Below are 56852 nucleotides of genomic sequence, written 5' to 3' on the forward strand. Positions count from 1 at the left end.
CGGTTAGACATGAGTCGTCGGTTCGGCATGAGTCGTCAGTTAGACATGCCAGGCGATCGGCACGGACACGTCGCCGTCTCCCGGCGGGAGGAGCGCATGGACGGTGTGAGCGTCGAGGGACAGCGGGTACGCCGCGATGCGCCCGGAAGCCCGGGAACCTCCGGCGGACCCTCGGCCGGTCCCGCGCCCGCCCGGATCGGCCCTGCCCCCGGGCAGCCGCAGACCCCGGTGCCCTGGACCGCGATCGGCCTGCCCACCATGGCGTCGATGCTGGTCGTCTCCCTCGGCCGCACCGGCAGCCGCAGCTTCACCGCACGGTGCCAGTGGCCCCGCCTCCATCCCCTCAACGAACGCTCCGCCGAGGTGCGGCACCACCCCCTGATCATGGTCGAGTCCGCTCGGCAGCTCGCCCTGGCCGTGGAACGTCGCCACCTGCTCGGCGAGGACGCCCCGGCGTTCGTGCCAGCCTCGGTCGGTCTCGGGCTGCGCCCCGGCGTACAGCCACAGGAACGGGACGCCGCCACCGACGTCGAAGCGTTGCTCGTCCTCAGCGACCTCGCCGCCGTCCGGGACCGGCTCACCGCCTACCGGATCACCGCCGAGTTCCGGCACCGGGGCGCACCCTTCGCGTCGTGCACCATGCGTCTGGCCGCCCCGGCCCGCCCCCGGGCGGCGTCCCGCGCGGACGGGCCGGGCCCGGCCGGGCTCCTGCATCCCCCGGCCGCGGCCGTCGGCGCCGCCGCCGACGGGGACGTGCTGGTGGCGCGGGCGCCCCAGGGCCGTATGGTGCTGCTGCCGCGCGACCCCGCACACCCGGTGCTGCTGCCGGGCCGCCCCGACCGGCTGCCCGCGCCCGCCGTCCTGGAGGCCGCCCGGCAGGCCACACTGCTGCGGTCGGGACGGACGGCGGACGCGGTGGTCGGGCTCTCCGTCGACCTGCGGGCGCCGGTGCCGTCGTACGGGGCCGTGATCGAGGTGGAGTCCGAGGCGGCGGGGTCCCGCTTCCTCGTCACCGCCGCCCGCCGCGCCGTCGCCACCGGCTCGGTGATGCTCGGACGGCCGTGAGGGGACGGCCGTGAGGGGACGGCCGGGCCTGTCGCCCGGCCTGTCCTCCCTGCGCCTGCGCCTGCGCCAACACCCCTTCACATCTTGGGCATCAGAACCGTGTCGATGAGATGGACGGTCGCGTTCTGCGTGGCCACGTCCCCGCAGACCACGGCCGCGCTGTCGTTCACCTTGTACGAGTCCCCGGAACCCGCCGTGGTCAGCTCGCCGCCCTCCAGGGTCTTGTACGTGCCGTCGGCGAGCTTGTCCTTGCCGACCTTCTCGCCCACCACGTGGTACGTCAGCACCTTGGTCAACTGCTCCTTGTCGGCGAGCAGTTTGTCGAGGTCGGCCTTGGGCACCTTGGCGAAGGCGTCGTTGGTCGGTGCGAACACCGTGATGTTCTCGGCCTTGTTCAGCGTGTCGACGAGCCCGGCCTTCTGCACTGCGCTGACGAGGGTCGACAGCTCGGGGTTGTTGGACGCTGCCGTCGCGACCGGATCGTCGGCCATGCCTTCCGCGCTGCCCTCACCCGAGGTGGGGAGCGAGGAGCAGGCCGGGCCGAACGGTTCCGCGGGCTGCGCGGCGAGGGCCGCCGGTGCGGTGAGACCGAGGGTCACGGGCAGAGCCAGGGCGCTCGCGGAGACAGCGCAGCGGCGGAGAAGTGAGGTTTTCATGGCTCGTTCCTCCTGGATCGAGGGCGCGCGGCCTGAAGGGGCCGGATCCCGGCGGCGGCCGACGTAGGCCGCGGAAGGGGGAGGGGGAGGGGAGGGGGAGGGGAGGGGAGGGGGCCGGGATCCGGAAGAGGCCCGTCGCCCATGTGCAACACCCCTGATTCCACCGGGACGGTCGGTTCGGATGCGCATCGGGAGAAACCGGTGACCGGCACCAGCACCCGGCACGGGCTCGGCACCGGCACCAGCTTCGGCACCAGCACCGGCCCCGGCACCAGCTCAGCGCGAACCCTGCTCCAACCGCCGCCGCAGCGCGTGCAGCCCCCGCCGTGCGTGACTCTTCACCGTGCCGAGCGGAAGACCCGTGTACGCGGCGATCTGCGACTGCGGGAGATCCGCGTAGAACGCCAGCCGCAACACCTGCTGCTGCGCGCGCGGAAGCCGGCTCAGCTCGTACTGGACTACGACGCGGTCCACGGCCTGCTGAGCCTGCCGCCCCTCCGACGGTCCGGGTTCCGCGTCCGGAGCCGACCGCAACGCGGCGGCCAGCCGGGCCCGCCGGGCACGCGCCGCGAGCGCGTCCGCGATCTTGTGCCGGGCGATGCCGACCAGCCAGGACGCGGCCGTACCCCGCTCCGGACAGAACCCGCGGCGGTTGCGCCAGGCGGCGATGAAGACCTGCTGCGTGACGTCCTCGGCCTCGCCGGAGTCACCCAGCGCCCGCCGCGCGACGGTGTGGACGAGCGCGGCCCACCGCTCGTACAGCAGCCGGAAGCCGTCCTCGTCCCCCCGCAGGAACGCCTCGGCGATCAGCTGGTCGTCCCCCGGCCCCTGGCGCACCGCCTCTGACGTGGTCATCGTGGACACTCCTCGGACAGCTGGACCGTGCCCGGCCCATGTGCCGGGCGACGCGGGGTCGGTCGTCGCGTCTGCCGCCAGGGTGAAAGCGGGGTAGAACGGGACACAAGATGCATCGTTTGTGCGTCGTTTTGCGCGCCCCCCGCTGCAACCAAGCCGTGCTCTCCGGCCGAAGAGTGGCGCAGAGGCAGAGGTGGCGCAGAGGCAGAGGCAGAGGCGGTCGGCGGACACGGGAGGCGGGCGTGACACACATCGACACGGACGCGCTGGTCGCCCTCGCGCTGGGCGAGCCGACCGATGCGCCCCAGCGTCACCACCTGGCCGGGTGCGTCGTGTGCGCGGACCACCTGGCCGCACTCGTGCGCGTAGTCGAGGCCGCCGGATCGAGCTCACCGGCCGACATCCCGCAGCCCCCGCCCGGGCGACTGTGGCAGGCCGTCGAGGAGGCCGTCCGGCGCGACGACGCGTCCGGAGCCCGCCCCGACCGGGAATAGCCGAAGCGACACGCACCACGGGACACGTACGAGACGGTGGCGCGCGGTGACGCGGCACAGCGGTGAGGGAGAGAGGAGGAGAGGCGAATGACCAGCACCAAGGCCGAGCAAGGGCACCACGACAACACCTGCGTGCCGAGCCGGGTGGCCCTCGGCTACGCGCCCCGCGGCCGCACACGGCCGCTGCCCCGTCCCGGCAAGGTCGAGGCCGGGTGCCGACTGTGACACAGCGCTGGAGAGAGAGCCCGCAGGGGAAATCGAGCCAGGACCGTCCCGCCGAGGCCGCCCTGGCCACCGGCGCGCTCGCCCGCAGGCTGGGCGTCGCGCCGACGACGCTGCGCACGTGGGAGCGCCGCTACGGCATCGGCCCGAGCCGCCGCGTCCAGGGCCGCCACCGCCGCTGGTCCGCCGAGGACGTGGCCAGGATGGAGCGCATGTGCCGGCTGACGGCGCAGGGCGTCACACCCGCCGAAGCGGCCCGCCTGGCGATGGCGGAGGAGACCGCCGAGAAGGAGACCGCCGAGAAGGAGACCGCCGAGAAGGAGACCGCCGAGAAGGAGACGGCTGAGAAGGAGACCGCCGCGAAGGAGACCGCCGAGGCTGAGAAGGAGGCCGCGCCTGCGCCGCAGCTCCGCAGCCCTGGAGGTTTCCGCGACCTGCCCCTGGGCCAGGTCTGGCCGGAGAGCCGGGGCCTGGCACGCTCGGCCGTACGCCTCGACGCCTCGGCGGTACAGGCCCAACTCCACTCCGCGGTCGACACGTACGGGGTCGTCGTGGCCTGGGAACAGATCATCGCCCCGACCCTGCACGCCGTCGGCCGCAAGTGGGCGTCCGCCGACGAGTCGTACGTCGAGGTGGAGCACCTGCTCTCCTGGCACGTCTCCACCACCCTCCGCACCACGGCCACCCCGCCCACCGACCAACGCCCGCCGGTCCTCCTTGCCTGCATGCCGGGGGAGCAGCACAGCCTCCCGATCGAGGCCCTGTGGGCGGCCCTAGCCGAACGGGGCCTGCCCACCCGGATGTTCGGCGCAGCCGTCCCGGTCGAAGCCCTGGAGTCCGCGGCGCGACGCATCGGCCCGTGCGCGGTCGTCCTCTGGTCGCAGTCCCGCGACACCGCCGATCTGACGGCGGTACGCACACTCCTCACCCTCGGCTGGGGTGTGCGCGGCGCCCGAAGCCACCCCCTGGCCCTGCTCGCGGGACCGGGCTGGACCAGCACACCCCCCGAGCCGGGAGCAGGCCGCCTCACGGGCCTGGCCTCCGCCCTGGCGCTCCTGGAATCCCTCTTCCGCACGGTCACGTCGTAGCAGTAGCAGTAGCAGTAGCAGTAGCGGCAGCGGCAGCGGCAGCGGCAGCAGCGGGCGGCGGTGCTCCTGCCATCGCCCACCGGATGACGCGCGTACAACCGCCGCCCACGGGCCGTACGAGCAGCCGCTCGGCGGACCGCCCGAGCCGCGGGATGCGCAGCTCCGCCGTGGCCCAACGAGGCAGCAGGGCAACGGCGTTGACGGCGAGCGCCCCGTAGAAGGGCAGCGCGGCCACCGGCAACGGAGGCCTGAGCAGCAGGAACCGCGCCGTGTCCCGGGCCGCGGGCGTGCCGCGCAGCTCCGGCCGGAACCGCCCGAGCAGCGCACGCACCTCGCGGTACGACATGGGCGGGTCGGGGACGCCCAGCGCACGGGCGACCCGGGCGGCGTCGGCCACGTACCCGTCGCACCCCGCAGCGTTCAGAGGGCGCGCGCCGAAGGTCTGATGGGCGAGGAGGAAACAGGCGACCTCGGCGGTGTGCACCCATAGGAGCAGGTGGGGGTCGGACGCCCGGTAGGGGACCCCGTCAGGAGTGTGGCCGTGCACGCCGGCGTGGACACTCCTGACCCGTTCACACGCCGCCTGGGCGCTGTCCGCGGGACCGTAAGTCGTCGTCGCCAGAAAGGTGCTGGTGCGTTGCAGCCGCCCCCACGGATCCCCGCGGTAGCCCGAGTGCGCGTCGACGGCGGCCATCGCCAGCGGATGCAGCGACTGCAGCAGCAGGGCCGCGAGCCCGCCGACGAACATCGCACCGTCGCCGTGCACACGCCGGATGGGCCGCTCCGCCGCGAACCAGCGCGGCCCCGGGGCGCAGTGGATCAACTCCCGGTTCCGAGGCCCCTCCGGCCCCGCCACGCGAGCGAACAGCGCGCCGCCCGCACGCGCTCTGAGTGTGGTGAGCACGCACACCGGCCTCACCCCTGACATCGCCACTCCCACCAGGCCGTCCGCTGCTGCCCGACCCCCACCAGGCCTTCGGCTGCGCCCCGGCCCCGGCCCACGAGACGGGCGACGAAGACCTCTGCTACGAGCACAGCACCGAAGGCGGTCAGCGGCAACCATACGAGCGAATCCGCCCTGCCTCCGGGCCTCTCCAGCCCCGGAAGCGGGAAGACCGCGCTCCTTGAGCGTGAACCGCTGCTCGCGCGCGAGCGGAGCGTGCCGGTCGCCGCCCTGACCGCGGACCTCGCCACGGAGAACGACGCCGACGAGCACCAGGTGCGTGAGGCCGAATGCGTTCGGGCACTTGACGAGTTGCTGATCATCACCTGTACGCCCTGCGGGCCGCGCTCCACGATCGGCACGACGGCACCGTCTCCTGGACGGGTCGCGGCGTGTACGTCGCCCCACCCGAACCCGGTGGCGTCGCCCAACTTCAGTGTGTGCCGGAGTCGATGACGCGCAGGTGCGTGACCAGCGGGTCGTGGGCGCCGCGGATGTGGCCGTGGGGGGTGTTGGCCGTGTACCGGAGGAAGTCGACCACCTCGGGGGTGATCACTTCGCCGGGGAGGAGGTTGGGGATGCCGGGCGGGTAGGCGGCGAGGGTGTCGGCGGAGATGTGGCCGATCGCTTCGGCCGCGGGGAGCAGCCGGGCCGGATGGTGGAAGGCTTCGCGCGTGGTGAGGCGGGCGGGGCCCGGGGCGGGTAGCCGTTGCAGGGGCTGGTGCCCGGCGTCGCTGAGAGGGCTGGGGAGGCAGTGGAGGGCTTCGACGAACCGTTCCGTATCAGGCTGGGAACCCGCGCCGATGACGGCGACGACGGCCGCGTCGGTGGCGACCTCCACCATGATCTGGTGGTCGCGGTAGAGGAGCCTGCGCGCCTCGTGGCCGGAGATGTGGCCATGGCGGGTGTCGATCGCGATGCGCAGGGGGTCGGCGCCGGTGATGTCGTCGTAGCGGTCGAAGGTGTCGCTGACGAGACGGAAGCGGCCCAGGCGCCGAATGGTACGACGGATGCGGTCGGCTGCCTCGATGGAAGCCTCCAACTCGGCGGTACCGCAGGCGAGTTGGGCGCGGGCGAGGTCGAGCGAGGCAAGCAGCAGGGCGCTGGCGCTGGTGGACTGCACCATGCGGTGGGCGCGGTCGATGAGGGGTTCGAGCCGGTCGGCGTACGGGCCGTCGGCGAGGTGGAGCATGGCGGACTGCGTCAGGCTGCCGCCGAGCTTGTGGGTGCTGGAGGTGACCAGATCGGCGCCCTGGGAAAGGGCGTTGCCGGGCAGGTCGGGATGGAAACCGAAGTGCGCTCCCCAGGCCTCGTCGACGATCAGGGGTACGCCGGCGCCGTGGGCCACGTCGGCGAGGGCGCGGATGTCGGCGACGGCGCCGAAATAGCTGGGGGAGACCACGTAGGCGGCCGCCGGACGCGAGGCTGCGGCGAGGGCCTGCGCGAGAGCCTCCGCCAGGGCCTCCGGGCCGATTCCGTGGGCGATGCCCTGCTCGGCGTCGATGGAGGGCTGGACGAACACGGCGTCCAGGCCGGACAGGACCAGCCCGTCGATGACGCTGGAGTGGACGCTGCGCTGCACGACGAGGGTGTCGCCCAGCGCCGGGGTGACCAGGGAGGCGATCTGGTTGGCCTGGGAAGCGCCGTTCGTCAGGAACCAGGTACGCCGCGCCCCCCAGGCCTCGGCGGCGAGTTCCTGCGCCCGCGCGAGGGGCGAGGCGGCGCCGAGGTCGAGGCCGTCGAGGAGGGGCGGAAAGTCGAGGGCAAGGGCACCTGGACCGAAGAGCTGGGCGAGGGACGCGAACCGGGATGCGTCGGCGGCGTGCCCGGGGACGTTGAGCCGCAGCCAGTCCCGCCCCGCGTGCGCGAGCAGGGCCTCGGCGTAGGGGGCGTGCGGTTGGGGTCCGGTGGGCGGGGGCGCGGCCGTCGAAGACGCAGGTTCGGGTACGGATACGGGCGCGGGCGCGGGTGCGGCAGCGGAGGCATGGCCGGTCGGCCGCTGTGCGGGGCGGGGAAGCGCGGTGGATCTGGTGTTCACGCCGGTGAGCGTGTCAGGGTGCGGCCCATAGAGGAATACGGTACTTCCCTGCACCACTCCATAAACGATCTATAACCGGCACTCATAAGGAACCCCGAACCGCGATGCTCGAACTGCGCCATCTGTACGTGTTGAAGGCGATAGCCCAAGAGGGTTCGCTGGCGGCCGCGGCTCGGGCACTGCACCACAGTCAGCCCACGATCACCCACCACCTCGCCACGCTCGAAAGGCATTTCGGAACCGAACTCGTACGCCGCGGACCGCGAGGTGCACAGCTGACAGAGACCGGCAGCACGCTGCTGCCCCACGCCGAAGCCGTCATCGAACGCCTGCGCCTGGCGGAGCGGGAAGTGCGGGACCTGGCCGAGCGGGGCACCCGCGCCCTGCACATCGGCACATTCCCCACCGCCGGCGCACTCCTCCTCCCACCCGCGGTGAAGTCCCTGCGCGCCGGCGGAGTGAACGTGTCGCTGACCGAGGGCGAGCTGCCCGTACTCCTTGAAGGGCTGAGGGCCCGGCAACTGCACGCCGCCCTCGTGTTCTCGCAGCCGGGAGAACGCCTCGACCTCGACGGCGAGTTCGACCTCCACCCACTCCTGCACGATCCGCTGCTGCTCGCCCTCCCCCCGGGCCACCCCTGCGCCGCCCAGGACCGTGTCCCCCTGGAGGCGCTGCGGGAAGAGGAGTGGATCGGCGCGGCCGATCCGGCCGACCCGTGCGACCGGCTCCTCGCCCGGGCGTGCGCGCGCCGCGGCTTCGAGCCGGTGCACACCCTGCGTACGGACGACTACGCGATGGTGCAGGGCTTCGTCGCCGCCGGTGCGGGAGTCGCGGTCGTGCCCCGCCTGGCGCTGGGTGCTCCGCGGGCCGACATCGTCGTGCGGCCTCTGGAAGGGGATGCGCTGGCGCGGGAGATCAGTGCGGCGGTGCTCCGTACCACGTCGGCACCGGCTGTGCACGATCTTCTGAGGGCTCTCACGGTGCAGGCACAACTTATTGACGAGGGGTGGGGTCAACCTGTCGTTCTGGCCAACTGACCTGGGCCTACTTGTACTTCGCTGATGTTGTCGGCCGCGTTCTCGTCCCGCACGATCCCGGGAACCTTTACGCCGTCCCGCAGAGGACCATCAGGAGGAGTGCCATGGGCCGCATCTTGGGCGAGCTGTGCCGCCGTAAACCGCTGGGCGTGATGATCGCCGAGAGCGACCAACCCGACCCTCCTGCGACCAGCAAAGCCGCCGACGCTACCGGCAAAGCCACCGACGCGACCGGCGAAGCCGCCGGCGGGCCGCGGGTTCTCCAACGCTCCATGGGGCTGGGGCAGTTGACGCTCATGGGCATCAGTTCCGTCGTCGGAACCGGCATCTTCTTCGTGCTGGGCACCACCGTTCCCGACGCCGGCCCCAGCGTCATCCTGTCGTTCGCCCTCGCCGCAGTCGTCGCCGGCCTGGCGGCCCTGTGCTACGTCGAACTCGCCGCAACCGTCCCCGTAGCGGGCAGCACGTACTCCTACACGTACGCCTCCCTCGGCGAGGGAGCCGCCTACCTCGTCGCGTGGTGTCTGATCCTGGAGTACGGGGTCGCGGTGTCCACGGTTGCGGTGAGCTGGGGGCAGTACGTCAATGAACTGGCCGATTCCCTCTTCGGGTTCACACTTCCCGACGCGATCAGCCAACCCCCAGGAGCCGGCGGTTACGTCAACATCCCCGCCCTCGTCGTGGTGTTGCTGTGCTCGCTGCTGCTGGCCCGGGGCACCCGCGAGTCCGCCACCGTGAACGCGGTCATCGTGTGTGTGAAGATCGGCGTTCTTCTCGTCTTCGTCCTGGTCGCCTTCACCGCTTTCCGCTCCGACCACTTCAGCGACTTCGCGCCCCACGGCCTCGGCGGCATCGGCGTCGCCGCCTCCGGAGTGTTCTTCTCCTACGTGGGCTTCGACACCGTCGCCACGGCCAGCGAGGAAGTGAAGAACCCCCGCCGCACGATCCCCCTGGCTCTGCTGCTGACGCTCGTCACCGTCACCGTCCTCTACATCCTGGTGGCCGTCGCCGCGGTCGGTGCGCAGCCGACAGCGAAGTTCGGCCAGCAGGCCGATGCCGGTGAGGCCGTTCTCGCGCAGATCCTGCGGGACGTGACCGGAGCGGGCTGGCCGGCGACGCTGCTGGCGGCGGGTGCGGTGGTCTCGATCTTCAGCGTGGTCCTCGTCACCCTCTTCGGCCAGACCCGGGTCCTGTTCTCCATGGCCCGTGACGGTCTGGTCCCGCAGGTGTTCCGGCGCGTGGACCGCCGCCGCCACACCCCGGCGCACAACACGTGGATCGTCGGCGCCTGCGTCGGCACGCTCGCCGCGCTCGTCCCGCTGCAGTACCTCGCGGACCTGACCAGCATGGGCACCCTCGTCGCGTTCGTCGCGGTCGCGGCCGCCGTGGTCGTGCTGCGCCGCATCGCCCCGGACGCGCCCCGCCCGTTCAAGGTCCCCTTCTACCCCCTGGTCCCGATCCTGTCGGCCGCCTCCTGCCTCTACCTCGCCTACCTCCTGCCCGGCATCACCTGGATCCTCTTCGCCTGCTGGCTCCTGCTCGCCGCTGCCCTCTACCTCGCCTTCGGCCGCCGCAATTCAGCCCTCGCGCGCACGGCCGCCGACCGGCCGGACTCCGCCCTCACCTCCGCGCCGCCGGAGGAGGCCGGCCTGGAACCGGCGACCCGCAACCAGGGCTGACACCGTCGTCAACGCACCGTCAGCGCACCGGCCGCGCATCGGCAGAGCCTGATACGGCCCGCCGGTCCGGCCGGGGGAGGGAGCTGGAGCTCCGGCTTCAGCCCCTCCCGCCTCCACACCGGAGCGCCGGGCCGGTGGCACAGAACCAGCCCTGTCAGTACCAGGCCGGACTCCGCACGATCGACCCAGATCCAGGCCGGGCTGAACCCGAAGTCTCCCCGACCGTCCGCCTACCGCCGCGTACGTAAGCGCGCTCACATACGAGCACGGACCGCCCGTCCTAGCGTCGGCAGCACAGAGCGCAAGCCGTCCGTCCCAAGGAGGACGATCACCATGGCTACGACTGTGCAGCTCCCGCAGAGAACGGCCGCCCTCCCGCTGTACGAGGCATGGGGCGCGGGGGCCGGCCTGGTCGGCGGTGTCGGGATGGGGATCTGGATGTCGGTGTCCAGGCCGATGATGGACACCGCGATGATCACGATGGTGGCCGGGCTCCTCGGCTCCACCAACGCGTTCGTCGGTTGGCTGATCCACCTGGCCATCGCGGCCTTCGCAGGCATCGGCTTCGGCACGCTCCTCGGCCGAGCCGCCCGGACGATGATGCCCGCAGTCGTGCTCGGCCTCGCCTATGGCGCCGTCTGGTGGGCCGTCGGCGCCCTGTGGATCATGCCCGCGAACATGGGCATGCCGGTCTTCGAATGGAACGCGGTCAGCCGATCCAGCCTGGGCGCCCACCTCGTCTTCGGCGCGCTCACCGGGCTCGCATTCGCGTGCATCGCCGGTACGGCACGCGGCCGGAAGCAGCTGAGCCGGTCTCATGGCTGAACGGGATCGCCCCACGTCAACTCCCTTTGCCGGGCGGTCTCTACGAGGGACCGCCCCGCATGGCGGCACCCCTGCCGGCCGCGGCGCCCCTTACTGTCTGGCTGACGGCGCAGACGCGCTGGGCAGGCCGGCGTGGGGCGCGGCGCCCCCGCCCTGGGCCCCCGGACGACGCGAGGAGCTTTCCCGTATGACCGACGCCGACGCCGACGCCGACCCCGACGCCGCTGCAGTTTCCGGCGGCCTGGGGGCCGACCGGAACTGGTGCCTGGCCGAGGTCGACATCTTCTGCGATCTGAACGAGCAGGAGATGGCCCGAATCGCCGACGCCGCACCGATGAAGACGTACACCGCCGGGGAGCTGGTGTTCTCCCCGACCCAGCCCAGTGAGGTCCTCTTCATCCTCAAACGCGGCCGCGTCCGCATCTTCCGCGTCTCCGCCGACGGCCGGGCCCTCACCACAGCCATCGTCACCCCCGGCACGATCTTCGGCGAGATGGTCCTGCTCGGTCAGCGGATGTACGACAACTACGCCGAGGCCCTGGACGACCTCACGGTCTGCGTGATGAGCCGAGCCGACGTGCACCGGTTCCTCCTCTCCGACCCGCGCATCTCGGCCCGTATCACCGCGATCCTCGGCCGCCGCCTCGCCGACCTCGAACAGCGCCTGTCCGACACGGTGTTCAAGACCGTCGCCCAACGCATCGCCACCACCCTGGACACCCTCGCCACGGCCCAACCCGCAGCGGGTCCCCTGCGTCCGACCGCCAGGCACCCCCAGATCGCCCTCACTCACGAGCAGCTCGCCGCCCTGGCCGGAACCTCCCGCGAGACCTGCACCAAAACGCTGCACGATTTCGCCGGACACGGCATCCTCCGCCTCGCCCGCGGCCGCATCACCATCCTCGACCCGGCACGCCTCCGGGACGAGACGGGGTAGCGACGAGACGGGCTAGCGGGCGTTTGAACAACCGTATGGAGCGCAACCAGGGGTGTGGTTCGGTCCTGACAGGGCGCGTGTTGCCGATCCGGCTTCCTGGAATCTCCCTACCGTACGCCGCATGACGCCGAGTCAGCGTAAAAATACACACCAACAGAACACGCCAACAGAACAGCATCGACGGCATTCCGGGACCGTTGGCTGGGCACGTCGATGTGCGACCGTCGGTCTCGGCGTCGCAGGGCTGCTCGTCGCGCTCAGCCCGCCGGCCACGTCCCAGCCGCCCGGCTACGCCGCCGACTCCAGCCAGGCCCAGGCCAAGCCCCGAGTCGACGAGGCCGAGCCCCGGGTCAAGGGGAAGGGCCAACTGAAGAACCCTGGCCGCGCGCGAGCCGCTCAACCAGTGGGACCGTCGCTGGTGGACGAGACCTTCACCGGTGCGAGTGCGGACCCGGATTTCGAGGCGTTCGGGCCCGCCTGCCTCACCGGGGCACCCGAGGAGGAAACTCCCGGTGGGGGCGCACACCCGCTCACCGGCTGTCCCCAGGGCGGCGCCGGGCCGGTACCGCCCAACAACGCGGCCCCCAACGGATATCTGCGACTGACCGATGCGTCCCACGACCAGTCGGCCGCGGTGCTCTACAACCATGCACTGCCTGCGAACCAGGGTGTGGTCGTATCGTTCGATCAGTGGCAGTACGGAGGCACCACCAACCCCACTGCCGACGGTCTGTCGTTCTTCCTGATCGACGGCGCCGACACATTGACGCGGCCGGGGGCTTTCGGCGGCAGCCTCGGCTACGCGCAGAGTCTGCCCGAGAGCGACCCTGACGAGGAGTTCCTGCCGGGCCTCAACAGCGGCTACGTAGGCGTCGGGCTGGACGTGTGGGGCAACTTCTTCGGTGACTGGGAGAAGCGGGGCAACGGGTGCAGCACACGCTCGCCCGCCGGCACCTCGTACCATGTCCCGCCCCCTGGCCCCAACATGGTCACGCTTCGCGGTCCGGGCGACGGGACTGAGGGCTACTGCTTCCTGGACGCGACCACCAGCAACTTCTCCACAACGGGGCCCTGGCCCTCCACGTTGCCGGGGCGACTGCACGGGCCGACGACTTCGATCCCGGAGGATGCCACTCCCGAGCAGGCCGAACAGTTGCTGGAACCCTCCCGGCGAACGGTCACCGTCGAAATCTCCCCGGCACCGGACCCCGTGGTAACGGTGTGGATCAATTTCCACGACGGCAACGGCACCCAACAGGTGCTCTCCAAGCCGGCTCCACAGCCGGTCCCCAGCACGTACAAGTTCGGCTTCGCCGGGTCGACCGGGTCTTTCACCGACGTACACATGCTGCGGAACGTGGCAGTGCATCCGGCTGCCGAGCTCCCGCAGCTCAACTTGGTCAAGCAGGTGTCGCGAGACCCCGAACTGCCGTTGCCGCTGACCCCTGGCGACCGGGTGCCCTTCGAGTACGTGGTCACCAACAGCGGAAACACCGAGCTGACCGACGCTTCCGTCAGGGACAACCGCGTCGATGACATCAGCTGCCCCAGAACCACCCTGGCCGTCGGCCAGACCATGACGTGTACGGGCACGTACACGGTGACGGAGGCGGACGCCGAGACCGGCTCCGTGACCAACACCGCCACCGCACACGGACGCTCGAACGGAACGGATGTGAACTCCCCACCCGACGAGGTCACTCTGCCGGTGCAGCGGGGGCCGGGACTGCGGCTGGAGAAGACGACCGACGAGTCGCGTGCCTATCGCGTGGGCGAGGAGGTGCCCTACACCTACACGGTCACCAACACCGGGCCCCTGGAGCTGACGGGCGTCACCGTCGATGACGATCGCCTGACCGACGTGACGTGCGAGGCGGAGACCCTCGCTCCGGCGGGGGAGGAGGGTGACAGCACGACCTGCACGGGCATCTACACCGTCACACAGGCCGACGCCGAAGCAGGTTTCGTCACCAACACCGCTACCGCCCAAGCCGCCGCGGATGGCACCTCGGTCAGGTCCGAGCCGGACGACGCCACCATCGCGACCGTGCTCCCGGCGTCCCTGGACTTGCGTAAGTCCGCGGACACCTCGCGCACGTACACCGTCGGCGACGAGGTGCAGTACACCTATACGGTCACCAACCGCGGAGGCGAGGAGGTCACCGGCATTTCGGTGGACGACAGCCTGATCTTTGGCGTCAGCTGTGAGTCGACCACCCTCGCCCCCGGCGCGAGCACCACCTGCACGGGTACCTACACCGTCACCCAGGCCGACGCCGAGCGGGGCGAGATCGTCAATGTCGCGGTAGCCAACGGACGGACCGACGGGGCAGACGTGCAATCGCCACCCGACGACGAGAGGGTCGACGTCGAACCGCCCCAGCAGGCCGCTCTGCGCATCGAGAAGGCCGTCGACGCCACCACCCCGTACGAGGTCGGGGACGAGGTCGTCTACACCTACGCGGTCACCAACACCGGCGGCACAGAGGTGACCGGAGTTGCCGTCGAGGACGACCGGGTCTCCGGCATCAGCTGCAACGCGACCACCCTCGCCCCCGGCGCGAGCACTACCTGCACGGGCACCTACACCGTTCCCCAGGCCCACGCGGGCAAGAAGCTCACCAACACCGCTGTCGCCACGGGTGACAACGGCGTGCGCTCCGCACCGGACCGCGCCACCATCACGATCCGCAAGAAGCCGAAGCCATGCCAGGACAGTCCGTGCAAGATCACCCTGCACAAGACCGATGCGCACAACGGCAAGCCCCTGGGCGGAGCAGTCTTCCAGCTGTGGAAGGAGACCAACAAAGTGCCCGGCCTCCAGACCAGCGGGAACAACCCTGACACCCGCATCGGCAGAGGCTGCGCCACGGACGCCAACGGCATCTGCACCTTCCGCGACCTCGAACTGGGGACCTACTACCTGCAGGAGACCGATGTGCCCGAGGGCTATGTGCTGCCCGGGAACCGGATCACCGGCCCCTACGAACTGACCAAGGAACAGCCCACCCTCAGCACCAGCCTCGGCAACAAGCGCGGCGGGCCCTGCAAGGGGGGCGGCAAGCACTGCAAGTGACCCGCACTGAGCCGGGTTCCGCATGGTTCATCCATGCGGAACCCGGTGCCCCCGCGCTGGGGCGCCTCTCACCCCGATGCGGCGGGGCTCCGGTTCGGCAGAGTCAGTACGGCCGTAAAGCCGAGAAGCGCGACGGCGGCGAAGAAGTAGAAGCCCCACGGGTGGCCGATGCCGGAGGCGAGGAGGGCACCCGTGATGGACGGTCCGACGATGGAGCCGATGCGGCCGATGCCCGAGGCGGATCCCAGAGCGGTGCCTCGGACGGACGCCGGGAAGTAGTCGGTGACATAGGCATAGACGAGGACCTGGGCGGAGAAGACGAACACGCCGGTCAGGAACACGACCGTGTTCAGCAGGAGATCGCTGCCCATCTTCACGCTGAGCAACGCGAGCATGACCACGGACACCGCGAACCAGCCGAGCGCCGTGCGCTTGATACCGCGGCGGTCGGCAAGGAGACCGCCGACGACCAGTCCTACGACGCCTCCTGCGTTGAGAACGAGGAGTTGGGTGACGGCGGTGGGCACCGGGTAGCCCGCTTCGTTCATCAGCTTCGGAAGCCACGTGTTGAGCCCGTACACCAGGAGCAGGCCCATGAACGACGCGACCCAGATGCCGAGGCAGGCACGGAGATGGGCGGGCTTGAGCAGTTCGGTGAACGCAACCCGCTCGGCGGCCGCGCCTCTCGCCTGCTCGAAGGCGGCCGACTCGGGGAGGCGGAACCACTGGAGCACGGCGACGCCGAGTCCGGCGACACCCAAACCGTAGAAGAGGATCTGCCAGTTGTCGGTGACCTGCAGGGCGAGCAGTGAGGTGAGCACGGCGCCGGTGTGATAGCCGGTCATCGTCAGGGTCGAGGCGCGTGCGCGCCGGTGGGCGGGCATGCTCTCGGCCATCATCGTCAGGGACACCGGCATGCACGCACCCAGGCCGAGGCCGGCCAGGAGCCGCAGGGCGGCGAACACGGCGACCGATCCCGCCAGGGGAACGATCAGGGTGAAGACGGAGAACACCACCACCGAACCGATGAGCAGGCGCCGTCGCCCCAGCCGGTCGGCCAGCGGGCCGACACAGACCGCACCGATGGCCACCCCGACCAGCGACAGTGTCGCGACGGTCGTCGCGTCCCCGACGGTCATGCCGAGATGATGCGTCTTGAGGAGGGTCGGGATGATGGCGCCGAGGACGACGAGGTCGTAGCCCTCCAGCAGGACGGTGATCCAGCACAGGGCCACCGTCCAGGCGGTGCGTGCGTCGGTGCCGGACCTGCCCGGCGACTGTGTCGAGACACTGCGTATCACGGTGCGTGACCCCCCAGGGCGGCTACAGGGACGAGGGCGAGGAAGGGCGGATCAGAACGGGTAGTCGGCGATGTCGGGGCGGACGGTGACCCACTGCGTTTCGGAGAACGCCTCGATGTTGGCCGTTGCGCCACCGAAGCGGGAGCCGGTGCCGGAAGCCTTGACGCCGCCGAAGGGAGCGTTGGGTTCGTCGCCCACTGTCTGCTCGTTGATGTGGATCTTCCCCGACTCGATGCGGTCGGCGAGTTTCATGGCCGTGCCCACGTCCCCGAGGATGCCGACGGACAGGCCGTACTCGCAGTCGTCGACGATGCGTGCGGCCTCCTCCAGCGTGGAGAAGCCGATCACGGGCGCCACCGGTCCGAAGATCTCCTCACGCCAGGCCGGCATGTCCACGGTCACATCCGTCAGGACGGTCGCCGGGTAGCAGGCCCCGTCGATCTCACCGCCCGCAGCGAGCGTGGCCCCCGCGGTAACGCTGTCGGTGACGATGCCGTGGACCCGCTCCAGCTGCCGGCGGTCGATGATCGGCCCGAGGGCCACGTCGTCGCGGGCCGGATCGCCGACGGGCAGCGCCTTGGCCTTGGCCGCCAACGCGGAGCTGTACTCCTCGACCAGCGACTCGTGGACGAGGTGGCGGCCCGTGGTCATGCAGATCTGCCCCTGGTGCAGATAGGAGCCGAACGCACCGGCGGAGGCGGCCTTCTGGACGTCGGCACCGGGCAGGACGACCAGTGCGTTGTTGCCGCCCAGCTCAAGATGGGCTCGCTTGAGCAGCCGCCCCGCCTGCTCACCGATGGCACGTCCGACAGGGGTGGAGCCGGTGAAGGAGATGACCCGCACTTCGGGAGCTTCCACCAGTGCCTGGCCGACCGCTCCGTCGCCCGGCAGCAGGTGCAGCACACCGGCCGGCAGTCCTGCCTCCTCGAAGATCCTCGCGATCACGACACCGCCGCTGACGGCCGTACGAGGGTCCGGTTTGAGCAGGACCGCGTTGCCGAGGGCGAGTGCGGGGGCGACCGACCGCAGGCCGAGGATGAGCGGAAAGTTGAACGGGGCGATGACGCTGACGACACCTGCGGGACGCCGCCGCGCCAGGGACCAGCGCGCGTCCTCAGTGGTGAGCACCTCGCCCTGCGGGTGGGTGGGCAGGGCGGCGCATTCGAAGCATTCGCCCATGGCGAGCCGGACTTCGAAAGCGGCCTTGGAGCGCACCGACCCGGCCTCGCGTATCAGCCAGTCCTCGATCTCCGTCGCGTACTGGGTGAACAGTTCACCGGCGCGCCGCAGTACCGCCGCGCGCTGCTGAGGAGAGGTCGCGGCCCATGCGCGCTGCGCCTCCGCGGCGCGGGCGGCCGCGCGGCGGGCTTCGTCAGGGTCGGCCAGGCCCAGGGTGCCGAGCTCGGCGCCGGTGGCGGGTTCGCGGACGGTGTGGGTGGAGGGGGACTGCCGCCAGGTGTCGCTGTAGTGGCTGCCGCCCCAGACGGCGCTGTCCAGGAGTGTCATCGTGTTGCCTTCCTGCAGGTGTTTCGGATACGGGCGACGGTCCGCCGTGGGACTACGAGGGGAGGGTCCGGGAGCGCACGGCTGGGACGGCCCGGACGTCAGGACGGGCTGGTGAGCGCGGTGTCGACCTGGAGGAGACGCGGGTGGCCGGGCCGCTCAGCGAGCGCGGCCCGCAGTTCCTCCGCCCCCGTGACGTGCTGTGCGGGGACGCCGTAGCCCTCGGCGATACGCGTGAAGTCGAGGCCCGGGATGTCCAGGCCAGGTGCGTCGGGTACCCCCAGCAGCCCGCTGAACCAGCGCAGGGCGCCGTACGAGCCGTTGCGCAACAGCACGACGGTCACCGGAAGTTGATGCTGCGCGGCCGTCCACAGCGCGGTGATGCCGTAGTTGGCGGAGCCGTCGCCGATCACGCCGACGACCGGCCGGTCCTGCTGACCCATGGCGACCCCGACCGCGCCCGGCAGACCGAAGCCGAGGCCGCCGGCGGCCGGGAAGTAGTACGAGCCGCTGTGGCGCAGGTCCATCTGCTTCCACCACGACGCGTTGGTGGACGTCGACTCCACCACGTAGGCCGTGTCACGAGGCATCTCGTCACGCAGCGCGGCGAACACCTCTTCCGGGTGGAGGTGCGGGCTCTTCGCCGTGACCGGCTCGGGATCGCTGCGATACGGGCCGGTCGGCGTCGCCTGCGCGGGGAGGGCCTTCATCAGGAGGTCGATGACGGCGCCCGGGGAGGCGACCAGGGCCTCGCCCATCGGCGCCCTGGCCGCGGCGGAGGCGTCGTCGGTCACCTGGAGCAGCCGCGTTCCCTCCGGCAGATAGCGGCCGGGAAGGTACTCGTGGTACCGGAACACCGGGGCACCGAGGACGAGGACGAGGTCGTGCCCCTCGAAGGCACGGGCCACGGGCGCGATCCCGGCCGGGAGCACGCCCCGGAACAGCGGGTGGCGGTTGGGGAACGGCAGCCGGAACTGTGAAGGAGCCGCCCACACGGGGGAGTTGAGACGTTCGGCCAACGCGACCGCGTCGTCGAAGAGTCCCGCCGTGTCGATGTCCCCGCCGAGCACGAGCAGCGGCCGTCGCGCGGCTCGCACCTGGCCGACAAGCCAGTCGGCCTGCTGCGCTGCGGGCGACTCGGCGCGCCGGACGCGCCGGTCCAGGACGGGCAGGCAGTTCTCGCCGGCTTCGGCGGCCCAGTCGTCGTAGGGGACGGACAGATAGGTCGGGCGCCGCTGCAGCTCCGCCTCGAACAGCGCCTGGGCGAGCGCGCGGGGCACGTCCTGCGCGCACGCGGGCTCAGCGGCCCAGCCGACGAGAGGCTTCATCAGCGCGGATGCATCGACGCTGGCCAGGTTCGCTTCCGGGCCGATCGCGGGCCGCACCTGCTGGCCCGCGAGGACCACCAACGGCGTACGGGACGCCACGGCGTTGGTCAGAGCACCCATGGCGTTGCCCGAACCGGACGCGGCATGCAGGTTGACGAGGACGGGACGGCCGGTCGCCTGGGCGTACCCGTCCGCCATACCGACCACGGCGCCTTCATGAAGACCGAGCACATAGCGGAAGGAGTCCGGCAGTTCGGCCAGGAACGGCAGCTCATTGGAGCCGGGGTTGCCGAAGACGGTGGTAAGTCCCTGACGCTCCAGGAACTCATGGGAGACACGGCGCACGGAGGGCACGGGCGGTCCTTTCGAAGTGATGCCGGACACGCTAGGCACCCTCGTGACATGCACGCCAATAGATGTTGAGGACGCACAATATAGAGTCCATCTATATGTCGCTGGATCTCAACCTCGTTCGCGTGTTCGTGCTGCTCTACGAGACCAGCAGCGTGACCGCCACCGCCGACGCCCTGCACGTCACCCAGCCCACCGTCAGCTACAACCTCGGGAAACTGCGGCGGCACTTCGGCGACGACCTGTTCCGGCGCACCGGACGCGGGCTGACACCGACGGCCGGGGCGCGCCGCCTGTACGAGCCGCTGCAGGCGGCCCTGGCGCAGATCGACCGGACCGCCCGCCAGGCCGACTCCTTCGACCCGGAGACCATGCCGGGCAGATTCACCATCGCGCTGTCCGACCTGGGCGAGACGAGCCTGCTTCCCCGGCTCCTTGCGGCGGCGCGGGAGCGGGCGCCCGGCGCCTCCTTCTCCGTCCGGCCGCTCGACGTGGAAGACGCCGAGAGCCGGCTGCGCCGCGGCGAACTCGACGCCTTCGTCGCGACACCGGTCCTCACCTCCCACCGGATGGTGCGCATCCCCCTGTTCCGGGAGCGCTACGTGGGCATGCTCGCGACCGGCCATCCGCGGATCCGGGGCGACGCGGTCACTCTCCCGGAACTGGCCGCCGAACACCATGCATCCGTTGAGGGCCCCAGCGGCCACTCCGTCCCGCGGGCCGTGCTCGCCGCACACGGGCTCCTGGACCGGGTGGCCGTCGACGCCACCCGCTTCTCGATGCTGCCGTACCTGCTGGAGCAGACCGACCTGGTCGCGATCGTCCCCGAGTACGTGGGGGAGGTCTTCGCCGCCTCCCACCAAGTGCGGCTGGTGAGGCTCCCCTTCGAGGCGGAACCGACGGAAGTGGCTCTCTACGCCCGCCACGAGTCGTCGCGCAGCCCTTCCCAGCGGTGGCTGGTCCAGTTCATGGCAGAGGTCCTCGGCACGCTGGTGAGCGCCGCCCAACTGCCACCGTCCACGGCCGGTTGACCCCGCTGGTCCACGCTCCGGGCAAGGTCCGGCCCCGGCCCGCGCGGAGCACGCCGATAGCATCACTATTTATCCGCCAATAGCCGTATAAAAGGTGCACCCTGAGGTCGGATTGGTGGAAAGTTTGACTGTTCGTCTGGCGCTCAGGTGCGACGCACGCAGCTTCACGCTGTCGCTGCGCAGGGAGCCCGGACGGTTCAGCGCGTAGCCGGAGCGAGAGGGCCTCATGACGCAAGCCGCCACCACCGGCGCCGAGCCGGAGTCGCCTCCGCCGGCCAAGTTGCCGCTGTTCACACTGACGACGCTGGTCGTCGGCTCCATGGTCGGCGCAGGCGTGTTCTCCCTGCCGCGGCGCTTCGCCGAGGAGACCGGGGTGGCGGGCGCGCTGATCGCCTGGGGGATCGCCGGCACCGGCATGCTGATGCTCGCCTTCGTGTTCCAGTCCCTGGCCGTACGGCGCCCCGACCTGGACGCGGGCGTCTACGCGTACGCCAAGGCCGGGTTCGGCGAGTACCTGGGCTTCTTCTCCGCGTTCGGCTACTGGGCGAGTACCTGCGTGGGCAATGTGACGTACTGGGTGCTGATCATGTCCACGGTCGGCGCGATCTGGCCGGTCCTGGGCGACGGCGACACGGCGACGGCGGTGGTCCTCTCCTCCCTCGGCCTGTGGGCGTTCTTCTTCATGATCCGGCGCGGAGTGAAAGAGGCCGCGGCGATCAACAAGATCGTCACCGTCGCGAAGCTCGTGCCCATCCTGGTCTTCATCGCCCTGGCGCTGTTCTACTTCGACGCCGACGTCTTCGCCGGCAACTGGGGCGGCACCGACTCCTCCGGGTCCTTGTTCAGCCAGGTCCGCGGCACGATGCTCGCGACCGTCTTCGTGTTCCTCGGCGTCGAGGGGGCCAGCGTGTACTCGCGGCACGCCAAGCGCCGTGAGGATGTGGGGCGGGCGACGATCCTCGGTTTCCTCAGCGTCTTCGCCATCTTCGCGTCCGTCGTCATCGTGTCGTACGGCATCCTGCCGATGGAGCGGATCGCCGAGCTGCGCCAGCCGTCCATGGCGGGCGCGCTGGAAGAAGCGGTCGGCACCTGGGGCAAGGTATTCATCAGCGTGGGCCTGATCGTCTCTGTCCTCGGCGCCTACCTGGCCTGGACGCTGATGGCCGCGGAAGTGCTGTTCGTCGCCGCCAAGGACGACGACATGCCGCGCTTTCTGAGCCGCGCAAGCCAGGCCGACGTGCCGGTGCCCGCACTGGTCATGACCACCGTGCTCACCCAGATCGTGCTGGTCGTCACCGCGTTCTCCGACGACGCGTTCAACTTCGCGCTCGACCTGACCAGCGCCCTGTCCCTGATCCCGTATCTGCTGGCCGCGGGCTTCGCGGTCAAAATCGGGGCCCGCGCCGACCCCCTCACCGCCGGGGGCAGAACATCGCGCCGCGAACTCACCATGGCGACCATCGCCACCGTCTACACGGCATTCCTGCTGTACGCCGCCGGCCTCCGGTTCCTTCTGGTGTCCTTCATCCTCTACGCGCCGGCCACGATCCTCTTCGTGATGGCCCGACGCGAACAAGGCCGCCGCCTCTTCTCACCCCGTGAGCTCGTCATCCTCGCCGTCTCCGTCATCGGCGCCGTGATGGGGATCATCGCCCTGGCCACCGGCTGGATCAGCCTCTAGCGCCCGCCCTTGCCCGCCCCGGCACCTACCCAAGGAGGTCACCATGACCAGTACGAGCACTCCGTCCCAGCCCGCGTACGGCGTTCATTCCGAGGTGGGCCGGCTGCGCAAGGTCCTCGTCTGCGCGCCGGGGCTCGCCCATCAGCGGCTGACACCGACCAACTCGGACGACCTGCTCTTCGACGACGTGATGTGGGTGGAGAACGCGCAGCGGGACCACGCAGACTTCGTCAACAAGCTGCGCCGGCGCGGCGTCGACGTCGTCGAACTGCACGAGCTGCTGGCACAGACCATGGCCATCCCCGAGGCCAGGGCGTGGCTCCTCGACCGGAAGATCGTCCCCAACCAAGTCGGCGTCGGACTCATCGACGACACCCGCGCCTTCCTGGAAACGCTGGAACCACCCCAGCTCGCCGAACTCCTCATCGGCGGCCTTGCGACGTCCGACCTGCCCGACGGCTTCCGCTCCGGCTACGTAGACCTGGCACGCGAATCCACAGGCGTACGCGAGTACTTGATGCCGCCGCTGCCCAATACCCTCTACACCCGCGACACCACGTGCTGGCTGTACGGCGGGCTCACCCTCAACCCGCTGTACTGGCCCGCGCGGCACGACGAGACACTCCTGATGAAGGCCGTCTACCAGTTCCACCCCGACTTCGCAGGCTCCACCGTGTGGTGGGGCGATCCCGAACTCGACTGGGGCCAGGCCACGTTCGAGGGCGGCGACATCATGCCGGTCGGAAACGGCGTCGTCCTCATGGGCATGAGCGAGCGCACTTCACGGCAGGCCATCACACAGGTTGCCGCGGCACTGTTCAAGCACGGAGCCGCCGAACACGTCATCGTCGCCGGCATGCCCAAACTCCGGGCCGCGATGCACCTCGACACCGTCTTCACCTTCGCCGACCGGGACATCGTCACCCTCTATCCCCGGATCATGGACTCGGTGCACACCTTCTCGCTGCGCCCCAGCGACACCGCGCCCGGCATCCACATCACCGATGAGGGGACCACGCCCTTCGTCGATGTGGTTGCCAAGGGCCTGGGCCTGCCAAAGCTGCGGGTCATCGAGACCGGCGGCGACGTCTACGCGTCCGAGCGGCAGCAGTGGGACAGCGGCAACAACGCTGTGGCGCTCGAACCGGGCGTCGTCTTCACCTACGACCGCAACACCCAGACCAACACACTGCTGCGCAAAGCCGGAGTCGAGGTCATCACCATCGTCGGCGCGGAACTGGGGCGCGGGCGCGGCGGCGGCCATTGCATGACATGCCCCATCGTCCGTGAACCGGTCGGCTTCTGACCGTACGTCAACTGGGCCGGGGCGCCGTGGGATGTCCGAGGCCGAGGACGCGACGGAGCCAGGAGAGCCGGGCAGCCTTGGCCGCTCGTGTCACCTCGTGGTCCGGAGCGAAGATGTCGAAGCCGTGGAAGGCCCCTTGCCAGATGTGGAGTTCGGCCTGCCCGCCCGCCTGCCAGATGCGGGAGGCGTATTCCACGTCTTCGTCGCGGAACAGTTCGGCACTGCCGGCCTCGACGAACGCCGGCGGAAGGCCCGACAGATCAGTGGCCCGTGAGGGGGCCGCATACACCGAGACGTTGGCGGCCGGGTCGCCCGCCCGGTCGCCCAGCAACGCCTGCCACCCAACGATGTTGATTGCCCGTTGCCAGGTCCCGATGCCGTCGTACTGATGACTGGAGGGGGTGGTGTTGGTGTCGTCGAGCATGGGACACAGCAGCAGTTGCCCGGCCAGGAACGGTCCGCCCCGGTCACGTGCCAGCAGCGCGACTCCGGCGGAGAGACCACCGCCTGCGCTGCCTCCCATGACGACGATGCGTCTGGGGTCGACACCGAGTTCGGCGGCGTTCTGCGACAGCCACTTCACACCGGCGTAGCAGTCCTCCACCGGGGCCGGGTCGGGATTCTCCGGGGCGAGGCGGTACTCGGCATTGACCGCGATCACCCCGAGTTCCTCGACCAGGTCGGCGAGGCGAGGAGTGTCCTGATCGCGGTGGCCGCTGATCATGCCGCCGCCATGGATGTTGTAGAGGCCCGGTGCGGGTGCATCGAGGTGCCGGGGGCGCAATACGGTGATGTCGAGGTCCGGGGCGCCGGCGGGGCCGGGAATCGTGCGTTCCTCGACGTCGATCTCCCGGTCGCCGATGACTTCGGCTACTGACGGCAGGGGGAGGGCCGAGGCGGTGTCGCGCATCTCCGGGATGGCGTCGACGGAGGGGCTGGGGCCGTCGCCACGAGGCATGGCCGCCAGCACCGCGCCGAGGGCAGGGTCGAACGGGACGGGCGAGATGCCCATGGGGACTCCTTCTCGGGTGAGCGGATGACGACGTGAAGGGCGGTCAGGATCACTGTGGTTCGGCGAAGGCGAGCGCTCGCGCGGGATTCTCGATCATGATCATGCGAAGGGCCTCCTCACTGACCCCGAGACGGCTCAGGGCAGGAAGGAAGTACCGGGGGATGTAGTCGTACCCCTGGCCGCCGTACCTCTTGAGCTGGACCTTCTGGCACACGTCGTGGCCGAGGAGGATCTGGTGTGCGTGACCGTGCTCGATCAGTTCCGCGATGCCGCGGGCGACCTTGTGATCGCTGGTGAGGACGAGATGCCCCCACGGGCTGCCCGGTGAGGCGAGGAAGTCGAACTCCACGAAGACACCGCGCGCGAGGACGCGCCGGCCCAGCGAAGGGTCAGCCAGAATCTCCCCGCCGTGGCCCAGGACAATGTTCGACGCGGGCACGCCCTCTTCCGTGAGGATGTCAAGTACGCGGAACTTGTCCTCGCCGACGCCGCCGATGTGGAAGGTGACCGGGGCGCCCGTCATGCGGCTCGCCCGTCCGCTCGCCCGTACGCTCTTCAGCTCGTTGCCGGTCAGGGGCGACGTCTCCGCGCCGACCTCGCCGATGATGCCCGAGCGGATGCCGGTGCCGTCCGCGCCGGTCACGACATCGTGCACGATGATGTCGGCGAGCTCGTCGACGTCGCGCCGGTCCATGTCCGACGGGTGAAAGGCCGGGGTGTACCAGCCGCTGCCCATCACGATGTTGAGCCCGCTCGCACGGGAGAGGCGCAGGAGGGATTCGGGGTCTCTGCCGAGGCCGAGGGGAGAGACCTCCACCATCGTTCGGCCCCCGGTGTGGGCGAAGGCGAGGACCTCCGACAGCATTTCGTCGAAGTCGCCGGTCATGTCGTTGTCCGCATTCGGGTGTCCGTGGCGGGTGCGGGCGAGCCCGGCGAGGGTGAGCGGCTCGGCGGCTTGCGGGGAGTCCTCGCCCGGCCGTCGGGAGTGCGGTGGTCGCCGCAGGTCGACGAAGATGTGCTCGTGCATGAGCGTGGCGCCCAGCGTCGACGGCTCCACGGGACCGGTGACGGTGAGAACCTGGCCGGCGAGGTTCGGGATCTTGAACGGGTATCGGCTCACGAGTCGGCCTTCCGGTCCGCGATGGCGAGCAGGCGCGCGGGGTTGTGCACGGTGAGGGAATCGAGAAGGGCATCGGCGGCCCCGCGCATCTTCAGGTGGGGGAGCAGCTGCTGCAGGAGGAAGCCGTAGCCGCCTCCGCCGTACGCGAGCAGCTGGGCCTTGGAGTTGACGTCGTGGGACAGGAGGATCTGCGCGGTGCGGCCTCGGCGGACCAGCTCCAGCACGGCGGTGATGACGTCCTGGTCGTCGAAGGTGCTGAACACCGTGGGCAGTCGTCCTAGCTGGTCGAACTGTACGAACACCCCGCGTTCGAGGAGGGGTTCGAGCTCATCGAGGCGAGGGGAGAGTGCGTCGCAGTGCCCGACGGCAACGCGGGCGAGGTCCGCTCCTTCTTCGGCGAGCAGGTCGAGTACACGCTGCTGGGTGTCGGCGTCCTCGGATCGGCTGAGAGAGATCGCGGCACCAGTGGCCGCCGACGCCCGTGCCGCCGCGATGAGGATGGTGCGCTCGGCCGGCTCTCGCGGATCGAGCGCCGCCAGCTCGCCGATGATGCCCGCCCGCACTCCGTCCACGCCTACGGTGAGGTCACGGACGATCTCGTCGGTCAGGTTCTCGGGGCCGGGGCCGGGGCCGGGGCCGGGGCCGGGGCGGTCGGGACCGGCGGTCCACGCCGGGTGGTAGCGGCCTGCCCCCATGACGATGTTGAGGCCGGTTGCTGCGGAGATCCGGCGCAGTCCGTCCGGTCGGCGGCCCAGACCGACGGTGGTGACATCCACGAGGGTGGTGCCACCCGCGTGCTGGAAGGCCGTGACCTCTGCTGCGGCGAGCTCCTCATCATCGAGCAGCCAGTTGTCCCGGTTGGGCGCCCCCATGATGACCTCGCCGAGGAGTTCCATCGTCAGGGGAGCGCGGTAGAACTTGAGCCGACTGGCGGCTGTGGGACGTGTGCGTCCTACAGCCGCCCAGGACTCGGCCGTATCGCCCGGCGTGGCGAAGCTGCTCAGGAGGTGCTCGTGGGGCAGTACGGCACCGAGCGCGTCCGCTGAGACTTCGCCGGTGACGGTGACGACGGTGCCGCCGGGGCTGGGCGCGGTCGCCTTACCGGCAGTCGAATCGGTGGTGGGCATGCACGGCAAGCTAACAGATGAGATGCCTTATCGTATACGATAATTTCACGCGCATGTCGCGGAGGAATCACCCAGACAGCTTTACGACCCGGTGTGGGCCTGGTGCAGCGCGTCAGCGGTCGCGATCTTGTGAGCACAGGCGAGGCGCTCGATCTCCTGTGCCGGCGCTCGCTTCTCGATCAGCTCAAGCATCCGCTCGTGCTCCGTCACCGAACGGCGAGCCCTGCCGGGGACGAAGCTGAAGGTGGAGCGGCGCATGTGGTCCAGCCGTGCCCACTCCGCCTCCAGGAGCGAGACGAGGTGCGCGTCCGGGCAGCACTCGTAGACGGAGAAGTGGAACTCCCGGTTGAGGGCGGTGAACGATGCCGGGTCGAAGTCCTCCAGGGCCTTCGTCAGGCGCGCGTTGATCTTGCGCGACCGGCCGATGTGCTTCGCTGTCATGTGCGCCACGGAGATCGCGGTCGCGTAACCCTCCAGGCGTGCCAGGACCTGCAGCGAGTGCTCCACCTGAGCGGCGTCGAACACGGCCACTCGCGCGCCGATGTTGCGGACGACCTCGACAAGGCCGTCGGACTGCAGCCTGCGCAGGGCTTCGCGCAGAGGGATCGTGCTGACCCCGGTCTCCCGCGCGAGCTGGCTGAGGACCAGCCGGTAGCCGGGGCCGTAGGTTCCGTCGAGGATGCGGGAGCGCAGCAGCTCGTAACTGACCTCGGCCTTCGATCCCTTGGCTCGGGTCTGCTTGTCGGTGGCACTCATCGGTGTCCCCTCACTGGACCGGCCGCGCGGAGCGGCGGCGGTGTACTCGTACGGTCAGCGCGCAAGGACTTCCAGGACCGTAGGGCGGAATGCGGCACCGCCGAGGATCTCATGGTGATCACCGGCCACGGTGATCAGCTCACCCGCGCCCAGGAGGTCGAGGACCCGCTCGATGCCCCGTGCCATGGCGTCGTCCTTCCCGACGATGATGACGGGGGGAGTCCGCCCGCTCCAGGACCGCGGTGTGAAGGGGGTGCTGCGCAGTCCCTCGACGCACAGAGCCAGCCCGGCCGCCCGAGCCTCATGGGTGAGTACAAGGTTAGTGATCGCCGAGGTGAGCGGGTCGGTGGGTTCGGTTCCGTCCGCCACGGCCTGGTGGAGTTCCTGCACGTTCACCGCCTCGAACGGTTCGGCGGGGCTGAGGCCGCCGAGGACCGCCCGACGCAACCGGCCGGGCGCCGCCTCGGGCAACTCCCAGGCGAGCCTGGCGCCCAGTGAGTACCCCACCACGTCGAAGGTGTCGGCGCCTGCCTCGTCCAGCACGGTCACCAGGTCCGTGACGAGGCCGGGGGCGTCGACCTCGCGGGCGGCCGAGGGGGCCGGACTGCTCCCGTGGCCCCGGAGGTCGGGCACGATGACCGATCGGCCGGCCTCGGTCAGGGCCCGGGCGATCCCGGTCTCCACCCAGTCCTGGACGCCGTCGGACGCGAAGCCGTGCACCAGCAGGACGGGTGGCAGTTCGCCTGCGCGGGCGGGCGTGAAGCTACGGACGGTCAGGCCGGTTCGGCTGCGCATCGGAAGAGTGCTCCTCTGGTCGGCGTTCATATGCGATTTTAGATGCCAAGTCGAGCTGGAGAGTGCCGTTTCCTGTGAGTGGAACGGTGCATCTTCATGACTAGATCATGCATGATAACGTATACGATTATTGCTCCGGTCGGGACCAGGAAGCCCATTGCCGTCCCTGCCCGGGAGCCCCGCCACCGCCCCTGCGGACTGGCGCCGCCCCTTCTCGACCAACGCCTGATGTCGCTCACGCTCAGGAGAAGTCCCATGCCGCATCCGCTGGGAACCCAGCCGTCGAAGATCATCGCCGTCCACCTCAACTACCCGTGCCGGGCCAGGGAACGCGGCCGCATCCCCGAACAGCCGTCCTACTTCCTCAAACCTCCCTCCTCGCTGTCCGGCAGCGGCGACGTACTGGCCCGCCCACAAGGCTGCGAACTCATGGCCTTCGAGGGCGAGATCGCCCTGGTCATCGGCCGTCGGGCGCACCGGGTCGAACCCGGTCAGGGCTGGCAGCACGTCGCCTGGGTGACCGCGGCGAACGACGCCGGCGCCTACGACCTACGCCATGCCGACCGCGGTTCCAACCTGCGCTCGAAGGGGGCCGACGGCTTCACACCTGTCGGCCCCCGGCTCCTTGACGCCGCCGGACTCGACCCGGCCCAACTGCGGTTGCGTACCTGGGTCAACGGCGAACTGGTGCAGGACGCCGACACCTCGACGCTGCTCTTCCCGTTCGGAGACCTGATAGCCGACCTCACGCGCCTGGTCACGCTGGAGCCCGGCGACGTCATCCTGACCGGCACGCCGGCCGGGGCATCCGTGGTGTCGCCCGGCGATGTCGTCGAGGTGGAAGTGAGCGGCGGCGGGGGGATCTCCAGCGGCCGACTGCGCAACACGGTGACCGACGCCGACCACGACCTGGCGGCCTGGGGCGCCATGCCTCGCGTCGACGATGCTCTGCGCGCCGATGCCTGGGGGGCGGCCCACGCGAGCGCACCGGCCCTGGACGAGGACATCGCCGAAGCGCTGCGCGGCCTCGCGACCGCCACCCTCAGCTCCCAACTCCGCAAGCGCGGCCTGCAGCACATGACCATCGACGGCGTCCGCCCCGCGGACCCGGGCGACAAACTGGTCGGAACGGCACACACTCTGCGCTACCTGCCGTTGCGGGAAGACCTCTTCCAGCAGTTCGGCAACGGCATGAACGCACAGAAGCGCGCGGTCGAGGAACTGCGCCCCGGACAGGTGCTCGTGATGGACGCGCGGCGCGATCCCACCGCGGGCACCATCGGCGACATCCTCGCGCTGCGGGCGCAGATGCGCGGAGCGGCGGGCATCGTCACCGACGGCGCGCTGCGGGACAGCACCGCCGTGGCCAACCTGGGTCTGCCCACCTACTACGCCGCAGAGCACCCCGCAGTTCTCGGACGCCGCCACATCCCCTGGGACACCGGTGTCCCCCTCGCATGCGGCGGCGCGCTCGTCCAACCCGGCGACATCCTCGTCGGTGATGCCGACGGCGTCGTCGTCGTCCCGCCGGACCTGGCCGGGCAGCTTGTAGCCGACAGCGTCGAACAGGAACGCCAGGAGCGCTTCATCGCCGAGCAGGTGGCCGCAGGCGAACCGGTCCAGGGCCTGTACCCGCTCGGCCCGGCCTGGCAGGCCGCCTACCAGCAGTGGCGCAGCACCCAGCCATGAGCACACGCACTCCCACCCAGCAACGGAGCAGCCCATGAAGTTCCGCACCGACCCCGCCACCATCCGAGGTTCCATCGCCCCCGTCGTCACACCGTTCACCGACGAAGGAGCGGTCGACCACGACAGCCTGCGGGGCCTGATCCGCTGGCAGCTGGAATCCGGCTCGCACGGCATCTCGCTGGGGGGCTCGACAGGAGAGCCGTCCGCCCAGACCACAGCCGAACGCATCGCCGCCCTGCGGACCGCCGTGGACGAGATCGGCGACCGGGTGCCGTTCCTCCCCGGCACCGGGTCGCACAAGCTGGACGAGACCCTGGAGATCACCGCTGCCGCCCAGGAGTTGGGCGCGGACGCCGCCCTGGTCATCACCCCGTACTACGCCCGGCCCACCCAGGAAGCGCTGTACCAGTGGTACGCCACGGTGGCCCGCGAGTTCCCCGGCCTGCCCCTCGTCGCCTACAACGTGCCGTCCCGTACCGCCGTCGACATCGCACCGGAGACGGTGCGGCGGCTGTACACCGACTTCGACAATTTCGTCGGTGTCAAGGAGACCACCAAGGACTTCGAGCACTTCTCCCGCGTACTGCACGCCTGCGGCCGCGACCTGCTGGTGTGGTCCGGGATCGAACTGCTCTGCCTGCCGCTGCTCGCCCTGGGCGGGGCCGGCTTCGTCTCCGCGGTGGCCAATCTCGCGCCGACGGCGGTGGCCCGCATGTACGAACTGTGGGAGGCGGGTGAGTCCGACGCCGCCCGGGACCTGCACTACCGGCTGCATCCGCTGGTCGACCTGCTGTTCGTCGAGACCAACCCCGCGCCGGCCAAGTGGGTCCTGGAGCAGCAGGGCCGGATCGCCTCGGGCTGGGTGCGTCCGCCGCTCACGTCGCCCACCGAGGACGGACTGGCCCGTATCCGCACCCTGCTCGCCGAGGGCGGCGACCTCACCCAGCAGCTCTGACACCCCAACGGAAAGGGACGCCATGCCCACAGACCTGCCCACGGGCCGCCCCGACGACCTGCCCGGCGAGATCCGGCACTGGATCGGCGGCGAACTCCTCGACAGCGCCGACGGACGCACCTTCGCCGTCTGCGACCCCGTCTCCAACTCCCCCTACGCAACCGCCGCAGCAGGCGGCCCCGAGGACGTGGACCGCGCCGTTGCCGCGGGCCGGGCGGCCTTCCCCGCGTGGTCGAAGCTGGGGACCCGCGAACGGGCCCGGATCCTGTACCGGATCGCCGACGGAGTCGAGGCGCGCGAAGAGCGCCTGGCCGCTCTGGAGACCTTCGACTCGGGCCTGCCCATCACCCAGGCCAGGGGACAGGCCCGCCGGGCGGCCGAGAACTTCCGCTACTTCGCCGACGTCATCGTCGGACTCGGAGAAGAGGCGTTCCGGGTCGGCGACGAGCAGATCAACTACGTCGTGCGCACCCCGATCGGAGTGGCGGGCCTCATCACGCCCTGGAACACGCCGTTCATGCTGGAGAGCTGGAAGCTCGCTCCGGCGCTGGCCTCCGGCTGCACCCTGGTCCTCAAGCCCGCCGAGTGGACTCCGCTCTCCGCCGGCCTGTGGCCGGAGATCCTGGAGGGCGCCGGTCTGCCGGCCGGAGTGGTCAACATCGTGCACGGCATCGGCGAGGAGGCAGGCCAGGCACTGGTCGACCACCCGCAGGTGCCGCTGATCTCCTTCACGGGTTCCACGGACACCGGCAAGCACATCGTCCGCAGCTCGGCGGCACACCTGAAGACCACATCGATGGAACTGGGGGGCAAGTCCCCGGTCGTCCTCTTCGCCGATGCCGACCTCGACGCAGCGCTGGACTCGGTCGTGTTCGGCGTGTTCTCACTCAACGGCGAGCGCTGCACCGCCGGTTCGCGCGTCCTCGTGGAGCGGCCGGTGTACGAGGAGTTCACCCGCCGCCTGGCCGAACGCGCCGAACGTGTGCGGGTGGGACCGCCCGCCGATCCCACCACCCAGGTCGGTGCGCTGGTGCACCCCGAGCACTACACACGCGTGCTCGACTACGTCGAGACCGGACAGCGCGAGGCGAAGCTGCTGGCCGGGGGATCCCGTCCCGCGCACCTTCCGGAGGGCAACTACCTCCAGCCCACCGTCTTCGCCGACGTGCCCCGCGACGCCCGTATCTTCCAGGAGGAGATCTTCGGACCGGTCGTCGCCGTGGCCCCCTTCGACGACGAGGCCGAGGCCGTCGAACTGGCCAACGCCACCGAGTACGGTCTCGCGGCCTACGTATGGACATCCGACCTCAAGCGCGGACACCGCGTCGCCCACGCCGTGGAGTCCGGCATGGTCTGGATCAACTCCCACAACGTACGCGACCTGCGCACCCCGTTCGGAGGGGTCAAGTCATCCGGCCTGGGCCGGGAGGGCGGCGCACATAGCATCGACTTCTACACCGAGTCGAAGATCGTCCACGTCATGCTCGGTGAGGCCCACACACCCCGCTTCGGCGCGTCCTGACCGTCAAGGAGCCGCACTTCATGAGTACCCCTCCCGATGTCGTCCGCTCCGCCTACGCTCAACTCGTCGTCACCGACCTGCCCAAGTCCCGCTGGTTCTGGGTCGACATGCTCGGCTTCCACGTCCAGTACGAGGACGCGTCCCTGCTCTGCCTCCGCGGTACCGACGAACTCACCCACCACTCCCTCGTGTTGCGCAGAGGCGAGACCGCGGCCCTGGATCACATCGCCTACCGGGTCCGCTCCCGCGAGGACGTGGATCGCGCCGCACAGTACTTCACCGACCTCGGCAGGCCCGTCCGGCGTGTGCCCAAGGGCGCGGGCACGCCGGGAGTCGGCGACGCCGTCCGCGTCATCGACCCGCTCGGCTTCCCCGTGGAGTTCTTCCACGACATCGAACGCGCCGAGCGCCTCATCCAGCGCTACGACCTGCGCCGTGGCGCCGAGATCGCGCGCCTGGACCACTTCAACATATGCACTCCCGACATACCCGCCGCCTACGCCCACTACGAGGCACTGGGGTTCGGCTGCTCGGAGACCATCGAGGGCGACGAACACGAGTTGTACGCGGCCTGGATGTACCGCAAACAGACCGTCCACGACGTCGCCTTTACCGGCGGCGCCGGTCCCCGCCTGCACCATGTGGGCGTGGCCACCCACGAGTCGCACCACGTTCTGCGTACCGCCGACATCTTCGGCTCCCTGCGCAAGGAGCACCACATCGAACGCGGCCCGGGGCGGCACGGCGTCTCCAACGCCTTCTACGTCTACCTGCGCGACCCGGACGGCCACCGCGTGGAGATCTACACCTCCGACTACTACACCGGTGACCCCGACCACGAGACCTACCGCTGGAACGTACGCGACGACCGCCGCCGCGACTTCTGGGGCAACGCGGTGATCGAGTCGTGGTACAAGGAAGCCTCCCCGGTCCTCGACCTCGACGGCCGCCTCCAACCGGTCGCCGAGTCCCTGCTGGACGAGTCCGCAGTACAGGTCGGTGCCGACGGCCTCGGCATCGTCGATCCGGCCGGGCAGGACGGCTGACACACCACGTGTGCCGGGCGGCGGTGAGAACCGCCACCCGGCACACGTGTTTTTCCTCCGTGACCAGCGAGTTGCCGGCCGTCAGGGCTTCCTGAACCGGAGCGGGCTGACCGCTTGCTCGGACTCGTGGTCGGGGCCGAGCGGAATGCCGGTCCGGTCACGCAGGAGGAGGGTGGCGATGAGGCCGATGACGGTCATGCCCGCGAGGTACACCATGACCGAGGTGGTCGTGCCGGTCGCGCTCACGAGTGCGGTGGCAATGGTGGGGGCGAAGGCGCCACCGATGATCGCCCCGATCGCGTACGAGATGGATACGCCCGAGAACCGGATCGAAGCAGGGAAAAGCTCCGCGTAGAAGGATGCTTGCGGACCATAGGTCAGCCCGAGACCGATCGTGAGGATCATGAGCCCCAGGGTGAGCAGTCCGATGTCGCCCGTATTGACCAGTGGGAACAGGGCCAGCACACCGGCCAGTTGGGCGAGCCAGCCGATCATGTACGTCCTGCGGCGACCGATCCTGTCCGAGACGGCCCCGGCTATCCATGTCGACAGCAGCCAGGTCGCTGCGGACGCCGTCACCGCCCAGAGCACCGGACCGCGGTCCAGCCCGAGTGGGCCCTGCGGGTCGGTCGCGTAGTTCTGGATGTAGCCACCCGTTGTCATGTATCCGACGGCGTTGTTCCCGGCGAACATCAGCGCCGCGACCAGGACGAGCCCCGAATGTCGGCGGAATAGCTGGACGAGGGGCGTCCTGGTCCGCTCGCGGCGTATCGCCAACTCCTTGAACACGGGACTCTCTTCGACCCGACGCCGCACGTAGTGTCCGACGCCGATGAGGGCGACGCTGAGCAGGAACGGGATTCTCCAGCCCCAGGAGAGGAACGCGTCGTCAGGCAGCACGAGCGTGATCAGAGCGAGCACCCCGGAAGCAAGCAGCAGCCCCAGCGGCACACCGATCTGCGGCGAAGCCCCGTACAGGCCGCGCCGCTTCGGCGGAGCGTGTTCGACGGCCATCAGCACGGCACCGCCCCACTCGCCGCCCGCCGAGACGCCCTGCACGATACGGAGCAGGATCAGAAGCAGTGGCGCGGCGATGCCGATCTGGTCGAACGTCGGCAGAACACCGACCAACGTGGTCGCGGCACCCATGAGGATCAGAGTCAGCACCAGGACCCTTCGACGTCCGTACCTGTCGCCGAAGTGCCCGGCCAGGAAGGCGCCCAGGGGCCGGAACAGAAAGCTGACCCCGACGGTGACGAAGGCGACGAGGGTGCTGTTCGCCCCCAGGCCTGCAAAGAAGAGCTGGTCGAACACCAATGCGGCGGCGGACGCGTAGATGAAGAAGTCGTACCACTCCACCGTGGTGCCGACGACGGTCGCGAACGCGACCCGTCTGCGATCTGAAGTGGTCGCCGGGGGCGGGCTCGAGGACGGCTCAGGCAGTACGGATTTCGACACGAGGCATTTCTCCCTTGCCGTTGATCGACCCATCACCGGGACCGCGGAGATCGGATGCGACGAGACAGGAGCGCCCTGCGATAGGCATGGCCGTCGCATGCCAGATCATATATTTTTTTAGATATGATGCAACGGTCAGTAGCTGCCCGTTGCGGTCTGCGCGGCCTGTGTTGCCGCGCCGGCAGCCTGTCGGCCGTCACCGTGGGGAGCAGTGGCGTCCCGCCGTGTCCCCGTCGCCGGACACGTTCGCGCACGGCGGCTTCCCGCGGAGGCCGAGCCTGGGCAGCACCGTGGTCCAGACGAGCACACATGCCACGGCGGTGGCGGCGGCCATGGTGACGACCATGGTCGTCACGGCGCTGCCGCCGAGCGAGGCGATGGGGGCCACTACGGGGCCGACGGCGAACCCCGACATGCCGAGCATCGCCGCTGCCGTACCGGCACGATCACCGTGGCCGGCGAGGGCGAGGGCCGAGCTGTTGGGACCGGCGACGCCGTAGCAGAACAGCACCGCCGCGAGCATGACGAGCAGGGCGGTCAGACCGAGCCCCGCGACGGCGGTGCCGAGCAGCCCCAGCGAGGCGACGGCGATCGCGGTCGTGCCCGCGACGTACATGCGCGCGGGACCCGCTCGACGCACAACCGCCCGGTTGAACAGCGAACCGAGCACCGCGACGATCGCGTTCATCGCGAAGACGATCCCGAACACCTGGGGGGTCAGGTGGAAGCCGTCCTGCAGCACGAAGCTGATGGACGCCAGGTAGGTGAAGAAGGCCGTGCCGCTGCACGCTCCGACCAGCAGGAAGCAGACGAAGAGGCGGTCGCGCAGAACTGCGACGAACCGTCGGCCGGTCTCGGTGACCCCTCCGCGGTGCCGCTGGTGGGGCGGCAGTGTCTCGGGCAGCAGAGTGCCCGAGACGACCAGCAGGGTGGCGCCGATACCGGCAAGCACGACGAAGAGCCCCCGCCAGTCCATGACGGCGGCGAGCTGGCTGCCCGCGACCGGAGCCAGGATCGGCGCCAGAGCTCCGACCAGTCCGAGCAGGCTGAGCAGCCGCGCGAGCTCGATGCCCGACGCGATGTCGCGTGCGGCCGCGAGCGCGACAACGACCCCCGCCGCACCGGTGATGCCCTGCAGGAACCGGGTCATGAGCAGAAGCTCGATCGTCGGGGCGAACGCGCACAGCAGCGAGAACACCGCGAAGAGCCCGACCCCCCACAGCAGCGGCTTCCGTCTCCCCAGCCGGTCACTGAGCGGACCTGCCACCAACTGGCCGAGAGCGAGCCCGAGCATGCACACCGACATCGATGCCTGAGCCAGGCTGTCAGAGGTGTGCAGGTCCTTGGCCAGCCGGGGCAGGAGCGGCATGGGCAGATCCATCGAGAGCGGCCCGAAGACCTCAAGCGACCCCAGTACGAACGCGGCGCGGCGCGCGCTCATTACGCGCGTGCCACGCGCACCGTCCGTCGTCACAGGGGTCGGCCGGCGGTACCGAGGACGCGCCGCATCCATGACTCGCGGGTGGCCACCGCCGCCCGGGACACGTCGGCGTCGGCGGAGAAGCCCGCGAAGCCGTGGTATCCGCCGGACCACACGTGCAGCTCCGCCTGGCCGCCCGTCGCCCAGATCCGGGTGGCGTAGTCGACCGCCTCGTCGCGGAAGACCTCGGCCGCGCCGACCGAGACGTACGCGGGCGGCAGCCCGGAGAGGTCACCGGCCCGCGAGGGCGCCGCGTAGGGCGAGACGGCGTCGGTGCCCCGGTCCGCGCCGAGCAGGGCGTTCCAGCCGGTTGCGTTGGTGGTGCGGTCCCAGATGCCGATGCCGTCGTACTGCAGGCTGGACACCGTTTCGTTGCGGTCGTCGAGCATCGGGCAGTCCAGTATCTGTCCCGCGAGCGGGGGACCGCCCCGGTCGCGGGCCATGAGTGCGACCGCCGCGCTCAGGCCGCCGCCGGCACTCGCGCCGCTGACGAGGATGCGAGCCGGGTCGATGCCGAGGCCGACGGCGTTCCCGGCGAACCAGGCCAGCCCCGCGTAGCAGTCCTCGGCGGCAGCGGGCGCCGGGTGCTCGGGGGCCAGGCGGTAGTCGACCGTGGCTGCTACGGCGCCGAACTTCACTACTTCCTCGACGAGTTGGGCCACGCCGAAGAAGCGGTTGCCGAGCACCATGCCGCCGCCGTGGATCCCGTAGATCCCCGGCGCGTCGCGGGTGACGCCGCGCGGCCGCAGCACGGTCAGGTCGACGTCCGGTGCTCCCGGGGGTCCGGCCACCGTGACGTGTTCAAATTCCACAGGGTTGTCGCCGATGGCCTCCTCGACGGGCGGCACGATCGTGGCGAAGTGCGCGCGGTTGGCGAGAATCGTGTCGGCGCGCAGGGGTATGCGTTCGATGAGGTCACGACAGGCCGCGAGGCCGGGTTCGAGCTGCGGGTCATAGGGGACGGGACGCAGCTGCTGGTGGGGTCGGCGCACGGTCACGGTCAGGGGCCTTCCGGGTCGACGATGCCGCGGTCTACCCAGAACGGCTCGACGAGAGAGCGCAGTTCGTCGGCCCCGAGCCGCTCCAAGAGGTCCAGGGCGCCGACGTTCTGACGGACCTGTTCCAGCTGCGTCGCGCCGACGAGCGTGGAGACGTTGGCGGGGTGAGTGAGCGTGAACGCGATCGCGAGCTGGGCCGGGGTGGTGGACAGCTTCCCGGCGAGCTCGGTGATCCCCGGGACGCTCGCCACGATCGCCTCCCGGATCCCTCCGGGGTCGCGGCCGATCTCACGGGAGGGCGAGGTCCGGCCGGCGAGGATGCCGCCCTCCAGGACGTCGGACGCCTGCATGCTGAATCCCGATGCGAAGAGTTCGGCGAACGGTGCCCCGTCGGGAATGGCGCGGCGCGCCAGGCTGTACTTCAGCTGGGCGATCTGCGGTCCGGGCACGCCTTGTTCGGCAGCGATGCGGCGCAGGGAGCGGATGTTCGCCGCGGACCAGTTGTTCACGCCCCAGGCCCGGATCAGCCCGGCGCTCTGGAGGGCGGCGAGGTCGCCGACCAGGTCTTCAAGGCGCACGTCGTCGCGTCGCAGGTCGCCGAGGATCACCAGGTCCGCGTGCTGGAGTCCGGTCCGCAGGAACGCGTTCTTCAGCTGCGGCCCGAAGCCTTCCTCGCCGAAGCCCTCGATCCACAGCTTCACCGACGCGAGGTAGTCGTCCCGGGCGATCCCGGTCGCCCGCATGACGGCACTCCACAGCACGTCGGTGAAGACAGGGGGAGTGCCCGGCATGCCGTACACGCCGACGTCGAACAGGTTGACGCCGCGGTCAACGGCGTAGCGGACCATGGTGACGGCGTCGGAGAAGTCCATCCGGTCGAAGGTGTGCCAGGAGCCGAGCGACAGGGCGGATGCCTCGATGTCGCTGGTGCCGATGCGGCGTTGGGGGAGTACTGCGGTGGTCACGTGTGCTTCCTTACGTTGTAGGTGGGTTGGCTTCCTTTCCGGGGGCGTTCAGGCGAGACGGGGGTCGATGACGGCCTTGATCTCCTTGTGCTCGCTCATCGCGGTGATGAGCGCAGAGGCCTGTGACAGGCCGACGGGCGCACTGAACAGCCGGTCCCACGGCATGCGGTCACGGAACGAACGGAAGAAGCCGATCGCTTCGTGATAGTCGGCGATGTCGCCGTTGAGGGAACCGACGATGCTGAGTTCCTTGCCCATCACCGTGCCCAGAGGCAGCGGCTCCGCGACCGGACCGGTACTGCCCACGACGACCAGGCGCGCGCCCTGCGCGGCCATCGCCACGGCTTCCCGGCCGACGGAGGGAGCACCGGCGAAGTCGAGCACCAGGTCGGCGCCGTGACCGTCCGTGAGTTCCTGCACCTGGTCGACGACTCCGTCGGAGCCCTCGGCGATGTCGACGGAATGGTCCGCGCCGAACTCGTGGGCCAGCGCAAGGCGCGCCGCGGGAGCACCGACCGTGATGACGGTGCCGGCTCCACCGATGGACGCCACCGCGGTCGCGAAGAGCCCGAGCGCGCCCGAACCCTGGATGACGACACGTGAGCCGGGACGTACGCCGCCGGCCCGGGAGTATGCGCGGAGCACGGTCTTGGCAGCGCAGCCGGCCATCGCCGCCCACGTGTCGGGTACGTCGTCGGGCAGCAGGAGTTTGGCCGCTCGGGGGACCACATAGGCGTACTCGGAGAGACCCGCTGTGGCATAGGGCGGTACGTCGGCGCGCTGCCGGAACCCGTAGCCGCGGTCGGAACACGCGACCGGCCGGCGCAGCACCGTACAGCCGTGGCATGCGCCGCACGTCGACTCCGACCAGCCGATGCGGTCGCCGACGGAGAGTTCGCGACCCAGCGCGTCCCGGGTGTCCTCGCCCACGGCGACGATCTCGCCGGCCATCTCGTGGCCGAGGACCATCGGGAGCATGCCGGGGAAGCTCATCTTCCCCGACCAGATCTCGATATCGGTGCCGCAGAGCGTCGTACAGGCGATGCGCACGAGGGCGGCGCCCGGCTCCGGCTTCTCCGGCAGCGGGAGGTCCGTGAGGTCCAGTGCGGCGCCGTGCTCGGTGAGCACGGCGGCACGTGTCGAGGAGGGAAAGTCCATTGATGCTCCTTCAGTTGAGCGTGTGTCCGGTGCTCGACGATGGGTTAGTCTACGGTCGTCGACTTAAATGTCGAGACCCCGGAGACAACGAGGAGCGCCGTGCACACAGCCGACCGAGATGCCCGCACCGCACCGGCCGATCTCATCCTGCGAGGCGGCGTGGTCCGTTCCATGGCCTCTGGCTGCGGAGGAGCGACTGCCATCGCCCTCAGGAGCGGACTCGTCGCGCGCATCGGGAGCGACGCGGAGGTGATGCAGCTCGCGGGTACGGCGACCGAGATCGTCGACCTCGCAGGGCGAGCCGTACTGCCGGGCATCAACGACGCGCATCTGCACGCGACTTGGCTCGGCGCGATGTGGCCCGACACCCTCTTCGGTGAGCACACTGCCCCGGGACCGGCACCGGAGCGTCCGCTGCTCGATGCGGGACAGCGCCGCCGCGCGATCCTGCGAGCAGGGCAACTCGCATCCTCGCTCGGCATCACCAGCTATACCGAACCCGGGCTCGGTCCCGGCGAGGACGGCGGCGCCACCGGCGCCTTCGGCACCTCTGTCGCACAGCAGTACCGCGCGCTCGCCGCAGAAGGGCGACTGCGTGCAAGGGTCACGGTCCTTAGGCTGTACGGAGAGCTCGACGGACCCAGTGACCTGGAGCACTTCCTCTCCGGTATCGCCGCGACGGACAGCGGGGCGAGGCACAGCGGGGCGACGGACAGCGGGGCGACGGACAGCGGGGCGACGCACGGCGGGGCGACGGACAGCGGGGCGACGCACGGCGGGGCGACGGACAGCGGGGCGACGCACGGCGGGGCGAGCGACCCGCGGTGGCTCCGGTTCGCCGGGGTCAAGATATTCGCCGATGGCATTCCGCCGATGAAGTCGGCCTATACGCACCGCTGTTATGCCGATGGAGTCAGTGCCACGCTCCTCGTGGCCGGGGTCGACGACGCCGACCGGGAGGCGAACCTGACACGGATGATCACCGCCGCGCACCATGCGGGTCAGCAGGTCGGTGTGCACGCCACCGGGGACCGGTCCATCGACGTCACGCTCGACGCGATCGAACGGGCCCAGGCCGAGAAGTCCGCTGACCTGAGGCACTACATCATCCACGGCGACCTCGTGACCGGGCCGCAGCTGCGCCGGATGTCCGCGCTCGGGGTGGGGCTCGACATGCAGCCGGAGATCGCGGTGCGCACCCGCTCCCTGGTGGACGACGCGCTCGGTGCCGGATCTGCCTCGGCCGCGTGGCCGCTGCGGGCGGCACTCGATGCGGAGGTTCCGCTGTGCCTGACATCCGACGCGCCGGTGCTGTCACCGGACTGGCGCCGCCAGATCGCCGCTGCCGATGAGTGGATGGGCCCGGCGGCCGACCCGGGGCGACGCATGGCCCGGCTGCTGCACTGCTACACGGTGGAGCCTGCCCGCCAGGATCACGCCGCGTCCTGGAAGGGCACACTGGCGCCGGGAATGGTCGCAGACCTCTGCGTACTCGCCGCGGACCCGTTCTCCCTGACACCCGCCGAACTGCCCGATGTCGATGTGGAACTCACCATCCTGGACGGGAAGGTCGTCTACGAGCGCGGCGTGCGTGTGACGGTGCCGGAGAGCGCCTGATTACGCGGACACCAGCGCCACTCCCTACCGGCGCCCTGCCCGCCAAGCGGGACCAATGGCCGGGGGGTAGCCCGTGGAGATCTCACATCGGGCCCCGCCCATCAGGTTTGACTGAAGGTGCGTCGGTAGGCGCCGGGTGTAGTGCCGAGATGTGCCCGGAAGCGGCGGCGCAGGTTGACTGCCGAGGTGAGTCCGACGCGGGTGGCGATGGCTTCGACCGGCAGGTCGGTCTGTTCCAGCAAGACACGTGCCGCGTCGATGCGTTGGTCGAGCAGCCACTGGCCTGGGCTGGTGCCGAGTTGTTCGGTGAAGCGCCGGGCGAGGGTCCGGCTGGAAAGCCCGGCGCGTTCGGCGAGCCGGTCGAGGGTCAGTCGGGTGTCGAGCCGGGATGTGGCCCACTCCAGCAGGGGTGCCAATGACTCGTCCGTCTTGGTCGGTCTGGGCTGTGTGGCGTACTGGAGTTGGCTGCCCTCCCGGTGCGGCGGCAGGACCATGTTTCTGGCGATCTGCGCGGCATATGCCGCGCCGTGGTCGGAACGGACCAGGTGCAGGCACAGGTCGATGCCCGCGCCGGTTCCGGCGCTGGTGGCCACGTCGCCGTGGTCCACGAAGAGCACGTCCTGGTCGATGTGCACCTGCGGGAAGGCGGCGGCGAGTCGGGCGGTGTCGCGCCAGTGGGTGGTGGCGCGCCGGCCGTCCAGCAGTCCGGCCTGGGCGAGAACGAAGGCCCCCGTGCAGATGGCGGTGATCCTCGCCCCGCGCCGGTGGGCGGTCCGCAGCGCCGTGGTGACGGCCGGTGGTGCGGGGGCACCGGGCGGCTGCCAGCCGGGGACGATCACGGTGTCTGCTTGCTCCAGAGCCTCCAGCCCGGCGTCGACGACCATCGCATAGCCGGCGGTGGTCAGCAGTGGGCCAGGCTGCTCGGCGCAGATCCCGAAGCTGTAGCGGGGCGGCTCGTCCTGCAGGGCGTTGCCGAAGACCTCGGTGGCGCAGGAGAGTTCGAAGGGCGACTGAGGCGGATTGACCAGAGCCACCACCCGATGAGGACGCATGGCAAGATTGTACCCTCAGATGTCTTTCTGGACTCTCGGTCGGACGGCCCGCACAGGACACAGTGGGCCCATGAGCGAACCCACCGAAACGACAGTGCTGAGGACCGCGGTCCAAGTCGACGGCGAGCCGACCAGCTACTTGACCGCAGGGCGGCAGGACGCCCCGCCCGTGCTGATGCTGCACGGAACGTACTGGAGCCGGGTCTGGCTTCCAGTACTCGACCACTTCGCCGACGCGGGACTCCGGCCCCTCGCGGTCGACCTCCCCGGCCTTGGCCGCTCAGGAGGCCAACTCACGCCAGAAACGGCCACGGTTCCAGCCCTCGCCGACTGGGTGACTCGATTCGTCTCCACGTTGGACCTCTCCGGACCCATCGCCCTGGCCGGCCACGACATCGGCGGCGCCATCGCCCAGCACCTCCTTGCCCATGACCGGCTCGACGTGTCTCGGTTCGCCTTGGTCAACTCGGTACTCTACGATTCCTGGCCCGCGCCCCATGTGGCCCAATTCCGGGACACGGACTCGGACGCGGACTCGGACGCGGGCGAGGGTGTGCTCGTCGCCCGACGGCAGGCGATTGCGAGGGTGCTGTCCGGTGTTGCCACAGAATCGTTGATTGCGGAATACGCGGACCCGTGGACCGATCAGCAGGTGCGCCGCTCCTGGTTGGCCCTGGCTGGAGCGGCCGACAACCGCTACACCCTCGACCTCGTTCCCGCGCTCCGGCGGTCTACCGTGCCCAAGCTGCTGATCTGGGGCGAGGACGATCTCCACGAGAAGGTGGCGTACGCCGAGCGGTTCGCCGCCGAGATGCCTCACACCACGCTCCTCCGTATCCCGAATGCGGATCACATCCCCACGGAGAACGCACCCGACCGGATCGGCCGCGCGCTCACCGACTTCTTCACGAGGCAGAGGCAGTAGGGCCGTTCAGCTTTGATGCCGCTCACCAGCTGATACGAAGGGCCCGCCTTCCGGGCGGACGGCGGGACTTTACGGACACTGCCTAGCTGAGCAGTTGGCCGCCGTCCACCGCCAGGCTCGTGCCGGTGATGTGGGCGGCGGTGTCGCCGGCGAGGAACACGGCGGCCGCCGCGACGTCATGCACCGTCGCGAACTTGCGCAGGGGGATGCGGTCTTCCCAGGCCTGGCGCTGCGGTGAACCCTCCGGCAGGCCGACGGCCATCATCTCGGTGAGGACAGGACCCGGCGCGACGGCGTTGACGCGGATGCGGTGCTCGGCCAGCTCGATCGCCGCCCAGCGGGTGAGCGCGTCCACCGCTGCCTTGCTGCTCTCGTAGCCGCCCATGCCGGGCGTGGGCTGCCTGCCGCCGATCGAGGAGATGTTGACGACGGACCCGTAGAGCCCTGCGTCGACCATACGGCGGGCGACCTGCTGGGTCATCAGGAACGTGCCCACCACATTGGTACGCAGGATGGCGTCCAGGTCGGTTCCCGGAAGTTCGAGCAGTGTGCCATGGACGGTGAGCAGTCCCGCATTGTTCACCAGCACCTCGACCGGCCCGAACTCCGCGTGGACTACGTCGAGTTCACGGGAGACCGCGTCGGCATCGGTGATGTCGAGGGTGCGGTGGTGAATGCCGAGGGACCGCGCCGTCTCCTTGGTGCGCTGAGCGTCCAGGTCGGCGATCACCACGGTGTCGCCCGCTGCCGCAAAGGCCGCAGCGACCCCTCGGCCGATTCCGCCCGCGCCACCGGTGACGAGCACAGTGCGTGGTCGCTTCATCGTGACTCCCCCTCACGCCGCGACCCGTGTCACGGCAACGGCTTTATAGTATACAGGTGTAGACGAAAAAGCTGCCGAGGCTTTCGGAGGAGCTTTGAGCGCTGCACAGTCCGTACCCCGCCGCATGTTGGGCCCAGGTGGCCCAGATGTGCCGGCGCTGGCACTGGGGTCCTGGAACACCTGGGACCGCATGGCATTCGATGACGCCGTCTCCCTGGTCGCGCAAGCAGCGGAGCTCGGCTGCGCGTTCTTCGACGTCGCGCACTACAACATGGGCCCGCACGCGGAGAACGCCCGCACCGATCTGATCTTCGGTCGCGCCGTGCGCGAGGCCGGACTCGCCCGCGCCGACTGGCAGTTCTGCGGCAAACTCTGGCTCTGGGACTACCCCACGACCCCCTTCACACAGCAGATGGAAACGTCGCTGGAGCGCGTCGGCGTGGAGAGCGCCGACATGGTCGTGGTCGGCGACTACCTCGGCGAACTCGACGTGGAGCGAGTGGTGACCGACGTCGCCGAACAGATCCACGCCGGCCGCTTCGCCGTATGGGGTGTCAACAATTGGCGGTACCGTGACCTGCGCGCGGCGATCGACATCGCTCGCGAGCGGGATCTGATACCCCCGGTGTTCGCCCAGCTGAAGTACGGCCTGGTCCGCCGCTCGATGGCCGAAGGCCCCTACTACGCCCCGCTGTTCGACTCCGGGGAGCTGGCCCTTCAGGCGTCCGACGTCTTCGAGGGCGGCATGCTCGTGGGCAATCTCGCACCGGACCGCAAGATCGGTGCCGACATCGGCGGCATCCGCAAGCGCATCACCGCCTCATACGGCGAAGTGCGCCGGCTCGCCGATCAGTTCGGCGCCACACCCGCCCAGCTGGGAATCGCCTTCTGCCTGGCCAACCCCGCCACCGCGAACGTGCTGGTCGGCGTCTCCCGGTACGCCCAACTCCAGGACAACCTCAAGGCGTTCGCGCTGCTGGACCGCGTGGGGGCCCCGGAACTGCGGAGGGCGGCGGCGGACCTGTGGCTCGACCGGCATGTCGCCGCGGACGGCACCGGGTGACGCACCGCGGCACCGAAGGCCGTTCACGAACCTGCTCAACACCCCTGCCAACATTTCAGGAGGACACCATGACCACATCCAGTACGTCCGCCACGCCCAGCCGCATCGTCGACATAGCCATCGGTTACATGGCTGCGAAGCAGCTCTTCGCCGCCGCTCGCACCGGCCTGTTCCAGGCGCTCGCCGAGGGTGAGCGCGACGCCGAGGGCCTGGCCGCGGCGACCGGAGTCAGCGAGCGGATGGCGAGGATCCTCGGCGACGCCATGAACGGTCTTGGGCTGCTCGAACGCAGCGACGGCCGCTACCGGCTCGCGCCGGACTCGGCCGCGTACCTGACGGGCGAAGGCGACCTCGACCTGAATCCCTTCCTCGCCTTTCTGAACGACATCAGCTACGGCCACTGGCTCCAGTTCGACGACACCGTCGACACGAGCAAGCCAGGTCAGCTGGACATGGACGCGGCCCGGTGGGAGACGTTCATGGGAGGGGTCATGCGCTACAACGCGCTGCACGCCGCCATGCTCACCCGCACGTTCGACTTCGGGCCCTATCGCGAGCTGCTGGACCTCGGCGGGCTCTCGCCGGCCTTCGCCATCGGAGCCCTGCAGGCCAACCCCGACCTTGAGGCCCGTTTCGTCTTCGACCCGGGCTCCTCGGAGGCCATCGCCCAGGCCCTCGACGCGGCCGGCGTCGCGGACCGCGCACGGATCGATCCCGCTGCGACGGACACGGCCCAACCGGGCGGAGACCACGATCTGGTGATGGTCAATCACGTCATCCACCGCTTTACCGCCGAGCAGAACCGCACCATCCTCGCCCGCGCCCGCGCCGCCGCACGGACCGGAGCGACGCTGCTGCTGCTCGACTTCCTGCTGGATGACGACGAACGCCAGCGCCCCATCGACGCGTTGCATGCGGGCGAGTACCTCGTGATCGACGGCACGGTCGTCTATCCGGAGTCCGAAGTGGGGGAGTGGCTCGATGCGGCCGGCTGGCGCCGGCGTGAGGTGCTGGCGCTTCCCGGATGCCCCCGCGTCATCGTCGCTGAGGCGGTCTGAAGCCTGGTCCCGGAGCCGAGCTGAACCCTGGCCCTGCCACGTGCCGATCGGCTGTGGCAGGGCCATTGCCTTTTTAGCCGACGACCGTAGACTAACGGCCACGACGCTGAGATGGCGTGCAGGGGAACTCTGTGCACCCACATCCGTCCTTGGGGCCGAGCGCTGCGGCGGCGACGAGGACCTGCGATTTCCTCTCCGGCTCGATCTGGCATCAGTGCCCCTCTTACCCGAGAGAAGACTCCATGAAGAGGACCTGCAGAGCCATGCTTGTCGCGATTCTCGCGCTCGCGCTGGCCGCCTGTACGAACGCCGGTGCCACGACCGGTAGTCGACCCGACGACGGCATCAGGATCGGGACCCTTCTCGATGTCACTTCCTGGGACCCCGCGAAAGCCGATATCGGCTTCGACGGCCCCTACCTGTCCGCGGTCTACGACCCGCTGGTCGCCCTCGACAAGGACTCGAACCCCATTCCCGCCCTTGCCACTTCGTGGAAGTACTCCTCTGATCGCCGAACGCTCACGATGCATCTGCGTACCGGGGTCAAGTTCACCGACGGGCAGTCCTTCGACGCCGCGGCCGCCGTGCAGAACCTCAAGCATCTGAAGGCAGGCGTCCGGTCGGGGCAGACCTACGCCAACGTCGACGACGTCAGGGAGGTGGACCCGGACACCATCGCCATCCATCTGAAGAAGAAGGACGACGCCCTGCTCTACTACATGGGACTGGGGCGCAGTTGGATGGCCTCCCCCGCGGCGATCAAGGCCGAGCAGCTCACCGCGCGGCCGGTCGGCTCAGGCCCGTACACCTTCAACACAGGCCGTTCGACACCGGGTTCGCAGTACGTGTTCACCAAGAAGGCGCGGCACTGGGACAGCGGGACCTACCCCTTCGGCACGGTGAGCATCTTCCCGATACCCGACCCGACCGCGAGCTTCAACGCCATGCTCTCCGGCCAGCTGAACGTCAGTTACGCCAACGAAGCCGACATTCCACACGCGAAGCGGAACGGCTGGAACATCCAGTCCAAGGTAGCCACCTGGGTGGGCCTGCAGTTCACAGACCGTACGGGGAAGCGGCTGAAGCCACTCGGTGACGTGAGGGTGCGTCGAGCCATCAACCACGCCTTCGACGGTGCCGCGATCCTCAAGTCGGTGGGCCAGGGCGCCGGGGTGGCGACCAACCAGGTGTTCCCTGCGGGAGACGCCGCATATGACGCCTCGCTCAACGACCGGTACGCATTCGACATGGACAAGGCCAAGCGGCTCATGGCCGAAGCGGGTTATCCGGACGGGTTCCGGGTGAGCATGCCGATGTCCTCGATCTTCCAGGGCTGGCAGCCCGCCGTCCAGCAGATTCTCGGCCAGCTCGGCATCGAGGTCACCTGGAAGAACATGTCGCCGGCCGACTACCAGAAGAACGCCGCGACCTTCCCCATGTTCATCGCGGTCCTGGCCCTGGACTCCAACCCGGCGGCGTCGGTGGACGGCCGGATCACCTCCCGTCAGTGGTTCAACCCGAACCCCTCGACCGAGGCCTTCCCCGAACTGAGCGAACTGCTCCGCAAGATAGGCGCGACAACCGGCAAGGAACAGCTCGCGCTGATCCGCCGGCTCAACGCGGAAGTCACCGACCAGGCCTGGCAGAACGTCTGGTACCAGGCCAACAACACCTACTTCAGCATCAAGGGCATCACGGTGACCCCCATCACCGGGATGATGTTCCCGACCCTGCGGTTTATCCAGCGCGGCTAATTCCCGTTCGGCGTCGGCCGCCCGGTAGGCGCATGCCCGACGCCCCCAGAGGGGTCCCTACATGATCAAATTCACGCTCCGGCGACTGCTGTCAGGAGCCGTCCTGCTTCTGGTCGTCACCTCAGCCTCCTTCTTCCTGGCGCATCTGGCCATCGGCGACCCCACGGCCGGCCTGCTCGGCGACAGCGCCACCCCGGCCCAGCGTGCGGCACTGCGCGAACAACTCGGTCTGGACCGCGCGCTCCTCACACAGTTCTGGGACTGGTTCTCCCACGCCGTACAAGGCGACTTCGGTACGTCGTGGCGCAACTTCCAGCCCATCTCCGACCAGATAGCCCTGCGTGTCCCCGTCACCTTGTCGGTGGTCGTGGCGGCCACACTCCTCGCGGCCGTCGTCGGACTCGCCGTCGGGGTCGCCACGGGCCTGCGGCCGAGCGGCATCCTCGCCCGCGGCCTCAAGCTGGCCTCAGTGGTCCTGTTCGCACTGCCCGGGTTCTGGGTGAGCCTGGTGCTCGTCATGGTCTTCGCGATCAAGCTCCAGTGGTTTCCCGCCGTCGGCTACGTCCCCCTCGTGCACTCGGGCACCGGCTGGCTCCGCTCCATCACCCTGCCGTCCATCGCGCTGGCTCTCGGCGCGATCGTGATGATCGCCGAACAGCTGCGCAACGGCTTCCTTCAGGTGAACAACCAGGACTTCGTCCGCACCCTGCGCGCTCGCGGGCTGTCCTCCCGGCGCGTGACGCTCCACGTACTGCGCAATGCCTCGCCTGCCGCGCTCACCGTCCTCGCGGTGATGTTCGTCGGGCTCCTGGGCGGAGCGATCGTCGTCGAGATCGTCTTCAACCTCCCCGGCATCGGCAGCCTCACCCAGTCGGCCTCCCAGATCGGAGACATCCCGGTCCTGCTCGGCCTGACCGTCGTCACGGTCGTCTTCGTCGTCGTCATCAACTTCCTGCTCGACCTCGTGCTCGGGTGGGTCAACCCGAAGGTGCGAGAGCAATGACCGACGCCGCGTTCCCCGCCGACATCACGCCATCCCCAGGCAAGCAAGGACTCTGGGCCCGGTACCTGCGCCGCCCAGCCGGCGTCGCCGCCCTCGCGGTGTTCCTGCTGGTCGTACTCGTGGGACTGTTCGCCCCGCTGATCGCGCCGCACGACCCGAACTTCGTCGACTTCGCCCTCACCCAGACGCCGCCAGCACCCGGTCATCTGATGGGCGGCGACTCAGCAGGCCGGGACATCTTCAGCCGACTCCTCTTCGGGGCGCGCACCACGTTGTACGGAGCAGCCGTCGCGTGCCTGGCAGGCGTTGCGCTCGGAGTGCCCGCCGGGGTGGCCGCCGGCTACTTCGGCGGCCCGGCCGACCGCATCTGCTCCTGGATCAGCGACGCCGCCCAGTCGGTACCCGGCATGATCGTCCTCCTCATCGTCGCGGCCGGCACGGGCGGCGACTTCACCGTTCTGATGGTGACGGTGGGCGCCTTCATGGCCCCCGGCTACTACCGCATGTCCCGTTCGAAGACGCTCGCCGTGCGCAACGAGCCCTACATCGACGCCGCCCGCGTCGCGGGGCTCACCCACACCAAGATCCTTTACGCCCATGTGCTGCGCGCCGTCCACGCCCCGGTGATCATCCAGTCCGCCCTCACCGCGGGTGTGGCGATGGGGATGCAGGCCGGTCTGCAGTTCCTCGGCATCGGAACCGCGTCGAACCCCAACTGGGGACAGATGATGAACGACGGGTTCCGCACCATGCTGACCCACCCGCTGATACTCCTGTGGCCGTCAGCCGCACTGGGAGTCACCATCGCCGCACTGGCCTTCATGGGTTCCACCCTCGGCGACCTGGTGAGCGTGCGCACCGAACCGGTGTCCCGGCGCGCCCGACCCGCCGCACCGCCGCGCGACGAGGGAGCCCGCAGCGGCGATCTGGTCCACGCCGTCGAGGACAGCGCGCTGAGAGTCGAGAACCTCCGCGTCACCTACCGCACTCCGGACGGTGACAAGCAAGTCGTACGGGGGGTCTGTCTGGACGTCGCCCCCGGTGAAGTGCTCGGTATCGTCGGCGAGTCCGGGTCGGGGAAGTCGCAGACCGTGTTCTCCACGCTGGACCTCCTGCCGGCCGAAGGCCACAGCACCGCGGACGGCGTCTGGATCGCAGGCCGGCCGGTCGGCGACCTGCCACGGGCCAAGCGCCATGCGCTGCTGGGCACCCGGATCGGCTACGTGCCCCAGGAGCCGATGAGCAACCTCGACCCCTGCTACACCATCGGAAACCAGCTCGTCGAACCCCTGCGAGCAGTGCATGAGCTGTCGAAGGACGAAGCGAAGGAGCGGGCACGGGCCATCCTGGTGCGGGTAGGCATCACGGATCCCGAGCGCGTGCTGGCCTCCTACCCGCACCAGATCTCCGGCGGGATGGCGCAGCGCGTACTGATCGCAGGCGCGGTCGCGGGGAACCCCAGCCTGCTGGTTGCGGATGAGCCGACCACGGCGCTGGACGTCACCGTGCAGGCCGAAGTCCTTGAGCTGCTGCGCGAACTGCAGCAGGAGTACGGGATGGCACTCGTCATCGTCACGCACAACTTCGGTGTGGTCGCCGACATCTGCGATCGCGTCGCCGTGATGAAGGACGGAAAGATCATCGAGACCGGTCCGGTCGACCAGATCTTCACGCAACCCGGCGACCCCTACACGGCAGAACTCATCCACGCCTCGCAGGACGACACCGAAAGCCGCGCCGAACTGGACGCGGCCTGGAACAAGGCCGGACGGACGGTGCGCACATGAAGACCGAGACGAACGAAACGCCCCTGCTCGCCGTGGACAACCTCGTGGTCGACTACCGCCGCGGCCGCACCACCTTCCGCGCACTGAAGGGTGTCTCGATGACCATCGGGACGGGGGAATGCGTGGGCCTCGTCGGCGAGAGCGGATCGGGAAAGTCGACGCTCGGCAAGGCCATCCTCGGGCTGACCGACGTCACCTCCGGCAGCATCACCTTCGACGGCAGCCCCATCACCCACCTCAAGGGAGCCGCCCGGCGCCGCCTGGCCGCCGACCTCCAAGTGGTCTTCCAGGACCCGTACGGTTCGCTGGACCCGACACTCACGGTCGGACAGATCCTCGCCGAGCCCCTCACCGCCGCCGGCACCAGCCGGGCCGACGCGCATCGAGCGGTGGCCGAGATGCTCGACCACGTACGCCTCCCCGCGGACACCGTGACGCGCTACCCCAGCGAATTCTCCGGCGGCCAGCGCCAGCGCATCGCCATCGCCCGAGCGCTCGTGCGCCGCCCGCGCCTCATCGTCTGTGACGAACCGGTCAGCGCGCTCGACCTGACCACGCAGGCTGCCGTGATCGACCTGTTCATCGACATCCAGCGCGAGACCGGAGTCTCCTACCTCTTCGTGTCTCACGACCTCGGGGTGGTACGGCGCATCTGCCACCGTGTCTCGGTGATGTACCGGGGAGAGTGCGTCGAGAGCGGACCGAACCAGACGATCACGCGCAACCCCGAGCACCCCTACACGCGCCGGCTGCTCCTGGCGTCTCCGGTCGCCGACCCGGCCCGGCAGGCCGAACGCAGGCGGAGCTGGCTCGGACTGCAGTCGCCGACGGGGTCGCCGGTACCGTAGGAACAACTATGCCGAAGATTATCGACCACGATCAGCGGCGGCGGGAGATTGTCGCCGTCGCGAAGAAGCTCATCATTCAGGGCGGTTTCGAAGCCGCGACCATGAGGAGCATTGTCACTGAGGCGGGCTTCGCCAATGGCGCCCTGAAGCGGTACTTCCCCAGCAAAGACAGCATCGTGGCCGCCACCTTCCAGAGCGTGCTCGCGGAGATGAACGAGCGGACCGGAGAACACGATCCGTCGCTCGACCCGAAAGAGGCCCTGCGCCATGACATCGAGGCGACGCTGCCACTGGACACGTACCGCATAGATTCCGCCCGCGTGCTACTCGCGCTGTGGGAGCACTCGGTGGCCAACGAGGACCTCGCCTCGCTGTACCGCGACCATCTGCGCGAGTGGCGCAGGCGCCTCGCCGAGCGGATCGCCGAAGCCCGAGGCAAGGGCGAGCCCGCCGACGCATCTGCCGTCACCACGCTCGCGGGTGAGGTCATCGGCATGTCCATCGGGGCCAACGTCACCTGCGTGATGTTTCCCGACGGCGCGCTGATTCCGGAACACCGTGCGTATGTCGACCGGCTGATGACGAACATCGTCGGCTGATCCGGCCCCCAGGAGCCGTGATCATCAGGACCGACTACGGCTCAACCGGACGAGAAGCTGGGCCACACCCCACCGGCGTGGCCCAGCTGCGCAGTTGGGTTCCCGTTCTCTGCCGTCAGCGCCCCTCGCGCGGGACGTTCTCGTCCGAGGCGTACTCGGGGCTGAGCGAGAGCGCGCTGAAGCGGAAGGGGCGGTCGACGCGGTGGAAGCCCAGGGGACAGTGCCGCGTCCCGGCAGGGATGTACACGGACCCACTGGTTGTGACGGTGTGGCGTTCCCCTTCGATGTCGAAGTAGATCTCCGCGCCGAGATCCTGGGGGTTGTCCGGGTCGCTCCCGGTCCAGATCAGCACCTCGTCGTAGTCGTGCTCGTGCTCGCTGACCCACTGCACGGACGACGAGCACTCGTTGATCCAGCAGTAGGTCATGTGGATCCGGCTCTGCGGTACGTCTGCCGAGCGCATGAGCGCGAAGGCCTCGCCCACGTTCTCCGGCGTCGGCAGGCCTGCGACGGCGCCCTCGTTGACCAGGTCGTCCACGCAGCTCCCCATGGTCCGGACGAAGAGGTGCTCGTACTTGCTCGCCATTTCATCTCCTCTGAAGGGGCATGAAGGTGTGTTGCTGACGCCGTTTCCGGGGGTTCGGCCGCCACGGAACGCCGGCAGTCCGAACCTAGGCGAGGGCATCCGCGCTGCCCTTGTTCCGCCCCGCACGACGGTTGTCCGTCGGCGCAGGCACGGGTGGCACGGCCGGGGGGCGATCGAGGGGCAGTACTCGCCCGGCCTCAGGGGGCCAGGCAAGGTCGACGTCCGCCCCGACGTCCAGAAGGACGCCCTCCTCGACCGGCACCTCCGCCTTCAGCGGCACCGGAACCCCCGGCACCGAAAGACGGCAGCTGAACACGTCCCCGCGGTATGCGGTGTCCAGTACCGACCCCCGGAGCCGCCCGGAGGTCCCGCCTGCCCCCACCGGGCTGACCCGGATCGATTCGGGGCGCACCATGAGCCAGGCCGGCCCGGCGTCCGTGCGGGTTCCGCCGGCAGGGTCGGGCGGCGTCGGCATCCGCACCTCGCCGAGCTGTACTGCCATGCCGAAGGCCGCGGGGACGAGATCGACCGGCAGTACGTTGGCGTCGCCGACGAACTGCGCCGCGAACGCAGAATTCGGACGTCGGTAGATCTCCTCGGGTGCGGCGAACTCCACCAACCGGCCCCGGTCGAAGAGAGCTATCCGGTCCGACAGCGCCAGCGCCTCGCGCTGGTCATGCGTCACATGCACAAAGGTCGCCCCGGTTTCCCGGTGCATGCGGCGCAGTTCGACCTCCATCTGGAGCCGGACCTTGAGGTCGAGAGCGGACAGCGGTTCGTCGAGCAGCAGCACCCGGGGGCGCTTGATCAGCGCCCGCGCCATCGCCACCCGCTGCATCTGACCGCCGGACAGTTCGTGGGCGCGGCGCCCGCCGAAGTCCGCGAGGTCGACGAGCCCAAGCATGTCCTCGACCCGGCGGGCGATCTCCTGCTTGCCGCGGCGCTCGACGCGCAGGCCGAACGCGATGTTGTCGGCCACGTTCAAGTGCGGGAAAAGGGTGGGGCGTTGGAAGACCATGTTCACCGGTCGCCGGTCAGGTGACCTGCCGGTGATCTCCTCACCGCCGAGCAGGATGCGGCCCCTTCGAGGTGTCAGGAATCCGGCAATGGCGCGCAAGAGCGTCGTCTTCCCGCACCCCGACGGGCCGAGCAGGGTGACGAACTCGCCTTCCCCGAACGACAACGACACATCGTTCAATGCGACGTTGCCTCGGTACTCATGGGACACGTCACGGATTTCGAGATCCCAGGACATCACGACACCTCTCTTCGGTCGTCACCGGACCGGACCTGGCCGCCGCGCAGCGCACCGCCACCGCGCCGTGCGTTGCGCAGTACTACCAGGGCAGAGACACCCAGTACGGCGAAAGTGAACAACATCAGCAGGGACGAGACCGCGTTGATCGAAGGGTCGACGGTGCGCGAGAGCAACGCGTAGATGTACAGCGGAACGGTGGAGTTGGTGCCGCTGGTGAAGAACGTGACCGGGAACTCGTCGAAGGACAGGACGAACGCCAGAGACGCGGCGCCCGCGATCACCAGCCGCACGGCGGGAAGCGTGACCCGGAGGAAGACCTGCAGACCGCTCGCTCCCAGATCCCGGGCGGCCTCTTCGACCGCCGGATCGAGCCGGTCGAACGTGGTGCGCATGATGACCACGACCAGCGGCAGCACCACGAGCAGTTGACCGAGGACGATGGTCCAGAACGAGTTCGGGATGCCCACACGGTGGACGAACATCAGGACACCCGTGCCGAGGAAGACCGCGGGCATGGTCATCGGCGCCAGCAGCAGCCCCGTGACCGCCCCGCTCGCCCGCGAGCATGCACGCGACAGGCCGAAGGCCGCCGCCACACCGATCGCGACCGCCAGCACAGTGACGGTGACGGACACCTGGACCCCGTACAGGATGGAGTTCAGGAACAGCGGGGTGGAGAACACCTCGGCATACCACCGCAACGAGAAGCCGGTGAAGGGGATGGACAGCGACCCGGTCCGGTGGAAGGAGTACAGCACCACCAGCACCAGAGGCGCATACAGATAGGCCAGCATGAGCACGGCGAAGGAGCCGCCGAACGACAGCTTGGACAGCAGGCGACGCCTCATGAAGCACCCCACTCGATCTCCTTCGCGCCGCACCACCGCAGCACGAGCATCGCGAGGCCGTACAGCACGGCGTACGCGCACGCCATGGTCAGGCACAGTGCCGCGCCGGCCGCCCACTGAGCCGTCTCACTGAAGTCGTGCTGTACCTGCAGGCCCAGCATGATCTGGGCCGAGCCGCCGAGGAACTGCGGAGCGACCCAGTCGGTGGAGGAGAAGAGGAACGACAGGGCGAACACCGAGGCCAGGGGCCGGGCCATCAGGGGCAGCACCACCCGCCCCCACAGTCGCGGCCCGCTCACCCCGAGGTCGCGCGCCACTTCCAGGTAGTCGGGACGGATCGGGCGGAAACCGCCGTACAGGATGAGCACCATCATCGGCAGGTACAGCTGAGCCTCGGCGATCACTACGGCGACGCGGTTGAAGAGCAGGAACTCCAGCGGCCCACTGATGATTCCCACGGCTTCGAGCGCGCTGTTGACGATGCCGTGCGTGCCGAGCATGGTTCGCCACGCATAGATCCGCACGAGATAGCTGGCGAACATCGTGGCGATCACCAGGGCAAGCACCAGGGGGCCGAGCCGGCCCGCCCGGTACCGGATCCAGTACGTGAGCGCGAGGCCCGCGAGCGTGATGACCACGGCCGTTTCGATACCGACCAGCACCGAGTTGGCGGCCATGGTGCGCAGCGCAGGGGAGGTGAACAGCGCGGTGTAGTTCTCCGCGGTCCACGGCCGCACCACCTTGGTGAAGCCCTGGTCCGTCAGGAAACTCGTGGTCGCCACCAGCACCAGCGGCGCCACGAACGCGACGAGCGCCACGAGGGTGGCCGGGGCGGTCCACCACAAGGGCCGGTGCTCCGACCGGGGGCGGGCGCGCGCTTCCGCCTCGATGCCGGTGTGGTTCGGGAGTGTGGACGAAGGAGCAGACACCCGGTCCGCCTTTCTCACTGGTCCCTGCCGCTACGCGCGGCCCGCCTTCTGCTTGGCCCGCTGCCAGGCCGCCATGAACGTCCGATACGTGACGCCCGCAGGTGTCCGGGCTTCGATGGCCGGGAAGTACGTGGTCGGCGCCGTGGCGAAGGTCCGCTCCAGCGGATCGATCGGCACCGAGTCCGTGTACCACTGCGGCAGCGCCGACAGCGCGCCCTCGACCGAGGGCATGGCGCCGTACCGCCTGGCGATGGCGCGTCCCACCGGCACGGTCAAGGCCTGGTTGATGAACGCATGGGAGGTCGTCGGGTTGCCGGCGCCTTTGGGGATGCCGTACATCGAGGACCAACTGATGCCGCCCTCCTTAGGGTTGGTGTTGCAGCGGATGGACCCCTTGCCCCGCGCGGCGGTGTTCACGACGCTCTCCGGTGTGCCCGGGAGCGACGCCAGGACCTCGCCCGAGGCGAGCAGAGTGAAGGAGTCGCCGTCCGTCTTGGCGAGGCTGCGTGCCTGCCGCACCAGTCGTGCGAGCAGATCGCTCACCTCGTCCAACTGGCGTGGGGACAGCGTCGCCGGGTCGTACCGCAGCATCTGGCAGCCGATCGACATCACCGCACCGGCCGCGTCGAGCATCGTGAACTTCCCCTTCCATTCGGGGTTGAGGAAGTCGTAGTAGGAAGCGGGTTCCGGGACCGAGTCCGCGTCGTAGGCGATACCGAGCACGTTCCAGGCGAAGGGGATACCGACGGTGTTGCCGTCGGAGTCCTTCCGCGCCCGCATCGCGTCGGGACCGCCGAACCCGGGGATGAGATTGCGCAGGTTGGGGATCTGGCCGAGGTCCAGCGGCTCAAGGACGTCGGCGCCGAGCCAGCCACTGCGGAATTGGTCGATCCACATGACCAGACTGGTGCCGTGTGCCCCTCCCGCCGCCAGCTTGGCGATCTTCGCCCCGTCGTCCGGCGGGAAATTGCCGCGCAGGTACACGTCGTTGCGGTCCAGCCAGGTACGGAACTCCGGCACGTCCTGGATGATGTTCACGACGCTGCTGCCCATGAAGTCGAGCTGCCCGCCGACCTGACCTTTCCGGATTCCGGTACCGCAGGCAGCCACGGCAGGCGCGAGACCGCCGGCCAGGAGGGCCGCGCCGCCGGCGCGGAGCACTCCGCGCCGCGGGATCGACTGTGTCATCTTCAACTCCGGTCGCG

49 protein-coding genes and 1 pseudogene are annotated in these 56852 nt (G+C 69.6%); 26 read left to right on the top strand and 24 right to left on the bottom strand.

What is annotated here, in order from left to right:
* The first annotated feature begins 96 nt into the window (after nt 1–96).
* Nucleotides 97–1065 (top strand): AfsA-related hotdog domain-containing protein, encoded by a 969-nt coding sequence (locus tag QIS99_RS16430; RefSeq protein WP_282514120.1) that lies wholly within the window; start codon nt 97–99, stop codon nt 1063–1065.
* Between the two features lie 77 nt (nt 1066–1142).
* Here the strand turns inward: QIS99_RS16430 and QIS99_RS16435 are convergent, their stop codons facing one another.
* Entirely contained in the window at nt 1143–1721 is a 579-nt protein-coding gene (locus QIS99_RS16435) for a fasciclin domain-containing protein (protein ID WP_282514121.1), read from the bottom strand.
* A 276-nt stretch (nt 1722–1997) separates the two neighbouring features.
* Nucleotides 1998–2576 (bottom strand): RNA polymerase sigma factor, encoded by a 579-nt coding sequence (locus tag QIS99_RS16440; protein ID WP_282514122.1) that lies wholly within the window; start codon nt 2574–2576, stop codon nt 1998–2000.
* A 242-nt stretch (nt 2577–2818) separates the two neighbouring features.
* Between QIS99_RS16440 and QIS99_RS16445 the strand changes: the two genes are divergently transcribed.
* The 3 genes from QIS99_RS16445 to QIS99_RS16455 all read left to right on the top strand — a co-directional run bounded on the left by QIS99_RS16445 (nt 2819) and on the right by QIS99_RS16455 (nt 4380).
* Nucleotides 2819–3070 (top strand): hypothetical protein, encoded by a 252-nt coding sequence (locus QIS99_RS16445; protein ID WP_282514123.1) that lies wholly within the window; start codon nt 2819–2821, stop codon nt 3068–3070.
* Between the two features lie 87 nt (nt 3071–3157).
* A complete protein-coding gene (locus QIS99_RS16450; protein ID WP_282514124.1) occupies nt 3158–3295 on the top strand; it encodes a hypothetical protein in 138 nt (45 codons plus the stop codon).
* Nucleotides 3283–4380, top strand: a complete 1098-nt coding sequence (locus QIS99_RS16455) for a MerR family transcriptional regulator (protein WP_408909569.1) — start codon at nt 3283–3285, stop codon at nt 4378–4380. The genes QIS99_RS16450 and QIS99_RS16455 overlap by 13 nt, the downstream gene beginning before the upstream one ends.
* Here QIS99_RS16455 and QIS99_RS16460 read toward each other — a convergent pair.
* Nucleotides 4370–5308 (bottom strand): oxygenase MpaB family protein, encoded by a 939-nt coding sequence (locus tag QIS99_RS16460; protein WP_282514125.1) that lies wholly within the window; start codon nt 5306–5308, stop codon nt 4370–4372. The two genes, QIS99_RS16455 and QIS99_RS16460, sit on opposite strands and share 11 nt — an antisense overlap.
* A gap of 162 nt (nt 5309–5470) precedes the next feature.
* Between QIS99_RS16460 and QIS99_RS16465 the strand changes: the two are divergent.
* A pseudogene (locus tag QIS99_RS16465) lies at nt 5471–5587 on the top strand (hydrogenase nickel incorporation protein HypB); the annotation flags it as partial.
* Between the two features lie 169 nt (nt 5588–5756).
* Here QIS99_RS16465 and QIS99_RS16470 read toward each other — a convergent pair.
* The gene (locus QIS99_RS16470; protein WP_282514126.1) at nt 5757–7361 is read right to left on the bottom strand and encodes an aminotransferase class I/II-fold pyridoxal phosphate-dependent enzyme; all 1605 of its coding nucleotides are present in this window, start codon (nt 7359–7361) and stop codon (nt 5757–5759) included.
* A gap of 104 nt (nt 7362–7465) precedes the next feature.
* Between QIS99_RS16470 and QIS99_RS16475 the strand changes: the two genes are divergently transcribed.
* The 5 genes from QIS99_RS16475 to QIS99_RS16495 all read left to right on the top strand — a co-directional run bounded on the left by QIS99_RS16475 (nt 7466) and on the right by QIS99_RS16495 (nt 14915).
* Nucleotides 7466–8398 (top strand): LysR substrate-binding domain-containing protein, encoded by a 933-nt coding sequence (locus QIS99_RS16475; protein ID WP_282514127.1) that lies wholly within the window; start codon nt 7466–7468, stop codon nt 8396–8398.
* A gap of 104 nt (nt 8399–8502) precedes the next feature.
* Entirely contained in the window at nt 8503–10077 is a 1575-nt protein-coding gene (locus QIS99_RS16480; protein ID WP_282514128.1) for an APC family permease, read from the top strand.
* Between the two features lie 333 nt (nt 10078–10410).
* Complete coding sequence (locus tag QIS99_RS16485) at nt 10411–10902, top strand: hypothetical protein (RefSeq protein WP_282514129.1); 492 nt, start codon at nt 10411–10413, stop codon at nt 10900–10902.
* Between the two features lie 187 nt (nt 10903–11089).
* On the top strand, nt 11090–11839 hold the full coding sequence (locus QIS99_RS16490; protein WP_282514130.1) for a Crp/Fnr family transcriptional regulator: 750 nt from the start codon (nt 11090–11092) through the stop codon (nt 11837–11839).
* Nucleotides 11840–11960: 121 nt separating this feature from the next.
* Nucleotides 11961–14915, top strand: a complete 2955-nt coding sequence (locus QIS99_RS16495) for a DUF7507 domain-containing protein (RefSeq protein ID WP_282514131.1) — start codon at nt 11961–11963, stop codon at nt 14913–14915.
* A gap of 68 nt (nt 14916–14983) precedes the next feature.
* Here the strand turns inward: QIS99_RS16495 and QIS99_RS16500 are convergent, their stop codons facing one another.
* The 3 genes from QIS99_RS16500 to mdlC all read right to left on the bottom strand — a co-directional run bounded on the left by QIS99_RS16500 (nt 14984) and on the right by mdlC (nt 19401).
* Nucleotides 14984–16216, bottom strand: coding sequence for an MFS transporter (locus QIS99_RS16500; RefSeq protein WP_282514132.1), 1233 nt, complete (start codon nt 16214–16216; stop codon nt 14984–14986).
* 51 nt (nt 16217–16267) lie between these two features.
* Complete coding sequence (locus QIS99_RS16505) at nt 16268–17722, bottom strand: benzaldehyde dehydrogenase (RefSeq protein ID WP_282514134.1); 1455 nt, start codon at nt 17720–17722, stop codon at nt 16268–16270.
* Between the two features lie 98 nt (nt 17723–17820).
* On the bottom strand, nt 17821–19401 hold the full coding sequence (mdlC, locus tag QIS99_RS16510) for a benzoylformate decarboxylase (RefSeq protein ID WP_282514135.1): 1581 nt from the start codon (nt 19399–19401) through the stop codon (nt 17821–17823).
* Between the two features lie 95 nt (nt 19402–19496).
* Here mdlC and QIS99_RS16515 point away from each other — a divergent pair, with 95 nt between their 5' ends.
* The 3 genes from QIS99_RS16515 to QIS99_RS16525 all read left to right on the top strand — a co-directional run bounded on the left by QIS99_RS16515 (nt 19497) and on the right by QIS99_RS16525 (nt 23416).
* The gene (locus tag QIS99_RS16515) at nt 19497–20429 is read left to right on the top strand and encodes a LysR family transcriptional regulator (RefSeq protein ID WP_282514136.1); all 933 of its coding nucleotides are present in this window, start codon (nt 19497–19499) and stop codon (nt 20427–20429) included.
* A gap of 226 nt (nt 20430–20655) precedes the next feature.
* Complete coding sequence (locus QIS99_RS16520) at nt 20656–22110, top strand: basic amino acid/polyamine antiporter (RefSeq protein WP_282514137.1); 1455 nt, start codon at nt 20656–20658, stop codon at nt 22108–22110.
* A gap of 43 nt (nt 22111–22153) precedes the next feature.
* A complete protein-coding gene (locus QIS99_RS16525; protein ID WP_282514138.1) occupies nt 22154–23416 on the top strand; it encodes an arginine deiminase in 1263 nt (420 codons plus the stop codon).
* 7 nt (nt 23417–23423) lie between these two features.
* On the opposite strand, the gene QIS99_RS16530 is transcribed toward QIS99_RS16525, so the two are convergent.
* From QIS99_RS16530 to QIS99_RS16550, 5 genes are all read right to left on the bottom strand, one after another.
* On the bottom strand, nt 23424–24428 hold the full coding sequence (locus QIS99_RS16530) for an alpha/beta hydrolase (RefSeq protein ID WP_282514139.1): 1005 nt from the start codon (nt 24426–24428) through the stop codon (nt 23424–23426).
* 49 nt (nt 24429–24477) lie between these two features.
* Entirely contained in the window at nt 24478–25548 is a 1071-nt protein-coding gene (locus tag QIS99_RS16535; RefSeq protein ID WP_282514141.1) for a phosphotriesterase family protein, read from the bottom strand.
* Nucleotides 25545–26675, bottom strand: a complete 1131-nt coding sequence (locus tag QIS99_RS16540) for a phosphotriesterase family protein (protein WP_282514142.1) — start codon at nt 26673–26675, stop codon at nt 25545–25547. The genes QIS99_RS16535 and QIS99_RS16540 overlap by 4 nt, the downstream gene beginning before the upstream one ends.
* A gap of 81 nt (nt 26676–26756) precedes the next feature.
* Nucleotides 26757–27431 carry a GntR family transcriptional regulator gene (locus QIS99_RS16545; protein WP_282514143.1) on the bottom strand — a complete coding sequence of 225 codons (675 nt, stop codon included), beginning with the start codon at nt 27429–27431 and terminating at the stop codon, nt 26757–26759.
* Between the two features lie 54 nt (nt 27432–27485).
* Nucleotides 27486–28226, bottom strand: a complete 741-nt coding sequence (locus QIS99_RS16550) for an alpha/beta fold hydrolase (protein ID WP_282514144.1) — start codon at nt 28224–28226, stop codon at nt 27486–27488.
* A gap of 255 nt (nt 28227–28481) precedes the next feature.
* On the opposite strand from QIS99_RS16550, the gene QIS99_RS16555 reads away from it, so the two are divergent.
* The 4 genes from QIS99_RS16555 to hpaD are packed head-to-tail and all read left to right on the top strand — an operon-like array spanning nt 28482 to nt 33438.
* Nucleotides 28482–29915, top strand: coding sequence for a fumarylacetoacetate hydrolase family protein (locus QIS99_RS16555; protein ID WP_282514146.1), 1434 nt, complete (start codon nt 28482–28484; stop codon nt 29913–29915).
* 34 nt (nt 29916–29949) lie between these two features.
* On the top strand, nt 29950–30870 hold the full coding sequence (gene dapA, locus QIS99_RS16560) for a 4-hydroxy-tetrahydrodipicolinate synthase (RefSeq protein ID WP_282514147.1): 921 nt from the start codon (nt 29950–29952) through the stop codon (nt 30868–30870).
* Nucleotides 30871–30892: 22 nt separating this feature from the next.
* Complete coding sequence (gene hpaE, locus QIS99_RS16565; protein ID WP_282514148.1) at nt 30893–32392, top strand: 5-carboxymethyl-2-hydroxymuconate semialdehyde dehydrogenase; 1500 nt, start codon at nt 30893–30895, stop codon at nt 32390–32392.
* A 20-nt stretch (nt 32393–32412) separates the two neighbouring features.
* Complete coding sequence (gene hpaD / locus QIS99_RS16570) at nt 32413–33438, top strand: 3,4-dihydroxyphenylacetate 2,3-dioxygenase (protein WP_282514149.1); 1026 nt, start codon at nt 32413–32415, stop codon at nt 33436–33438.
* A gap of 81 nt (nt 33439–33519) precedes the next feature.
* Here the strand turns inward: hpaD and QIS99_RS16575 are convergent, their stop codons facing one another.
* From QIS99_RS16575 to QIS99_RS16595, 5 genes are all read right to left on the bottom strand, one after another.
* On the bottom strand, nt 33520–34896 hold the full coding sequence (locus tag QIS99_RS16575) for an MFS transporter (RefSeq protein ID WP_282514150.1): 1377 nt from the start codon (nt 34894–34896) through the stop codon (nt 33520–33522).
* A 196-nt stretch (nt 34897–35092) separates the two neighbouring features.
* Nucleotides 35093–36337 carry a multidrug effflux MFS transporter gene (locus QIS99_RS16580; RefSeq protein WP_282514151.1) on the bottom strand — a complete coding sequence of 415 codons (1245 nt, stop codon included), beginning with the start codon at nt 36335–36337 and terminating at the stop codon, nt 35093–35095.
* Between the two features lie 29 nt (nt 36338–36366).
* Nucleotides 36367–37374 carry an alpha/beta hydrolase gene (locus tag QIS99_RS16585; protein ID WP_282514153.1) on the bottom strand — a complete coding sequence of 336 codons (1008 nt, stop codon included), beginning with the start codon at nt 37372–37374 and terminating at the stop codon, nt 36367–36369.
* A 2-nt stretch (nt 37375–37376) separates the two neighbouring features.
* Nucleotides 37377–38339, bottom strand: coding sequence for an aldo/keto reductase (locus tag QIS99_RS16590; protein WP_282514155.1), 963 nt, complete (start codon nt 38337–38339; stop codon nt 37377–37379).
* Between the two features lie 48 nt (nt 38340–38387).
* Nucleotides 38388–39497 (bottom strand): zinc-binding dehydrogenase, encoded by a 1110-nt coding sequence (locus QIS99_RS16595; RefSeq protein WP_282514156.1) that lies wholly within the window; start codon nt 39495–39497, stop codon nt 38388–38390.
* A 99-nt stretch (nt 39498–39596) separates the two neighbouring features.
* Between QIS99_RS16595 and QIS99_RS16600 the strand changes: the two genes are divergently transcribed.
* Nucleotides 39597–41114, top strand: coding sequence for an amidohydrolase (locus QIS99_RS16600; protein ID WP_282514157.1), 1518 nt, complete (start codon nt 39597–39599; stop codon nt 41112–41114).
* A gap of 101 nt (nt 41115–41215) precedes the next feature.
* Here the strand turns inward: QIS99_RS16600 and QIS99_RS16605 are convergent, their stop codons facing one another.
* Nucleotides 41216–42166, bottom strand: a complete 951-nt coding sequence (locus QIS99_RS16605) for a GlxA family transcriptional regulator (RefSeq protein WP_282514158.1) — start codon at nt 42164–42166, stop codon at nt 41216–41218.
* Between the two features lie 70 nt (nt 42167–42236).
* Between QIS99_RS16605 and QIS99_RS16610 the strand changes: the two genes are divergently transcribed.
* Nucleotides 42237–43091, top strand: a complete 855-nt coding sequence (locus QIS99_RS16610; protein ID WP_282514159.1) for an alpha/beta fold hydrolase — start codon at nt 42237–42239, stop codon at nt 43089–43091.
* An 82-nt stretch (nt 43092–43173) separates the two neighbouring features.
* On the opposite strand, the gene QIS99_RS16615 is transcribed toward QIS99_RS16610, so the two are convergent.
* A complete protein-coding gene (locus tag QIS99_RS16615) occupies nt 43174–43914 on the bottom strand; it encodes an SDR family NAD(P)-dependent oxidoreductase (protein ID WP_282514160.1) in 741 nt (246 codons plus the stop codon).
* A gap of 124 nt (nt 43915–44038) precedes the next feature.
* Between QIS99_RS16615 and QIS99_RS16620 the strand changes: the two genes are divergently transcribed.
* The 7 genes from QIS99_RS16620 (at nt 44039) to QIS99_RS16650 (ending at nt 52026) form a co-directional block, all read left to right on the top strand.
* On the top strand, nt 44039–44977 hold the full coding sequence (locus QIS99_RS16620; protein WP_282514196.1) for an aldo/keto reductase: 939 nt from the start codon (nt 44039–44041) through the stop codon (nt 44975–44977).
* A 68-nt stretch (nt 44978–45045) separates the two neighbouring features.
* Nucleotides 45046–46035, top strand: coding sequence for a methyltransferase (locus tag QIS99_RS16625; protein ID WP_282514161.1), 990 nt, complete (start codon nt 45046–45048; stop codon nt 46033–46035).
* Nucleotides 46036–46298: 263 nt separating this feature from the next.
* Entirely contained in the window at nt 46299–47789 is a 1491-nt protein-coding gene (locus QIS99_RS16630; protein ID WP_282514162.1) for an ABC transporter substrate-binding protein, read from the top strand.
* 61 nt (nt 47790–47850) lie between these two features.
* Nucleotides 47851–48792: an ABC transporter permease gene (locus QIS99_RS16635; RefSeq protein ID WP_282514163.1), complete on the top strand. Its 942-nt coding sequence runs from the start codon at nt 47851–47853 to the stop codon at nt 48790–48792.
* Nucleotides 48789–50579: a dipeptide/oligopeptide/nickel ABC transporter permease/ATP-binding protein gene (locus tag QIS99_RS16640; RefSeq protein WP_282514165.1), complete on the top strand. Its 1791-nt coding sequence runs from the start codon at nt 48789–48791 to the stop codon at nt 50577–50579. Before QIS99_RS16635 ends, QIS99_RS16640 begins: the two co-directional genes overlap by 4 nt.
* The gene (locus tag QIS99_RS16645; protein ID WP_282514166.1) at nt 50576–51427 is read left to right on the top strand and encodes an ATP-binding cassette domain-containing protein; all 852 of its coding nucleotides are present in this window, start codon (nt 50576–50578) and stop codon (nt 51425–51427) included. The genes QIS99_RS16640 and QIS99_RS16645 overlap by 4 nt, the downstream gene beginning before the upstream one ends.
* Nucleotides 51428–51435: 8 nt before the next feature.
* Nucleotides 51436–52026 (top strand): TetR/AcrR family transcriptional regulator, encoded by a 591-nt coding sequence (locus QIS99_RS16650; RefSeq protein WP_282514167.1) that lies wholly within the window; start codon nt 51436–51438, stop codon nt 52024–52026.
* 115 nt (nt 52027–52141) lie between these two features.
* Here QIS99_RS16650 and QIS99_RS16655 read toward each other — a convergent pair whose 3' ends face one another.
* The 5 genes from QIS99_RS16655 to QIS99_RS16675 all read right to left on the bottom strand — a co-directional run bounded on the left by QIS99_RS16655 (nt 52142) and on the right by QIS99_RS16675 (nt 56835).
* A complete protein-coding gene (locus QIS99_RS16655) occupies nt 52142–52612 on the bottom strand; it encodes a cupin domain-containing protein (RefSeq protein ID WP_282514168.1) in 471 nt (156 codons plus the stop codon).
* An 85-nt stretch (nt 52613–52697) separates the two neighbouring features.
* Nucleotides 52698–53867: an ABC transporter ATP-binding protein gene (locus QIS99_RS16660; protein WP_282514169.1), complete on the bottom strand. Its 1170-nt coding sequence runs from the start codon at nt 53865–53867 to the stop codon at nt 52698–52700.
* Complete coding sequence (locus tag QIS99_RS16665; RefSeq protein WP_282514170.1) at nt 53867–54718, bottom strand: ABC transporter permease; 852 nt, start codon at nt 54716–54718, stop codon at nt 53867–53869. The genes QIS99_RS16660 and QIS99_RS16665 overlap by 1 nt, the downstream gene beginning before the upstream one ends.
* A complete protein-coding gene (locus QIS99_RS16670) occupies nt 54715–55647 on the bottom strand; it encodes an ABC transporter permease (RefSeq protein WP_282514171.1) in 933 nt (310 codons plus the stop codon). Before QIS99_RS16670 ends, QIS99_RS16665 begins: the two co-directional genes overlap by 4 nt.
* 30 nt (nt 55648–55677) lie before the next feature.
* Nucleotides 55678–56835 (bottom strand): ABC transporter substrate-binding protein, encoded by a 1158-nt coding sequence (locus QIS99_RS16675; protein ID WP_282514172.1) that lies wholly within the window; start codon nt 56833–56835, stop codon nt 55678–55680.
* Nucleotides 56836–56852: the final 17 nt, after the last annotated feature.

The organism is Streptomyces solicavernae, assembly GCF_029968095.1.
In the GTDB taxonomy this organism is placed as follows: Bacteria; Actinomycetota; Actinomycetes; order Streptomycetales; family Streptomycetaceae; genus Streptomyces; species Streptomyces solicavernae.

Excerpts from the sequence above, each read along its gene's own strand:
- QIS99_RS16430 (WP_282514120.1), top strand. The coding sequence starts at position 97 with ATGGACGGTGTGAGCGTCGAGGGACAGCGGGTACGCCGCGATGCGCCC.
- QIS99_RS16435 (WP_282514121.1), bottom strand. The coding sequence starts at position 1,721 with ATGAAAACCTCACTTCTCCGCCGCTGCGCTGTCTCCGCGAGCGCCCTG.
- QIS99_RS16440 (WP_282514122.1), bottom strand. The coding sequence starts at position 2,576 with ATGACCACGTCAGAGGCGGTGCGCCAGGGGCCGGGGGACGACCAGCTG.
- QIS99_RS16450 (WP_282514124.1), top strand. The coding sequence starts at position 3,158 with ATGACCAGCACCAAGGCCGAGCAAGGGCACCACGACAACACCTGCGTG.
- QIS99_RS16460 (WP_282514125.1), bottom strand. The coding sequence starts at position 5,308 with ATGTCAGGGGTGAGGCCGGTGTGCGTGCTCACCACACTCAGAGCGCGT.
- QIS99_RS16475 (WP_282514127.1), top strand. The coding sequence starts at position 7,466 with ATGCTCGAACTGCGCCATCTGTACGTGTTGAAGGCGATAGCCCAAGAG.
- QIS99_RS16480 (WP_282514128.1), top strand. The coding sequence starts at position 8,503 with ATGGGCCGCATCTTGGGCGAGCTGTGCCGCCGTAAACCGCTGGGCGTG.
- QIS99_RS16485 (WP_282514129.1), top strand. The coding sequence starts at position 10,411 with ATGGCTACGACTGTGCAGCTCCCGCAGAGAACGGCCGCCCTCCCGCTG.
- QIS99_RS16490 (WP_282514130.1), top strand. The coding sequence starts at position 11,090 with ATGACCGACGCCGACGCCGACGCCGACCCCGACGCCGCTGCAGTTTCC.
- QIS99_RS16495 (WP_282514131.1), top strand. The coding sequence starts at position 11,961 with ATGACGCCGAGTCAGCGTAAAAATACACACCAACAGAACACGCCAACA.
- QIS99_RS16505 (WP_282514134.1), bottom strand. The coding sequence starts at position 17,722 with ATGACACTCCTGGACAGCGCCGTCTGGGGCGGCAGCCACTACAGCGAC.
- QIS99_RS16515 (WP_282514136.1), top strand. The coding sequence starts at position 19,497 with ATGTCGCTGGATCTCAACCTCGTTCGCGTGTTCGTGCTGCTCTACGAG.
- QIS99_RS16520 (WP_282514137.1), top strand. The coding sequence starts at position 20,656 with ATGACGCAAGCCGCCACCACCGGCGCCGAGCCGGAGTCGCCTCCGCCG.
- QIS99_RS16525 (WP_282514138.1), top strand. The coding sequence starts at position 22,154 with ATGACCAGTACGAGCACTCCGTCCCAGCCCGCGTACGGCGTTCATTCC.
- QIS99_RS16530 (WP_282514139.1), bottom strand. The coding sequence starts at position 24,428 with ATGGGCATCTCGCCCGTCCCGTTCGACCCTGCCCTCGGCGCGGTGCTG.
- QIS99_RS16540 (WP_282514142.1), bottom strand. The coding sequence starts at position 26,675 with ATGCCCACCACCGATTCGACTGCCGGTAAGGCGACCGCGCCCAGCCCC.
- QIS99_RS16545 (WP_282514143.1), bottom strand. The coding sequence starts at position 27,431 with ATGAGTGCCACCGACAAGCAGACCCGAGCCAAGGGATCGAAGGCCGAG.
- QIS99_RS16550 (WP_282514144.1), bottom strand. The coding sequence starts at position 28,226 with ATGCGCAGCCGAACCGGCCTGACCGTCCGTAGCTTCACGCCCGCCCGC.
- QIS99_RS16555 (WP_282514146.1), top strand. The coding sequence starts at position 28,482 with ATGCCGCATCCGCTGGGAACCCAGCCGTCGAAGATCATCGCCGTCCAC.
- dapA (WP_282514147.1), top strand. The coding sequence starts at position 29,950 with ATGAAGTTCCGCACCGACCCCGCCACCATCCGAGGTTCCATCGCCCCC.
- hpaE (WP_282514148.1), top strand. The coding sequence starts at position 30,893 with ATGCCCACAGACCTGCCCACGGGCCGCCCCGACGACCTGCCCGGCGAG.
- hpaD (WP_282514149.1), top strand. The coding sequence starts at position 32,413 with ATGAGTACCCCTCCCGATGTCGTCCGCTCCGCCTACGCTCAACTCGTC.
- QIS99_RS16580 (WP_282514151.1), bottom strand. The coding sequence starts at position 36,337 with ATGAGCGCGCGCCGCGCCGCGTTCGTACTGGGGTCGCTTGAGGTCTTC.
- QIS99_RS16595 (WP_282514156.1), bottom strand. The coding sequence starts at position 39,497 with ATGGACTTTCCCTCCTCGACACGTGCCGCCGTGCTCACCGAGCACGGC.
- QIS99_RS16605 (WP_282514158.1), bottom strand. The coding sequence starts at position 42,166 with ATGCGTCCTCATCGGGTGGTGGCTCTGGTCAATCCGCCTCAGTCGCCC.
- QIS99_RS16610 (WP_282514159.1), top strand. The coding sequence starts at position 42,237 with ATGAGCGAACCCACCGAAACGACAGTGCTGAGGACCGCGGTCCAAGTC.
- QIS99_RS16615 (WP_282514160.1), bottom strand. The coding sequence starts at position 43,914 with ATGAAGCGACCACGCACTGTGCTCGTCACCGGTGGCGCGGGCGGAATC.
- QIS99_RS16620 (WP_282514196.1), top strand. The coding sequence starts at position 44,039 with ATGTTGGGCCCAGGTGGCCCAGATGTGCCGGCGCTGGCACTGGGGTCC.
- QIS99_RS16625 (WP_282514161.1), top strand. The coding sequence starts at position 45,046 with ATGACCACATCCAGTACGTCCGCCACGCCCAGCCGCATCGTCGACATA.
- QIS99_RS16630 (WP_282514162.1), top strand. The coding sequence starts at position 46,299 with ATGCTTGTCGCGATTCTCGCGCTCGCGCTGGCCGCCTGTACGAACGCC.
- QIS99_RS16635 (WP_282514163.1), top strand. The coding sequence starts at position 47,851 with ATGATCAAATTCACGCTCCGGCGACTGCTGTCAGGAGCCGTCCTGCTT.
- QIS99_RS16640 (WP_282514165.1), top strand. The coding sequence starts at position 48,789 with ATGACCGACGCCGCGTTCCCCGCCGACATCACGCCATCCCCAGGCAAG.
- QIS99_RS16645 (WP_282514166.1), top strand. The coding sequence starts at position 50,576 with ATGAAGACCGAGACGAACGAAACGCCCCTGCTCGCCGTGGACAACCTC.
- QIS99_RS16650 (WP_282514167.1), top strand. The coding sequence starts at position 51,436 with ATGCCGAAGATTATCGACCACGATCAGCGGCGGCGGGAGATTGTCGCC.
- QIS99_RS16655 (WP_282514168.1), bottom strand. The coding sequence starts at position 52,612 with ATGGCGAGCAAGTACGAGCACCTCTTCGTCCGGACCATGGGGAGCTGC.
- QIS99_RS16660 (WP_282514169.1), bottom strand. The coding sequence starts at position 53,867 with ATGTCCTGGGATCTCGAAATCCGTGACGTGTCCCATGAGTACCGAGGC.
- QIS99_RS16665 (WP_282514170.1), bottom strand. The coding sequence starts at position 54,718 with ATGAGGCGTCGCCTGCTGTCCAAGCTGTCGTTCGGCGGCTCCTTCGCC.
- QIS99_RS16675 (WP_282514172.1), bottom strand. The coding sequence starts at position 56,835 with ATGACACAGTCGATCCCGCGGCGCGGAGTGCTCCGCGCCGGCGGCGCG.